At 71.0% G+C, this 56465-nt stretch carries 53 protein-coding genes (1 of these 53 cut by a window edge); 46 read left to right on the top strand and 7 right to left on the bottom strand.

The window, feature by feature from the left end:
- Nucleotides 1-81: 81 nt before the first annotated feature.
- Nucleotides 82-276: a hypothetical protein gene (locus tag ACYVIH_RS16500; protein WP_460870578.1), complete on the top strand. Its 195-nt coding sequence runs from the start codon at nt 82-84 to the stop codon at nt 274-276.
- Between the two features lie 43 nt (nt 277-319).
- Nucleotides 320-1504: a signal recognition particle-docking protein FtsY gene (gene ftsY / locus ACYVIH_RS16495; RefSeq protein ID WP_460870577.1), complete on the top strand. Its 1185-nt coding sequence runs from the start codon at nt 320-322 to the stop codon at nt 1502-1504.
- Between the two features lie 16 nt (nt 1505-1520).
- Here ftsY and ACYVIH_RS16490 read toward each other — a convergent pair whose 3' ends face one another.
- The gene (locus ACYVIH_RS16490) at nt 1521-2150 is read right to left on the bottom strand and encodes a TetR/AcrR family transcriptional regulator (protein WP_460870576.1); all 630 of its coding nucleotides are present in this window, start codon (nt 2148-2150) and stop codon (nt 1521-1523) included.
- Nucleotides 2151-2366: 216 nt separating this feature from the next.
- Here ACYVIH_RS16490 and ACYVIH_RS16485 point away from each other — a divergent pair, with 216 nt between their 5' ends.
- From ACYVIH_RS16485 to ACYVIH_RS16465, 5 genes are all read left to right on the top strand, one after another.
- The gene (locus ACYVIH_RS16485) at nt 2367-3746 is read left to right on the top strand and encodes an ammonium transporter (RefSeq protein ID WP_460870575.1); all 1380 of its coding nucleotides are present in this window, start codon (nt 2367-2369) and stop codon (nt 3744-3746) included.
- On the top strand, nt 3743-4081 hold the full coding sequence (locus tag ACYVIH_RS16480) for a P-II family nitrogen regulator (protein WP_460870574.1): 339 nt from the start codon (nt 3743-3745) through the stop codon (nt 4079-4081). Before ACYVIH_RS16485 ends, ACYVIH_RS16480 begins: the two co-directional genes overlap by 4 nt.
- A gap of 3 nt (nt 4082-4084) precedes the next feature.
- Nucleotides 4085-6319 carry a [protein-PII] uridylyltransferase gene (locus ACYVIH_RS16475; RefSeq protein ID WP_460870572.1) on the top strand — a complete coding sequence of 745 codons (2235 nt, stop codon included), beginning with the start codon at nt 4085-4087 and terminating at the stop codon, nt 6317-6319.
- 64 nt (nt 6320-6383) lie between these two features.
- Nucleotides 6384-7952 carry a signal recognition particle protein gene (gene ffh / locus ACYVIH_RS16470; RefSeq protein WP_460870571.1) on the top strand — a complete coding sequence of 523 codons (1569 nt, stop codon included), beginning with the start codon at nt 6384-6386 and terminating at the stop codon, nt 7950-7952.
- Between the two features lie 101 nt (nt 7953-8053).
- Nucleotides 8054-9127 (top strand): amidohydrolase family protein, encoded by a 1074-nt coding sequence (locus tag ACYVIH_RS16465; RefSeq protein WP_460870570.1) that lies wholly within the window; start codon nt 8054-8056, stop codon nt 9125-9127.
- A gap of 42 nt (nt 9128-9169) precedes the next feature.
- On the opposite strand, the gene ACYVIH_RS16460 is transcribed toward ACYVIH_RS16465, so the two are convergent.
- Nucleotides 9170-9925 (bottom strand): hypothetical protein, encoded by a 756-nt coding sequence (locus ACYVIH_RS16460; protein ID WP_460870569.1) that lies wholly within the window; start codon nt 9923-9925, stop codon nt 9170-9172.
- A 197-nt stretch (nt 9926-10122) separates the two neighbouring features.
- Between ACYVIH_RS16460 and ACYVIH_RS16455 the strand changes: the two genes are divergently transcribed.
- From ACYVIH_RS16455 to ACYVIH_RS16440, 4 genes are all read left to right on the top strand, one after another.
- Complete coding sequence (locus ACYVIH_RS16455; protein ID WP_460870568.1) at nt 10123-12390, top strand: catalase; 2268 nt, start codon at nt 10123-10125, stop codon at nt 12388-12390.
- Nucleotides 12391-12623: 233 nt separating this feature from the next.
- The gene (locus tag ACYVIH_RS16450) at nt 12624-14435 is read left to right on the top strand and encodes an ABC transporter family substrate-binding protein (protein ID WP_460870567.1); all 1812 of its coding nucleotides are present in this window, start codon (nt 12624-12626) and stop codon (nt 14433-14435) included.
- Between the two features lie 163 nt (nt 14436-14598).
- A complete protein-coding gene (locus tag ACYVIH_RS16445; RefSeq protein WP_460870566.1) occupies nt 14599-16140 on the top strand; it encodes an ABC transporter permease in 1542 nt (513 codons plus the stop codon).
- Nucleotides 16137-17195: an ABC transporter permease gene (locus ACYVIH_RS16440; RefSeq protein WP_460870565.1), complete on the top strand. Its 1059-nt coding sequence runs from the start codon at nt 16137-16139 to the stop codon at nt 17193-17195. The genes ACYVIH_RS16445 and ACYVIH_RS16440 overlap by 4 nt, the downstream gene beginning before the upstream one ends.
- A 17-nt stretch (nt 17196-17212) precedes the next feature.
- Here the strand turns inward: ACYVIH_RS16440 and ACYVIH_RS16435 are convergent, their stop codons facing one another.
- The gene (locus ACYVIH_RS16435; RefSeq protein WP_460870564.1) at nt 17213-17746 is read right to left on the bottom strand and encodes a PH domain-containing protein; all 534 of its coding nucleotides are present in this window, start codon (nt 17744-17746) and stop codon (nt 17213-17215) included.
- A gap of 41 nt (nt 17747-17787) precedes the next feature.
- Here ACYVIH_RS16435 and ACYVIH_RS16430 point away from each other — a divergent pair, with 41 nt between their 5' ends.
- The 14 genes from ACYVIH_RS16430 (at nt 17788) to dprA (ending at nt 29905) form a co-directional block, all read left to right on the top strand.
- Nucleotides 17788-19542 (top strand): ABC transporter ATP-binding protein, encoded by a 1755-nt coding sequence (locus ACYVIH_RS16430; protein WP_460870563.1) that lies wholly within the window; start codon nt 17788-17790, stop codon nt 19540-19542.
- Between the two features lie 179 nt (nt 19543-19721).
- On the top strand, nt 19722-20267 hold the full coding sequence (rpsP, locus tag ACYVIH_RS16425) for a 30S ribosomal protein S16 (protein WP_460870562.1): 546 nt from the start codon (nt 19722-19724) through the stop codon (nt 20265-20267).
- 5 nt (nt 20268-20272) lie between these two features.
- Nucleotides 20273-20515, top strand: a complete 243-nt coding sequence (locus ACYVIH_RS16420) for an RNA-binding protein (RefSeq protein ID WP_460870561.1) — start codon at nt 20273-20275, stop codon at nt 20513-20515.
- 90 nt (nt 20516-20605) lie between these two features.
- Nucleotides 20606-21178 (top strand): ribosome maturation factor RimM, encoded by a 573-nt coding sequence (gene rimM / locus ACYVIH_RS16415; protein ID WP_460870560.1) that lies wholly within the window; start codon nt 20606-20608, stop codon nt 21176-21178.
- Nucleotides 21179-21181: 3 nt separating this feature from the next.
- The gene (trmD, locus tag ACYVIH_RS16410) at nt 21182-21952 is read left to right on the top strand and encodes a tRNA (guanosine(37)-N1)-methyltransferase TrmD (RefSeq protein ID WP_460870559.1); all 771 of its coding nucleotides are present in this window, start codon (nt 21182-21184) and stop codon (nt 21950-21952) included.
- Between the two features lie 176 nt (nt 21953-22128).
- Nucleotides 22129-22491 (top strand): 50S ribosomal protein L19, encoded by a 363-nt coding sequence (gene rplS, locus ACYVIH_RS16405; protein ID WP_460870558.1) that lies wholly within the window; start codon nt 22129-22131, stop codon nt 22489-22491.
- A gap of 24 nt (nt 22492-22515) precedes the next feature.
- Nucleotides 22516-23304, top strand: coding sequence for a signal peptidase I (lepB, locus tag ACYVIH_RS16400; RefSeq protein ID WP_460870557.1), 789 nt, complete (start codon nt 22516-22518; stop codon nt 23302-23304).
- A gap of 17 nt (nt 23305-23321) precedes the next feature.
- Nucleotides 23322-24011, top strand: a complete 690-nt coding sequence (locus tag ACYVIH_RS16395; RefSeq protein ID WP_460870617.1) for a ribonuclease HII — start codon at nt 23322-23324, stop codon at nt 24009-24011.
- The gene (locus tag ACYVIH_RS16390) at nt 24008-24316 is read left to right on the top strand and encodes a DUF2469 domain-containing protein (protein WP_460870556.1); all 309 of its coding nucleotides are present in this window, start codon (nt 24008-24010) and stop codon (nt 24314-24316) included. Before ACYVIH_RS16395 ends, ACYVIH_RS16390 begins: the two co-directional genes overlap by 4 nt.
- Before the next feature lie 217 nt (nt 24317-24533).
- Nucleotides 24534-25019: a TadE/TadG family type IV pilus assembly protein gene (locus ACYVIH_RS16385; RefSeq protein ID WP_460870555.1), complete on the top strand. Its 486-nt coding sequence runs from the start codon at nt 24534-24536 to the stop codon at nt 25017-25019.
- Nucleotides 25019-26692: a pilus assembly protein TadG-related protein gene (locus ACYVIH_RS16380; RefSeq protein ID WP_460870554.1), complete on the top strand. Its 1674-nt coding sequence runs from the start codon at nt 25019-25021 to the stop codon at nt 26690-26692. Before ACYVIH_RS16385 ends, ACYVIH_RS16380 begins: the two co-directional genes overlap by 1 nt.
- 119 nt (nt 26693-26811) lie before the next feature.
- Nucleotides 26812-27180: a YraN family protein gene (locus ACYVIH_RS16375; RefSeq protein ID WP_460870553.1), complete on the top strand. Its 369-nt coding sequence runs from the start codon at nt 26812-26814 to the stop codon at nt 27178-27180.
- Nucleotides 27180-28769 (top strand): YifB family Mg chelatase-like AAA ATPase, encoded by a 1590-nt coding sequence (locus tag ACYVIH_RS16370; RefSeq protein WP_460870552.1) that lies wholly within the window; start codon nt 27180-27182, stop codon nt 28767-28769. The genes ACYVIH_RS16375 and ACYVIH_RS16370 overlap by 1 nt, the downstream gene beginning before the upstream one ends.
- A complete protein-coding gene (dprA, locus tag ACYVIH_RS16365; RefSeq protein ID WP_460870551.1) occupies nt 28766-29905 on the top strand; it encodes a DNA-processing protein DprA in 1140 nt (379 codons plus the stop codon). Before ACYVIH_RS16370 ends, dprA begins: the two co-directional genes overlap by 4 nt.
- A gap of 101 nt (nt 29906-30006) precedes the next feature.
- Here the strand turns inward: dprA and ACYVIH_RS16360 are convergent, their stop codons facing one another.
- Nucleotides 30007-31068, bottom strand: coding sequence for an aldose epimerase family protein (locus tag ACYVIH_RS16360; protein ID WP_460870550.1), 1062 nt, complete (start codon nt 31066-31068; stop codon nt 30007-30009).
- A gap of 57 nt (nt 31069-31125) precedes the next feature.
- On the opposite strand from ACYVIH_RS16360, the gene ACYVIH_RS16355 reads away from it, so the two are divergent.
- The 11 genes from ACYVIH_RS16355 (at nt 31126) to ACYVIH_RS16305 (ending at nt 44269) form a co-directional block, all read left to right on the top strand.
- On the top strand, nt 31126-32145 hold the full coding sequence (locus ACYVIH_RS16355; RefSeq protein WP_460870549.1) for a LacI family DNA-binding transcriptional regulator: 1020 nt from the start codon (nt 31126-31128) through the stop codon (nt 32143-32145).
- 181 nt (nt 32146-32326) lie between these two features.
- A complete protein-coding gene (gene araB / locus ACYVIH_RS16350; RefSeq protein WP_460870548.1) occupies nt 32327-34039 on the top strand; it encodes a ribulokinase in 1713 nt (570 codons plus the stop codon).
- Entirely contained in the window at nt 34036-34713 is a 678-nt protein-coding gene (locus tag ACYVIH_RS16345; RefSeq protein ID WP_460870547.1) for an L-ribulose-5-phosphate 4-epimerase, read from the top strand. Before araB ends, ACYVIH_RS16345 begins: the two co-directional genes overlap by 4 nt.
- A 28-nt stretch (nt 34714-34741) precedes the next feature.
- Nucleotides 34742-36247, top strand: a complete 1506-nt coding sequence (araA, locus tag ACYVIH_RS16340) for an L-arabinose isomerase (RefSeq protein WP_460870546.1) — start codon at nt 34742-34744, stop codon at nt 36245-36247.
- Nucleotides 36248-36322: 75 nt separating this feature from the next.
- On the top strand, nt 36323-37396 hold the full coding sequence (gene chvE / locus ACYVIH_RS16335; RefSeq protein ID WP_460870545.1) for a multiple monosaccharide ABC transporter substrate-binding protein: 1074 nt from the start codon (nt 36323-36325) through the stop codon (nt 37394-37396).
- 81 nt (nt 37397-37477) lie between these two features.
- Nucleotides 37478-39007 (top strand): multiple monosaccharide ABC transporter ATP-binding protein, encoded by a 1530-nt coding sequence (mmsA, locus tag ACYVIH_RS16330; RefSeq protein WP_460870544.1) that lies wholly within the window; start codon nt 37478-37480, stop codon nt 39005-39007.
- 21 nt (nt 39008-39028) lie between these two features.
- The gene (gene mmsB / locus ACYVIH_RS16325; protein ID WP_460870543.1) at nt 39029-40252 is read left to right on the top strand and encodes a multiple monosaccharide ABC transporter permease; all 1224 of its coding nucleotides are present in this window, start codon (nt 39029-39031) and stop codon (nt 40250-40252) included.
- Nucleotides 40253-40262: 10 nt separating this feature from the next.
- Nucleotides 40263-41249 carry an aldo/keto reductase gene (locus ACYVIH_RS16320; protein WP_460870542.1) on the top strand — a complete coding sequence of 329 codons (987 nt, stop codon included), beginning with the start codon at nt 40263-40265 and terminating at the stop codon, nt 41247-41249.
- Entirely contained in the window at nt 41236-42252 is a 1017-nt protein-coding gene (locus ACYVIH_RS16315; protein WP_460870541.1) for a Gfo/Idh/MocA family protein, read from the top strand. Before ACYVIH_RS16320 ends, ACYVIH_RS16315 begins: the two co-directional genes overlap by 14 nt.
- Complete coding sequence (locus ACYVIH_RS16310) at nt 42249-43241, top strand: zinc-dependent alcohol dehydrogenase (protein WP_460870540.1); 993 nt, start codon at nt 42249-42251, stop codon at nt 43239-43241. The genes ACYVIH_RS16315 and ACYVIH_RS16310 overlap by 4 nt, the downstream gene beginning before the upstream one ends.
- 56 nt (nt 43242-43297) lie before the next feature.
- Nucleotides 43298-44269: a tyrosine recombinase XerC gene (locus ACYVIH_RS16305; RefSeq protein WP_460870539.1), complete on the top strand. Its 972-nt coding sequence runs from the start codon at nt 43298-43300 to the stop codon at nt 44267-44269.
- 510 nt (nt 44270-44779) lie between these two features.
- Here the strand turns inward: ACYVIH_RS16305 and ACYVIH_RS16300 are convergent.
- Nucleotides 44780-45442 carry a M23 family metallopeptidase gene (locus tag ACYVIH_RS16300; RefSeq protein WP_460870538.1) on the bottom strand — a complete coding sequence of 221 codons (663 nt, stop codon included), beginning with the start codon at nt 45440-45442 and terminating at the stop codon, nt 44780-44782.
- 421 nt (nt 45443-45863) lie between these two features.
- On the opposite strand from ACYVIH_RS16300, the gene rpsB reads away from it, so the two are divergent.
- The 8 genes from rpsB to rlmN all read left to right on the top strand — a co-directional run bounded on the left by rpsB (nt 45864) and on the right by rlmN (nt 52385).
- The gene (rpsB, locus tag ACYVIH_RS16295) at nt 45864-46790 is read left to right on the top strand and encodes a 30S ribosomal protein S2 (RefSeq protein WP_460870537.1); all 927 of its coding nucleotides are present in this window, start codon (nt 45864-45866) and stop codon (nt 46788-46790) included.
- A gap of 116 nt (nt 46791-46906) precedes the next feature.
- A complete protein-coding gene (gene tsf, locus ACYVIH_RS16290; RefSeq protein WP_460870536.1) occupies nt 46907-47722 on the top strand; it encodes a translation elongation factor Ts in 816 nt (271 codons plus the stop codon).
- A 120-nt stretch (nt 47723-47842) separates the two neighbouring features.
- On the top strand, nt 47843-48559 hold the full coding sequence (gene pyrH / locus ACYVIH_RS16285) for a UMP kinase (protein ID WP_460870535.1): 717 nt from the start codon (nt 47843-47845) through the stop codon (nt 48557-48559).
- 67 nt (nt 48560-48626) lie between these two features.
- On the top strand, nt 48627-49181 hold the full coding sequence (gene frr / locus ACYVIH_RS16280; protein ID WP_460870616.1) for a ribosome recycling factor: 555 nt from the start codon (nt 48627-48629) through the stop codon (nt 49179-49181).
- A 14-nt stretch (nt 49182-49195) separates the two neighbouring features.
- On the top strand, nt 49196-50047 hold the full coding sequence (locus ACYVIH_RS16275) for a phosphatidate cytidylyltransferase (RefSeq protein ID WP_460870534.1): 852 nt from the start codon (nt 49196-49198) through the stop codon (nt 50045-50047).
- Nucleotides 50044-50574: a histidine phosphatase family protein gene (locus ACYVIH_RS16270; protein ID WP_460870533.1), complete on the top strand. Its 531-nt coding sequence runs from the start codon at nt 50044-50046 to the stop codon at nt 50572-50574. The genes ACYVIH_RS16275 and ACYVIH_RS16270 overlap by 4 nt, the downstream gene beginning before the upstream one ends.
- 9 nt (nt 50575-50583) lie before the next feature.
- The gene (locus tag ACYVIH_RS16265; protein ID WP_460870532.1) at nt 50584-51204 is read left to right on the top strand and encodes a TetR family transcriptional regulator; all 621 of its coding nucleotides are present in this window, start codon (nt 50584-50586) and stop codon (nt 51202-51204) included.
- Between the two features lie 50 nt (nt 51205-51254).
- Nucleotides 51255-52385, top strand: coding sequence for a dual-specificity RNA methyltransferase RlmN (gene rlmN / locus ACYVIH_RS16260; RefSeq protein WP_460870531.1), 1131 nt, complete (start codon nt 51255-51257; stop codon nt 52383-52385).
- A 69-nt stretch (nt 52386-52454) separates the two neighbouring features.
- Here rlmN and ACYVIH_RS16255 read toward each other — a convergent pair whose 3' ends face one another.
- Complete coding sequence (locus ACYVIH_RS16255; RefSeq protein WP_460870530.1) at nt 52455-53165, bottom strand: hypothetical protein; 711 nt, start codon at nt 53163-53165, stop codon at nt 52455-52457.
- A 104-nt stretch (nt 53166-53269) separates the two neighbouring features.
- Here ACYVIH_RS16255 and ACYVIH_RS16250 point away from each other — a divergent pair, with 104 nt between their 5' ends.
- Complete coding sequence (locus tag ACYVIH_RS16250) at nt 53270-53869, top strand: class I SAM-dependent methyltransferase (RefSeq protein WP_460870528.1); 600 nt, start codon at nt 53270-53272, stop codon at nt 53867-53869.
- On the opposite strand, the gene ACYVIH_RS16245 is transcribed toward ACYVIH_RS16250, so the two are convergent.
- On the bottom strand, nt 53866-54972 hold the full coding sequence (locus ACYVIH_RS16245) for an LOG family protein (protein WP_460870527.1): 1107 nt from the start codon (nt 54970-54972) through the stop codon (nt 53866-53868). The genes ACYVIH_RS16250 and ACYVIH_RS16245 overlap by 4 nt on opposite strands.
- Before the next feature lie 63 nt (nt 54973-55035).
- Here ACYVIH_RS16245 and ACYVIH_RS16240 point away from each other — a divergent pair, with 63 nt between their 5' ends.
- Nucleotides 55036-56465 carry the 5' portion of a DNA polymerase domain-containing protein gene (locus ACYVIH_RS16240; protein WP_460870526.1) on the top strand. Its footprint extends 85 nt past the window's final position, so the window shows 1430 of its 1515 coding nt (coding positions 1-1430); the start codon lies at nt 55036-55038; its stop codon lies beyond the right edge, outside the window.

Below are 56465 nucleotides of genomic sequence, written 5' to 3'. Positions count from 1 at the left end.
ACTGCACGCGTTTGGGCGCTCTCCTTCGCGGATACCTCGCTCCTGACGCCTCAGTGACAACCTCTCGGAAAGCGGTGCCCCATGGTCTCCATCGTCCTCACGATGCTCGTCATCATGGTCCTGGCCGGGGTGGTCGTGCTGTACGTCGCCTACCCGCACCGCGGCGAGGACGTGCCCCAGGCGCCCTGGCTCGGCGACGCCCTCCGGTCGGGCGTCGACCTGCTGCCCACGCTGGACAACCAGCGCGAGCGGGAGCGGGAGCCCTCCGACCTCTGAACGCGCCTCTGGACCGTTGAACCGGTCTGGTTGGATGGTGCCCGTGGGTGAGTATCTGTATCTCGTCATCGGCATCGCCGTCGTCTTCCTGGCTCTCGTCGTCGGTCTCGTCACGACCCGCACGCGAGGCCGGGGCAGGGCAGGCACGCTCGAGAAGGAGCGTCCCTCGACGGAGGTCGCGGCCCCGCCGGAGCCCGCGGTCGGCGAGGAGCCCGAGACCCCCCGGGACACCCCCACCCGGACCATCGAGGACACCACCCTCCCCGAAGCGCCCCCCGCTCCGGCGATCGAGAAGCCGGAGTCGGCAGCGAGCCGGCTGGTCCGGCTCCGCGAGCGCCTCGCCCGCTCGCAGGGCCCGCTCGGCCGCGGCCTGCTGGCGCTGCTGTCCCGCGACGTCGTCGACGAGGACACGTGGGAGGAGATCGAGGACACCCTGATCACCGCCGACGTCGGCGTCGGTCCGACCCAGGAGCTGGTGGCCCGACTGCGCACCCGGATGAAGGTGGAGGGGAAGACCTCCGCCGGTGTGGAGGACATCCTCCGCGAGGAGCTGGTCACCCTGGTCGACCCGTCCATGGACCGCTCCTTGAACGTCAGCCGCCAGGAGGGACGCCCCGGCGTGGTCCTGGTCGTCGGCGTCAACGGCACGGGCAAGACGACCACCGTCGGCAAGCTCGCCCGGGTGCTCGTCGCCGAGGACAAGCAGGTCGTGCTCGGGGCGGCGGACACCTTCCGTGCGGCGGCGGCCGAACAGCTGGCGACCTGGGGGGAGCGCGTCGGGGTGCCCGCCGTACGCGGGCCCGAGGGGAGCGACCCCGCCAGCGTGGCCTTCGAGGCGGTGAAGACCGGGGTCGAGCAGGAGGCCGACACGGTCATCGTCGACACCGCGGGCCGGCTGCAGAACAAGGCCGGCCTGATGGACGAGCTCGGCAAGGTGCGCAGGGTGATCGAGAAGCAGGCGCCGGTCACCGAGGTGCTGCTCGTGCTCGACGCGACCACCGGGCAGAACGGCATGGTGCAGGCCCGCGTGTTCAGCGAGGTCGTCAACGTCACCGGGATCGTGCTCACCAAGCTCGACGGCTCGGCCAAGGGTGGGATCGTGGTCGCGGTCCAGCGTGAGCTCGGCGTGCCGGTCAAGCTCGTCGGGATCGGCGAGGGCGCCGACGACCTGGCGCCGTTCGAGCCGGAGGCGTTCGCCGACGCGCTGCTGGGGCGCACCGGCTCCTAGCCGGAGGCGCCGGGGGTCAGTCCTTCTGGTCGTTCTCCACAAGAGCGCCGCGCAAGGTCATCTTCACCAGGTGGGGGACGTCGGCCGCGGTCGGCAGCGGGCGGTTGGTGATCGCGCGGGCGGCGATCACGCCACCGAGCCACTGCACGCAGCAGTCGAGGTCGATGTCGGGGCGAAGCTCGCCGCGGTCGATCGCGCGCTGGAACATCTGTCGCGCCTGGTCCTCGGTGCGCTCGGTCGCGGTGCGGTACAGCGCCGCGATCCGCTCGTCACGGACGGACTCGGCGATCGACATCTTCAGGTAGGCCGAGCCCTCCGGCGAGCCCACGAAGCTGACCACTGCGCGGTAGCTCTCGGTCAGGTCGGTGACGATCGAGCCCGTGTCGGGGTGCGGCATCTCCACCGAGTACAGCCGCTCCATCGCCGCGACCGCGAGGTCGTCCTTGCTGGGCCAGCGGCGGTACACCGTCGCCTTGCCGACGCCGGCCTCGGCGGCGACGTCGTCGACGGTCATCCGCTCGAAGCCGCGCTTGCGGAGCAGCGCCGCCGCTGCCTCGATGATTCGCTCGTCCGTCTGCGGGTCGCGGGGACGTCCGCGGCCTCGGCGTACGGGCTGTTCGGGGGTCGCAGGGGCTTCGGTGGCCATGGGAAAGACGATACCCGGGTATCCGGAACTCTGTCGCCCGCTCGGGTAAAGGAATGCGTCACCTCCGCGTAACACAACGCGCACAGACGTCACCTGGACGCAACAGCACGCGCCGGCGGACGAAACCTCCCCGCACGAAGGTGTGGTCATCGAGGTGGGGCGGCGCGACATCGTGGTCGTGGCGGTCCACCCTCCCCGAGCAACTCTGGAGGTTTCATGGACACCGGCCACGCAGCCTGGGTTCTCACTGCCGCGTCCCTCGTCCTGCTGATGACGCCCGGGCTGGCGTTCTTCTACGGGGGCATGACGCGATCCAAGTCCGTCCTGAACATGATGATGATGTCCTTCGGCGCGATGGGCATCGTCACGGTCGTCTACATCCTGTGGGGCTGGTCGATGTCGTACGGCACCGACGCCTTCGGTGCAGACAAGGCCGGTCTGTTCGGCAACCCGTTCGAGCTCTTCGGCCTCGCCGACCTCGACGCGGGCGCCTACCTCAGCGTCGCCTTCCAGCTGACCTTCGCGATCATCACCGCGGCCCTGGTCAGCGGCGCGATCGCCGACCGCGTGAAGTTCTCCACCTGGATGGTGTTCGTGCCGATCTGGGTCACGCTGTCGTACTTCCCGCTCGCCCACATGGTCTGGGGCGGCGGCTTCCTCAGCGGCGCCGAGGGCGCGCTGGCGACCTGGTTCTACGACGGCGTCGCCCCGGTCGACTACGCCGGCGGCACCGTCGTGCACGTCAACGCCGGCGTCGCGGCACTCGTGCTGGTGCTGGTGATCGGCGCACGCCGGGGGTTCGGCAAGGAGGTCATGCGGCCGCACAACCTGCCGTTCACGATGCTCGGCGCGGGGCTGCTGTGGTTCGGCTGGTACGGCTTCAACGTCGGCTCGTTCGTCCCGGCCGCCACCCCCTCGGTGGCGGGTGAGGCCGGTGCGGCGTTCGACAACTCGGTGCAGTTCGCCACGAACTTCGTCGGCGAGACCGGGCTGGTGTGGGTGAACACGACCGCCGCGGCCGCCGCCGCGATGCTCGGCTGGCTGCTGGTGGAGAAGATCCGCGACGGCAAGGGCACCAGCCTGGGTGCCGCGTCGGGTGTGGTGGCGGGTCTGGTCGCGATCACCCCGGCCTGCGGCTCGCTGAGCCCGGTGGGGTCGCTGGGCCTGGGCGCGGTCGCCGGCGCGGTCGCCGCACTCGCGGTCGGCCTGAAGTACCGGTTCGGGTACGACGACTCGCTCGACGTCGTGGGCGTGCACCTCGTGGCGGGTCTCGTGGGCACGGTGGCGATCGGGCTGCTGTCCACCACCACGGGGCTGTTCTACGGCGGGGGAGTGTCCCAGCTCGTCGTGCAGACCGTGATCGCCCTGTTCGCCGTCCTCTGGTCCGGGGTCATCACCCTCGTCATCGCCCTCGCCCTGAAGCACACGATGGGCTGGCGGGTCGCCGACGAGGACGAGGTCGAGGGCATCGACCTCGTGGAGCACGGGGAGACCGCCTACGAGTTCGTGTCGCGGTCCGGCGGCCGGTCGCCGGTGGCGGCAGCTGCGGCAGCCGCTCCGGTCGAGCCCGCGAAGAGTGAAGGAGTCAACGCATGAAGCTCGTGACCGCGGTGATCAAGCCGCACAAGTGGGAAGAGGTCCGCGAGGCCCTCGAGACCTTCGGGGTCACCGGCATGACCGTCAGCGAGGTCAGCGGCTACGGCCGCCAGAAGGGCCACACCGAGGTCTACCGCGGTGCGGAGTACGACGTCGCGCTGGTGCCGAAGATCCGGATCGAGATCGTCACCGAGGACCAGGACGCCGACGACATCGTCGGGATCATCGTCAAGAGCGCCCAGACCGGCCGGATCGGGGACGGCAAGGTGTGGGTGGTCCCGGTGGAGAGCGCGGTCCGGGTCCGCACCGGGGACCGTGACGAGGCGGCTCTGTAGCCCGTGACCGCCGAGGAACGACGGCTCCGCGCGGACGCTGCCGACGCCCTGTGCTCGGCAGCGTTCGCGCGTGCCCTCGGGGGTCGCTCTGACACCGGGGTGGCGCTCGTGGCGGTCGGCGGCTACGGGCGCCGGGAGCTCGCGCCGCACTCCGACCTCGACGTGGTCCTCGTGCACACCGAGGACGCCGACATCGGCCCGGTGGCCGCCGAGGTGTGGTACCCGCTCTGGGACTCCGGCGTCCACCTCGACCACGCGGTGCGGGCGCTGCACGAGGTCACCGCGGCGGCCAAGCAGGACGTACGGGTCGCGCTGGGACTCCTCGACGCACGCCACCTCGCCGGGGACCCCTCGGTCACCCTCCGGCTGCGCTCCGCCCTGCTCGCCCAGTGGCGCCGGGAGGCCCGCGGCCGGCTGCCCGAGCTGCGCGAGCTGGTCGAGCAGCGAGTACGACGGGCAGGGGAGCTGGCGCACGCCACCGTGCCCGACCTGAAGGAGGCAGGAGGCGGGCTGCGCGACGCGACGATCCTCAACGCCCTGGTCGCCACCTGGCTCGTCGACGTCCCGCACACCGAGCTCGAGCGCAGCAGGCAGGCGCTGCTGGACGTCCGCGACGCCGTGCACACGCTGGCGGGGCGGGCCTCGGACCGGATCGCGCCGGAGGCCTGGGACGACCTCGCCGTCGCCCTCGGCCACGACGGGCCGGACAGCGCCCAACGGGTGGTCCGTGAGATCGGGCGGCGGATCACCCACCTCTCCCGGCTGACCTGGCGGCGGGTCGACGGCGTGCTCGCGGCACCCCGGTCCGGTGACCGCCGTACCCCCGGGCCGGTGCTCGTGCCGCTCGCCCCCGGGATCGCGCGGGCCGACGACGAGGTCGTCGTCCACCGGGCCACCGGACCCGACCTGACGACCCTGCTCCGCGCAGCGGCGGAGGCCGCCGAGCGCGACCTGATCCTCTCCCCGCACACCGTGGCGCGGCTCCTGCGGGATGCCGCAGACCTGCCGGACCCGTGGCCGGCCGACGCGCGCGGACTGCTCGTCCGGCTGCTCGCCGCCGGGCCGGGTCTGCTCCCGGTCTGGGAGACGCTCGACGAGACCGGCGCCCTCGGCCGGCTGCTCCCGGAGTGGGAGCGGGTGCGGCTGCTCCCGCACGCCTCGGTCGTGCACCGGTTCACCGTCGACCGGCACCTGGTGGAGACGTGCATCGAGGCGGCCGGGCTGATCCGGCGCGTGGCCCGGCCCGACCTGCTGGTCGTGGCGGCGCTGCTGCACGACATCGGCAAGGGCTCCACGAGGGAGCACTGCGCGGCGGGGGAGCCGCTCGCCGCCGCCGCGGCCGGACGGCTCGGCTTCGACGGGCACGACGCCGCCACGATCGCCACGCTGGTCCGCTGGCACCTGCTGCTGCCCGAGGTGGCCACCACGCGTGACCTCGAGGACCCCGCCACCCTCGAACACGTGACCAAGCGGATCGAGGACCTCGAGACCTTCGAGCTGCTCGCCGTGCTCACCGAGGCGGACGCCCGTGCCACCGCACCGAAGGCATGGACGCCGTGGCGTGCTGCGCTGGTCGCGGAGCTGGTGACCAAGGTGCGCTCGGCCCTGGCAGGCGGGCAGTCGGTGCCCGAGCCGGCCGGTCACGTCGCGGTCCCGGCGCAGGTGCTCCGCAACGCTTCCGAGGTCGTCGTGCGCGTGGATCCCGACGAGCACGGGTTCCTGGTCCGCCTGGTCACCGGTGACCGCGTCGGCCTGCTCGCAGCCGTGTCCGGTGCCCTGGGCCTGCTCCGGGTGCCGATCCGGGCCGCGCGGGCCTGGACCCAGGACGAGCACGCCGTGTCGGAGTGGCAGGTCGACGACGCGGTGGACCCGGCGGTGCTGCGCGAGCAGGTCGTCGCCATCCTGGCCGGCCGCGTCGACCCGGGGATCCGGCTGGGGCGGACCGCGCGGACCGAGCTGGAGCCCGCGGTCGCGGTGCACCCCGAGGCGTCGCGCCGCTCGACGGTGCTGGAGGTGCGCACGGCCGACCGGCCCGGTGTCGTGCACCTGGTCTGCCGGGCCCTGGCCGAGGCGGGCATCGCCGTCCGCTCCGCGCACGTGAGCACCCTCGGGCCGCAGGCGGTCGACGTGTTCTACGTCCACGAGGAGGCCGCCGGCGCCCTCGGTGACGAGCGGGCGGCCGAGGCGGCGCACGCCGTACGACGGGCGCTCACCGCCCCGGCTACCCTTGACGTCTGACCCTCCGGCACGACGACCTGGAGGGCGCGCACGCCTGCGACGTCGACACGAGGACTGACCACCATTGTTTGCGACTCTCTCCGACCGCCTTGCCGAGACCTTCAAGAACCTCCGGGGCAAGGGTCGGCTCTCCGAGGCCGACATCGACGCGACCGCCCGGGAGATCCGGATCGCGCTGCTCGAGGCCGACGTCGCGCTGCCGGTGGTCAAGGAGTTCGTCGCCGCGGTCAAGGAGCGGGCCCGCGGTGAGGAGGTCAGCCAGGCGCTGAACCCGGCCCAGCAGGTCGTCAAGATCGTCAACGACGAGCTGGTCACCATCCTCGGCGGCGAGACCCGGCGGCTGCGCTTCGCCAAGACCCCGCCGACGGTGATCATGCTCGCCGGCCTGCAGGGTGCCGGCAAGACGACGCTGGCCGCGAAGCTGGCACTGTGGCTCAAGGAGCAGGGCAACAGCCCGCTGCTCGTCGCCGCCGACCTGCAGCGACCCAACGCGGTCACCCAGCTCCAGGTCAACGGTGAGCGGGCGGGCGTGAAGGTCTACGCACCCGAGCCGGGCAACGGCGTCGGCGACCCGGTCGCCGTTGCGCGCGGCGGCGTCGAGGAGGCCAGGCGGACCCTGCACGACGTGGTCATCGTCGACACCGCCGGACGCCTCGGCCTCGACGAGGAGATGATGCAGCAGGCCCGGGACATCCGCGACGCGGTGGATCCCGACGAGGTGCTGTTCGTTGTGGACGCGATGATCGGCCAGGACGCGGTCAACACCGCCCAGGCGTTCCTCGACGGTGTCGGCTACGACGGCGTGGTGCTGACCAAGCTCGACGGAGACGCGCGTGGCGGCGCGGCGCTGTCGATCCGGTCGATCACCGGCAAGCCGGTGATGTTCGCGTCGGCCGGCGAGAAGCTCACCGACTTCGACCTGTTCCACCCCGACCGGATGGCCTCGCGGATCCTCGACATGGGTGACGTGATGACCCTGATCGAGCAGGCGGAGAAGACCTTCGACGCCGAGCAGGCCGCGAAGGCGGCGGCGAAGCTGAGCGGCCAGGGCGGGGAGTTCACGCTCACCGACTTCCTCGAGCAGATGCAGCAGATCCGCAAGATGGGCTCGCTGACCAAGATCATGGGGATGCTGCCCGGGATGGGCCAGTTCCGGGACCAGCTCGAGAACTTCGACGAGCGCGAGATCGACCGCGTGCAGGCGATCATCCAGTCGATGACCCCCGCCGAGCGGGAGAACCCGAAGATCATCGACGGCTCCCGCCGGGCCCGGATCTCGCGCGGCTCGGGCACCCAGGTCTCCGACGTCAACCAGCTCGTCGACCGGTTCTTCGAGGCGCGCAAGATGATGATGTCGATGGCCAAGGGCGGCGGCATCCCCGGGATGCCGGGCATGCCCGGGATGCCGGGCATGGGAGGCAAGCGGGGCAAGGCCAAGCAGGCGCCGAAGAAGGGCAAGGCCAAGCGCGGCTCCGGCAACCCCGCGAAGCGCGCCCAGCAGGAGAAGGCCGCGTCGCAGAAGGCACCGGCCGCGGGCGCCAACCCGTTCGGCCTGCCCAACGGCGCGCCGGAGCTGAACCCCGACGACTTCCAGCTGCCCTCGGACTTCGAGAAGTACCTCCCCAAGCAGTGACCCCTCCCGTGCTGTAACGCGGGGTTACGGACGCTCCACACGCGGCACACCGCCGGGGATGCGTCCACAGCGCTGGGGGAGAGCCGGTAGCGTCGGGCGCCATGAGCGCACTGATGTTCCGCGGACCGGTCCTGCCCGACGGCGAGCCCCGTGACCTGTACGTCGTCGACGGCCGGGTCACCTACGAGAAGCAGGCCTCGGCCGAGCTCGTCGCCGAGGGTTGGATCGTGCCGGGCCTCGTCGACGCGCACTGCCACGTCGGGCTCGACGCGCACGGCGCCGTGCCCGAGGACGTGCAGGAGGAGCAGATCCTGGCCGACCGCAGCGCCGGCACGCTGCTGATCCGCGACTGCGGCTCCGCGGCGGACACCTCGTGGATCCACGACCGCGACGACCTGCCGCGGCTGATCCGCGCCGGTCGGCACCTGGCACGCACCAAGCGCTACATCCGCAACTTCGCGCACGAGATCGAGCCCGAGCAGCTGCCCGACTACGTCGCGCAGGAGGCCCAGCGCGGTGACGGCTGGGTCAAGCTGGTCGGGGACTGGATCGAGCGCGAGGCCGGCGACCTGACCCCGTCGTGGCCGCGGGATGCTGTGGAGCAGGCGATCAAGGTCGCCCACGACCACGGGGCACGAGTCACCGCCCACGTCTTCGGCGAGCACGCGCTTCCCGACCTGATCGAGTCCGGCATCGACTGCATCGAGCACGGCACCGGCCTCGACACCGGCCTGATCGACCAGATGGTCGCGAACGGCGTCGCGCTGGTCCCGACGGTCAAGCAGCTGGACAACTTCCCCAACTACGCCTCGGCGGGGGAGGAGAAGTTCCCGACGTACGCCGAGCACATGCGCTCCCTGTACGCCCGTCGGCGGGAGACGATCGGCGCCGCCCACGAGGCCGGTGTGGCGATCTACGCCGGCACCGACGCCGGCGGTGTGCTGCCGCACGGTCTGATCGGCGACGAGGTGATCGAGCTCGCGACCTACGGGCTGTCCAACGCCGAGGCCCTCGGTGCCGCGTCGTGGCGGGCCCGTGAGTGGCTCGGTCTCGACGGCACGCTGGCAGAGGGTACGGCGGCCGACTTCGTGGTCTTCGCGCGCAGTCCCCTGGAGGACCTCGGGGTGCTCAAGGAGCCGGCACGGATCGTGCTCCGGGGCAGGGTGGTCGGCTAGCCGCAGTGGCGGCCTCCGCCTGCACCCGGACCGGGGTCGGGCTCAGGGCAGCAGGCCGCCGCCCGACGTCCCGGGCAGCTCCGTGGGAAGAACGCTGGGGAGAGCGCTCGGCAGCGCGTCGAGACCCGGCACGAGCCCGGTGACCTCCTCGAGCAGACCGCCGGACGACTCGTCGTCCGGCGTCTCGCCGCCGCTGGGCGTCGGCTCCTCCGACGGCGCCGGCTGCTGCTCGTCCTGCTGTCCCGAACCCTGGGGCGTGCTCGAGGACCCACCCGACGAGCCGCTCGTGCTGGGGGACGGGGTCGACGAGGAGGTCCCGTCGCCACCGGAGGTCGCCTCGCCCGTGGGTGCGGCCGCCGAGCCGGCGCTGGTGCCCGAGGTGGCGGTCGAGCTGCTGTCGGTGGGGACGTCGGCGCGGTGCCGGGGCTGGTAGTCGGTGGAGGGACCTGGCGCCGGACGCGCCGCGTCGCTGTTCGCGGAGAGCAGGGCGAGCCGGGTCGGGGAAGGCTGGGGCTGTGACACCGCCGTCCCGGTCGGTCCGGTCGCCGTCTGCGCACCGTGCTCGGGAGTGGCCTCCGCGTCACCGTCGCCGCCGATTCCCGCGAAGGCGACCCCGCCCGCGATCACCGCCGTCACGGCGAGTCCCGCCGAGCCCCGGCGTACCTGGGGTGACGGCAGCGCGGTGAAGGCGCGCAGCGCGGCCGGAGGGCGGCGGGGAGCTGCATGACGGGGTGCTGCATGACGGGGGGAGTAGGACACCGAGATCTCCTGGGCGGCGCGGACTGAACCGGGTGCCATCCTGCCCGGCTCTGCGCAGTTCAACCGTGATGGGGCTCACACGGTCACGCTCGGTCGCCGCGCTGTCCCCGCCCCGGGCGACAGCCGGCCGGCACCGGACAGCCCCCGAGATTTCCACCGCCGGGGTCGGTGTAGCGCCGGGGGCTGCGGGTAACCGGGCGGAACAGGCCGACGCACACTCTCTCAGGGAGGCCGACATGAGCCCCGACAAGCCCACCGAGTCCATCAAGAAGGCAGCCGGCAAGGCCGCCCAGAAGCTCTCCGAGATGCTCGAGCCGAAGGTCCCGGGGGTCCCGGGCAGCGAACCGCCTTCGCTCCGGGAGCCCACCGACCCGCGCGACCCCCTGCCGCCCAAGCCCGACCAGACCGGGCCGGCGACGGTCACCCCGACCGGCGCCGAGACCGGCGCCCCCAGGACCGCGAAGGCGCAGCAGGGTGCCTACCAGACGACCGCCCAGGGGGTGCGCGTCCACGACACCGACCACTCGCTGAAGGCCGGCGAACGCGGTCCGACGCTGCTGCAGGACCACCACCTGCGCGAGAAGGTCATGCACTTCGACCACGAGCGGATCCCCGAGCGGGTGGTCCACGCCCGCGGCGCCGGGGCGCACGGCGTCTTCGTCGGCTACGGCAACGCAGCGAACGTCACCAAGGCGGCCTTCCTCGGCAAGGACGTGGAGACGCCGGTCTTCGTGCGGTTCTCCACGGTCCTCGGTTCTCGTGGTTCGGCGGACACGGTGCGCGACACCCGCGGTTTCGCGACGAAGTTCTACACCAGCGAGGGCAACTTCGACCTCGTCGGCAACAACATGCCGGTGTTCTTCATCCAGGACGGGATCAAGTTCCCCGACATCATCCACGCCGGGAAGCCGCACCCGGACCGGGAGATCCCGCAGGCGCAGAGCGCGCACGACACCTTCTGGGACTTCGTCTCGCTGCACACCGAGGCGCAGCACCACACGATCTGGAACATGTCCGACCGTGGCATCCCGCGCTCCTACCGGATGATGGAGGGCTTCGGCGTCCACACCTTCCGGCTGGTGAACGCCGAGGGGGAGACCTCGCTGGTCAAGTTCCACTGGAAGCCCAAGCTCGGCGTGCACTCCCTGACCTGGGAGGAGGCGCAGATGATCGGCGGGATCGACCCGGACTTCCACCGCCGTGACCTCTTCGACGCGATCGAGGCCGGCGCGTACCCCGAGTGGGAGCTCGGCATCCAGGTCTTCCCCGACACCCCTGAGCAGATGTTCGAGGGGATCGACCTGCTCGACCCGACCAAGATCGTCCCCGAGGAGCTCGCACCGGTGCAGCCGATCGGGAAGATGACCCTCAACGCCAACACCACGAACTTCTTCGCCGAGACCGAACAGGTCGCGTTCCACGTCGGCCACCTCGTCCCGGGCATCGACGTCACCGACGACCCGCTGCTGCACGCGCGGCTGTTCTCCTACCTGGACACGCAGCTGACGCGGCTCGGTGGTCCCAACTTCGCCCAGATCCCGATCAACCGGCCGCACGTCCCGGTCAACGACATGCACCGCGACGGCTTCCACCAGCACGCCGTGCACGGCGGAGCGGCGCCCTACAAGCCGAACAGCCTCGACGGCGGCAACCCGTTCGCCGCCGACGAGGCGACCGGTGCCTACGTCGAGGTGCCCCGGACGGTCGAGGCCGGTCCGAAGGTACGGCGGGCACCGGCTTCATTCGGTGACCACTTCAGCCAGGTCCGGCTGTTCTGGAAGAGCCTCACGCCGGTCGAGCAGGACCACGTGATCCGGGCCTACACCTTCGAGCTCGGCAAGTGCTACGAGCAGGCGGTCAAGGAGCGGCAGCTGCAGTGCCTGGCGAACGTGGACGCGCAGCTGTGCAGCGCGGTCGCCGAGGGTCTCGGCCTGCCGGCCCCCGAGCCGACGCTCTCTCCGGCCGAGCCCGAGCCGAGCCCCGCACTGTCCCAGCTCGGCCACACCTGGCCGACAGACGGACGGATGGTCGCCGTGGCCGTCGACGACACCAGCGACCTCGACCAGGTCTCCGCGGTCCGTGACGCGCTCGTGGGGGCGGGGCTGCTGCCGCTGGTGCTCGCGCCGAAGGGCGGCACTCTGGCCGACGGCACGCCGGTGCAGCGCACGTTGGTCACCGCCCGGTCCGTGGAGTTCGACGCGGTCGTGCTCACCGGTGCGATGGCCCCCCAGCCGGACGCGGTCCCGTCCCGGGACGCCAAGGCAGGCGCGGAGAGCGGCGGCATCGACCCTCGTGTCCGGCTGCTCCTCGACGAGTCCTTCCGGCACGCCAAGGCGATCGCCGCCACCGGACCCGGGGTGGCCGCCCTGGAGGCCGCGGGGCTCTCCGCCGCCGACGCCGGCGTGGTCACCGTCGACACGGCAGCCGACCTCGCGTCGTCGGTGGTCGAGCTGCTCGGCAGCCACCGGGCATGGGAGCGGTTCCCGGCTGCAGCAGCGGGCTGACCGCCGTACGCAGGAACCCTCGATCCTCCGCCTGGGTCACCACGTCCGCACCGGCGTGGTGACCCAGGTCTCATCTGCGTAACAATGCGACGCCAAGTCGTCCTTGCCCTACCCGCGGACCTGCCTCACAGCACTAGTCTCCGCGGGAGAGGCCCGGTGGATGATTCGTCGCGTGGCCGACCTGTTGTTATGAGATGCGCGGTGCGAACCACCGCCTTGGAGGAATCGTGAAGATGAGAAGGATCACGGCTGCTACCGCAGTGGTCGCGTTCGGTCTGGTCGCCGCGGCCTGTGCGCCGCCGGCCGAGGAGGAGGAGCAGGCGCCTCAGGGCGACACCTCGGTCAACATCGGATGGAACCAGCCGTTCTACTCCTACAACGACGACACGTCGACGGGTAACGCCACGGCGAACGCCAACATCCTTTACCTGATGAACGGCGAGTTCAACTACTACAACGCCGACCTCGAGCTCACCCCGGACGAGTCCTTCGGCACCTACGAGGTCGTCTCCGAGGACCCGCTCCAGGTCAAGTACACCGTCAACGAGGGCATGCAGTGGTCCGACGGCACGCCCGTCGACGCGGCCGACCTGATGCTCCAGTGGGCCGCCCTGAGCGGTGCGCTCAACAACGTCGACGCGGACAAGGTCGAGCGCGACCCCGACACGGGTGCTCCGGCCGACAGCGGCGCCGGCCAGGTGTTCTTCGACGGCCAGACCGCCGGCATGGCGCTGGTCACCCAGACCCCCGAGGTCGGTGACGACGGCCGCTCGATCACGCTGTCCTACGACAAGCCGTTCGCGGACTGGGAGGACGCCTTCGACATGGGCGTCGCGGCCCACGCGACCGTGATGCAGGCACTCGACGTGACCGACCCGCAGGAGGCCAAGGACGAGCTCCTGCGCGCGATCAACGAGAAGGACAACGACGCCCTCGCCAAGATCGCGAACTTCTGGAACACCGGCTACGACTACACCTCCTACCCCGAGGACGAGCTGCTTCGTCTCTCGAGCGGCGCCTACCTGATGACGGCGTTCGAGGAGAACCAGTTCATGACGCTGGAGGCCAACCCCGACTACGAGGGTGACCGCAAGGCTGCGATCGACAAGATCACGATCCGCTGGAACGAGGACCCGCTCGCTTCCGTGCAGGCTCTCCAGAACGGCGAGCTCGACCTGATCTCGCCCCAGTCCAGCCCCGACGTGCTGCAGGCCCTCGAGGGCATCGACGGCGTCGAGGTCGAGACCGGCACCGAGGCCACCTACGAGCACGTCGACCTGACCTACAACAACGGTGGTCCGTTCGACCCGAAGACCTACGGCGGCGACGCCGAGAAGGCCAAGGCCGTGCGGCTGGCGTTCCTCAAGACGATCCCGCGCCAGGAGATCCTGGACAAGCTGATCATCCCGCTGCAGCCCGACGCCGAGCTGCGCAACTCGCAGACCATCGTGCCCGGCGCCCCCGGCTACGACGAGATGATCGAGCAGAACGGCTCGGCCGAGTTCAACGAGGTCGACATCGAGGGTGCCAAGAAGCTGCTCGCCGACGCGGGCGTGCAGACCCCGATCAACGTCCGGTTCCTCTACGCGGCCGGCAACGTCCGTCGTGAGGAGTCCTTCGAGCTGATCCGTCAGTCCGCCAAGCAGGCCGGCTTCAACGTGGTCGACAAGGGCAACGCCGACTGGGGCTCGCTGCTGGGCAGCGGCACGTACGACGCCACCGAGTTCGGCTGGCAGTCCACCTCCACCGCGGTCACCGAGTCCGACGCGAACTACCGCACCAACGGTCTGAACAACTTCGGTGGTTTCAGCAGCAAGAAGGTCGACGCTCTCTACGACGAGCTGCAGACCACCACCGACCCGGACCGTCAGCTCGAGATCCAGATCGAGGTCGAGAAGGAGCTGTGGGCCGACGGCTTCGGCGTCACGATCTACCAGTTCCCGAGCGTGACCGCCTACAACGACAACATCTCGAACGTCGACCCGATCGAGCTGTCGCCGACCATCTTCCACGGCTTCTGGGAGTGGGAAGCAGGCCAGGGCTGAGCCACCTCTAGGCTTTGACCCATCACGTTTGACCACGTGGGGGTGCTGGCGCCGGACCGGCGTCGGCACCCCTGCGGGGTGCAAGGGGGCTCTGTGCCGACCACAACGTCGGCGTCAGGGCCCATGTGTCTGATCACGCAGAAACCGTGAGGCACCTTTCGAGATGTTCACCTTCATCCTGAGGCGATTCGCCACGTCCACCCTGGTGGTACTGGCGTCGACCTTCCTCATGTACGTCCTGGTCGACCTCGCGATCGACCCGCTCGACGACCTGAGGACCAGCACCGCCCCGAACAAGCAGGCCCTGATCGACGGCCGCATCGCGCAGCTCAACCTCGACGAACCGGTGGTCACCAGGTACGTCGACTGGGTGGCCGGCGCGAGCAAGTGCGTCATCGGCCAGTGCGACCTCGGCGTCGCGTGGCGCTCCGGACAGATGGTCACCGACCAGCTCGGCGGCGCGATCATGACCACGATCCAGCTGGTCACCGCCGCCACGCTGATGGCGATCCTGCTCGGCGTCGCGGTCGGCATCGTCAGCGCGCTGCGCCAGTACACCGGGTTCGACTACGGCGTGACGTTCATGTCCTTCCTGCTCTACTCGCTCCCGGTGTTCTGGGTCGCGGTGCTGCTCAAGCAGTATGGCGCGATCGAGTTCAACACCTTCCTCAACGACCCGGACCTGAGCTGGTCCACGATGATCGTGCTGTCCTTGGTGTCCGGTGCGATCTGGGCCGGCGTGGCCGGCGGGGCGATGGCGCGGAAGCTAAAGGTGCTCGCGGTGGCGTTCGCCGTCACGCTCGCGGTGCTCGTCTACATCGACGTCACCCGTTGGCTGAGCGACCCGGGCCTGGGCATCGTGGTGATCGCGGTGAGCGGTGTGGGCATCGCCCTGCTGGCGACCCAGCTCTCCACCGGCCTGCGGAACAAGCGGGCCCGCAACGCAGCGCTGACCACGGTGGCGATCGGGGTCGCGCTGTACTACCCCCTTCAGTACTTCTACTACTACGTCGGCGCCAGCTGGCCGATCATGTTCGCGCTGCTGGCGGTGACGGTCCTGGTCGCGGTGCTGGTCGGCTGGGCCTGGGGCGGTCCTGACTGGAAGCAGTCGGCACGCACGGCCGCCTTCGCCGCCGTGCCCGTGGCGGCCCTGCTGTTCGCCGACCGGGTGATGTCGGTGTGGCAGGTCTACTCCGAGTCGAACCTGATCAAGGGACGGCCGATCGCGACCATCGGGCCGAAGACGCCCGGCCTGACCGGCAGCTTCTGGGTCGAGACGCTCGACTCGTTCACGCACCTGCTCCTGCCGAGCCTGGCGCTGGTGCTGATCTCGTTCGCGAGCTACACCCGGTACGCACGGGCGAGCATGCTCGAGGTGATGAACCAGGACTACATCCGCACCGCCCGGGCGAAGGGGCTGACCGAGCGCACCGTGATCATGCGCCACGCGTTCCGCAACTCGCTGATCCCGCTCGCCTCGATCGTCCCGGTCGACATCATCACGCTGATCGGCGGCGCCGTGATCACCGAGACCATCTTCAACTGGTTCGGCATGGGCAGGCTTTTCGTGGTCTCCCTCGAGCAGAGCGAGATCGACCCGATCATGGCCTACATCCTGATCGTCGGCATCCTCGCCGTGGTCGCCAACTTCGTGGCCGACCTCCTGTACGCCGTTCTCGACCCACGGATCCGGGTGAACGCATGAGCATCGACACGCCACCGCCCGGCGTCCCGGGCGAGCACCTCGAGAACGCCATCGAGCTCAAGGAGGTCGAGGGGCTCTCCCAGGGACAGATCGTCCGGAGACGCTTCCTGCGACACAAGGGCGCGATCGTCGGCCTGATCAGCATCGCGCTCGTCGCACTGCTGGCCTTCACCTCGATCGGCATCGGCCCGATCCCCGGCTGGTGGAAGTGGGGCCCGAACCAGCTGCTGGAGGTGGCCAACCCCGGTGGCCGCCCGACGATGTCGCTGCCCAGCTGGCTGGGCGGCTCCGGCTTCGCGATCGGCGACTTCCCGTTCGGCCAGGACACGATCGGTCGCGACATCTTCGCGCGGACGATGAAGGGCGTGCAGACGTCGCTGATCGTGATGTTCATCATCGGAATCATCGCCACGCTCGTCGGGATCACCGTGGGCGCGCTTGCGGGTTTCTACCGTGGAGCCGTCGACCAGGCCCTGATGCGGATGACAGACCTGATCATCACCTTCCCGGTGATCGTGATCGGTGCCGTGCTCGGCCGGCTCGCCGGTTCCGGTGGTGCGTTCTGGCTGGCCCTCGCGCTCGGCCTGATCACCTGGACCGGCATGGCCCGCCTGGTCCGGGGCGACTTCCTGACCCTGCGCGAACGCGAGTTCGTCGATGCGGCCCGCGTGGCCGGGGCGAGTAACTTCCGGATCATCCGCAAGCACATGCTGCCCAACGCGATGGGCGTGATCATCGTCAACACCACGCTGCTGATGTCGGCGGCGGTGCTGCTGGAGACCGCGCTGAGCTACCTCGGCTTCGGGGTGAGGAGTCCCGACGTGTCCCTGGGCACGATGATCTCGCAGTACCAGTCGGCCTTCGGCACCCGGCCGTGGCTGTTCTGGTGGCCGGGCCTGTTCATCATCATCATCGCGTTGTCGGTGAACTTCATCGGCGACGGCCTGCGCGACGCGTTCGACCCGCGTCAGCGCCGGATCCCGTCCGCCCGCCGCATGCAGCGGGCGCTGGCGGCCGACGAGATCGAGCGGGCCGAGCGGAAGGGGACCTCGTGAGCGCGCGTTCGCTGCGTTCAGGAGACGAGCGCACCGACCACGCTCAGCGCCAGCAGGCCTGTGCACAGGGCCAGGGCGCCGGTGTGCAGCGTGGTGTGAGCCCGGGGCTGCTCCAGGCGGGGACGGTCCAGGTAACCCGCGGCCTTCAGCTGGTCCCAGCGCTCGACCACCCAGGTCGCGGCCTGGCTCGGCGCGACAGGTCCTCCACCGCGGGTGCGCCGGGGCGCGGGCACGGCCCAGGCCTGGAAGCTGCCGTAGGCGGTCACCAGGCGCAGGCCCAGCCGGCTGTCGACGTCCTGGAGCGCCGGCCACGGCACGTGCACGGTGCGCCAGACGTTGCGCAGCTGCACGCCACCGTCGCTGACCTCCACGGCGGGGCGCCAGAAACCCAGCCAGGCCAGCGCCGCCACCAGGCCGACCGGGCCGGCGTACCTCAGTGCCGCCGGCGGATCGGTGACGGCCAGCCACACCAGCAGCGCGGCAGCCAGCGACACGGCGACCACCGCGAGGCCACGCGAGAAGCCGGACCGGTAGGTCAGCGTCTCTCCCATGGCCCAACTCTCGCACGCATCTCGACGCAGGAAGGTGAACGGTGAGCAGCAGCACCAGCACGCCCACGTCGGGCGGCAACGGTCCGATCCTGGAGGTCGAGAAGCTCAACGTCTCGTTCTGGGTCGACGACACGTGGTACCCGGCCGCGATCGACGTGAGCTACCACGTCAACGCCGGCGAGGTGCTGGCGATCGTGGGCGAGTCCGGTTCGGGCAAGACGCAGTCGTCGATGTCGCTGGTCGGTCTGCTCCCGCCCAACGGCCGGGCGACCGGCAGCGCGAAGCTGCACGGCAAGGAGCTGATCGGCCTCACCGGGGCGGGGATGCGGGACGTCCGCGGCAACGAGATCTCGGTGATCTTCCAGGAGCCGATGACCGCGCTGAACCCTGTCTACACGATCGGCTTCCAGATCGTGGAGACGTTGCGCTCGCACTTCACGATGAGCCCCAAGGAGGCCAAGGAGCGGGCCCTGGAGCTGCTCCGCCTCGTGGAGATCCCCGAGCCCGAGCGACGCTTCGACAGCTTCCCGCACCAGCTCTCGGGAGGGCAGCGACAGCGGGCGATGATCGCGCAGGCACTGGCCTGCGAGCCGAAGCTGCTCGTCGCCGACGAGCCGACCACGGCGCTCGACGTGACGGTGCAGGCCGAGATCCTCAAGCTGATGCAGGACCTCCGCCACCGCATCGACGCCGGCATCATCCTGATCACGCACGACATGGGTGTGGTCGCCGACATGGCCGACCGGATCATCGTGATGAAGGACGGCCGGATCGTCGAGACCGGCACCGCCGACCAGATCTTCCACCACCCGCAGCACCCCTACACCCAACAGCTGCTCGCGGCGGTGCCCCACTTCGGCCGGCACGCAGCCCCGGCAGAGGGTGAGGAGGGTGGCCACGGCGACGAGATCTACCGGCGCGGTGCCGCGGTCGCGGAGCCCGCACCCGAGACGGAGCGCGGCACCCCGCTGGTCGAGATCAAGGACCTGGTCCTGGAGTACCCCAAGCGCGGGTCGCAGCCGGTGTTCCGGGCCGTGGACGGGGTCGACCTGACCATCGCGCAGGGTGAGGTGGTCGGCCTGGTCGGCGAGTCCGGGTCCGGCAAGACCACGATCGGCCGGGCCGTGGTGGGCCTGCTCCCGGTGGCCGGGGGCTCGCTCAAGGTCGCCGGCGTCGACATGACGCACGCCAAGGGCAAGGACCTCAAGCCGCTGCGACGCAAGGTCGGCATCGTCTTCCAGGACCCCGGCTCCTCGCTGAACCCCCGGCTGCCGATCGGGGAGTCGATCGGCGAGCCGCTCTACCTGCACGAGAAGCTCCGCGGCAAGCAGCTCAACGAGCGGGTCGAGGCCCTGCTCGACGACGTGCAGCTGCCCCGGGCGATGCGCAACCGCTATCCGCACGAGCTCTCCGGCGGCCAGCGTCAGCGGGTCGGCATCGCCAGGGCGCTCGCCCTCGAGCCGCAGCTGCTGGTGGCCGACGAGCCGACGTCCGCGCTCGACGTGTCGGTCCAGGCGCGGGTCCTCGAGCTGTTCCAGGAGCTGCAGCGCGAACACGGCTTCGCCTGCCTGTTCATCAGCCACGACCTCGCGGTGGTGGAGATGCTGGCCAGCCGGATCGCGGTGATGCACCACGGCAAGCTGGTCGAGGTGGGTCCGCGCGAGCAGATCGTGTTCGACGCCCAGGACCCCTACACGCGCAGGCTGGTGGCCGCCGTACCCGTGCCGGACCCGGACGAGCAGCGGGAGCGGCGCCGCGAGCGCGACGCGCTGCTCGCCCAGGAGGGTGTGTCCTGACGCCCGCCCACCGGCTCGATTGGAGCCGGGGCGGGGCGGTCTGGCAGAATGGCCGATCGAGTCCTGCGTGCCGGACCCTCTCACCCGGCCACGCTCGACCAAGCGCAGCGATCTCGGCCTGGCCCCACCTGGTGCGGGACGCTCATCAACTCACAAGCTCGCAAGGAGACACCACACCCGTGGCAGTCAAGATCCGTCTGAAGCGCATGGGCAAGATCCGTGCGCCGCACTACCGTGTCGTCGTCGTCGACTCCCGCAAGAAGCGTGACGGCAAGGTCATCGAGGAGATCGGGAAGTACCACCCGAAGGAGGAGCCCTCGCTGATCGAGGTCGAGTCCGAGCGGGCGCAGTACTGGCTCGGTGTCGGCGCGCAGCCCTCCGAGGCCGTGGCCGCGATCCTCAAGGTCACCGGCGACTGGCAGAAGTTCAAGGGCGAGCCAGGTGCCGAGGGCACCCTCAAGACCGCCGCTCCCAAGCGCGACAAGGCCGAGATCTTCAACGAGGCCCTCAAGGAGGCCGCCAGCGAGCCGAAGGCCGAGGCGGTGACCAAGAAGGCCAAGAAGTCCGAGGCCAAGGAGGCCGCGGCCGAGGCCCCGGCCGCCACCGAGACCCCGGGCGTCGAGACCCCCGAGGGTGCGACCGAGCAGGCTGAGGCCGAGGAGGTCAAGGCCGTCGACGCCGAGCAGCAGGCCGCCAGCACCGACGTGCCGGCCGACAAGGCCTGATCACCATGCTGGTGGACGCGCTCGAGCACCTCGTCCGAGGGATCGTCGACCACCCCGACGACGTCACCGTGCGTGACAAGCAGCTGCGTCGGGGCTCGCTCCTCGAGGTGCGCGTGCACCCCGAGGACCTCGGCAAGGTGATCGGCCGCGGCGGCCGCACGGCCACCGCGCTGCGCACCGTCATGGGTGCGCTCGCCGGCCGCGGCGGCGTCCGGGTCGACTTCGTCGACGTGGACCGGCGTCGCTGAGCGCAGCACACGAGAGAAGCTCACCGCGAGTGGGGAGGCCGTCGTCGGCCTCCCCACTCGTCGCGTCTGAGCCGGTAAGGAGAAGCTGAGATGGCAGCAGGCACCGAGGTCGTGGTCGGCAGGATCGGCAAGCCGCACGGCGTGAAGGGCGAGCTCTCCGTCGAGCTGCGCACCGACGAGCCGGAGCGGCGGTTCGCGGTCGGCGCGGTGCTGCGCACCCAGTCACCCCAGGGCACGGCGCCCGGCGCCGCCCGGCCCGCGTCCCTGGCAGTGAAGGGCACCCGCTGGCACCAGTCCCGGTTGCTGGTCACCTTCGAGGAGATCCGTGACCGCAACGCGGCCGAGGCGGTCCGCGGCCTCCTGCTGGCCGTCGAGATCGACCCGGCCGAGGCGCCCGAGGACCCCGAGGAGTTCTACGACCACCAGCTGGTGGGTCTGCGGGTCGTCACCACCGAAGGCGGGGAGGTGGGCGAGCTCGCCGAGGTCGTGCACGGCACGGCCCAGGACCTGCTGTCGGTGCGGACGCCGGACGGCCGCGAGGTGCTGGTGCCCTTCGTCGCCGCGCTGGTGCCCGAGGTCGACGTCGCCGGCGGCCGGGTCGTGGTCGAGGACCGCCCCGGCCTGCTCGCGCCGGCCGTCGAGGACGAGGAAGGCGGCGCCTGAGCGATGCGCATCGACGTCGTGTCGATCTTCCCCGACTACCTGGCGCCGCTCGGGCTGTCGCTGGCCGGCAAGGCGCAGGCGTCGGGGCTGCTCGAGGTGCACGTGCACGACCTGCGCCGGTGGACCCACGACAGGCACCACACCGTCGACGACACCCCCTACGGCGGGGGAGCGGGGATGGTGATGAAGCCGGAGCCGTGGGGCGAGGCGCTCGACGAGATCGCCGCCGCCGGCCCCGGGGACCCGCTGCTGCTCGTGCCCACGCCCTCGGGCGAGCGCCTCGCCCAGCCGATGGCCGAGGAGCTCAGCCAGGAGCAGTGGCTGGTCTTCGCCTGCGGCCGCTACGAAGGCATCGACCAGCGGGTGATGGACCACTACCGGACGCGGATGCGGGTCCGGGAGGTCTCGATCGGCGACTACGTGCTCAACGGTGGCGAGGTGGCCGCCCTGGTGGTCGTGGAGGCCGTCGTACGACTCCTGCCCGGGTTCATGGGCAACCCGGAGTCGCTGGCCGAGGAATCACACGGCGGGGACGGGCTGCTGGAGTACCCGGTCTTCACCAAGCCGCCGAGCTGGCGCGGGCTCGACGTGCCCGAGGTGCTGTTCAGCGGTCACCATGCGCAGATCGCCCGGTGGCGGCGCGACCAGGCGCTCCGGCGTACGGCGCTGCGCCGACCCGACCTGCTCGCCGCGATGCCTCCCGGGGCACTCAGCGACCGGGACCGTGAGGCGCTGGCCGATTTCGCCACCGACCGAGCCCTGTGGCAGACTTGACCCTCGGTCCAGTGCATCGCGGCTGCACGCGCGCCCTCACGGCGCCGTGAGCCGACGGCCCACCTGCCACAGGGGGTGGAGCCGTGTGATGACCCAGGCTCCCGTCCTGGGGACCGACTCGATCCCGTGAGTGACGACATCCGTGGGTGACCTGTGGCGCCGACGAGGAGACTGCCATGACCAACGTCATCGACACGCTCGCCGCCTCGGTGAAGCGCGACGACATCCCCGCCTTCCGCGCCGGCGACACCCTCAAGGTGCACGTCAAGGTCGTCGAGGGCAACCGCTCGCGTATCCAGGTGTTCCAGGGCGTCTGCATCCGTGTCCAGGGCTCCGGCGTCGGCCGCACCTTCACGGTCCGCAAGGTCTCCTTCGGCGTCGGCGTCGAGCGCACCTTCCCGCTGCACTCCCCGATCTTCGACAAGATCGAGGTCGTGACCCGCGGTGACGTCCGCCGCGCCAAGCTGTACTACTTGCGCAACCTCCGCGGCAAGGCCGCCAAGATCAAGGAGAAGCGCGAGGCGACGCCCGCCAGCTGATCCGGCGTTGGCTAGGCTCGCTGCGTGACAGACGACGCGCAGGACGTGGACCGCGACCCCGTGATCGGGGCGCGGTCCTCTGTCTCTCCGGGCGCTCCACAAGCCGCTCCGGACGGTGCGCCGGTGGCGCCGGCCCCTGCTGGGCGCGCGGCGCACCGGCACGCCCTTCCGGTGTGGCAGGAGATGGGTCTCCTGCTGGTGATGGCGCTGGTGCTCGCGGTGGTCATCAAGTCGTTCTTCCTGCAGGCCTTCTACATCCCGTCGGGTTCGATGAACGACACGCTCGTGCTCGACGACCGGATCCTGGTCCAGAAGGTCTCCTACTGGACCGGGGTGCCGCAGCGCGGTGACATCGTCGTCTTCTCCGACCCCGGCGGCTGGCTCGGTCCCGCCGAGACCGGCACCGCCGACTCGCCGCTGGCCAAGGCGATGGAGACCGTCGGTCTGTACCCCACCGGCGGCCACCTGGTGAAGCGGGTGATCGGGGTCGGCGGTGACCGCGTGGTGTGCTGCAACGCCGACGGCCGGATCACGGTCAACGGCGTCGCGCTCCACGAGGAGTCGTATCTCCCGGCGGGGGAGAAGCCCTCCATCGAGCGGTTCGACATCGCGGTCCCCGACGGCTACCTGTGGGTGCAGGGCGACAACCGGTCGAACTCCGCGGACTCGCGCAAGCATCTCGGTGACCCCGGCGGCGGGATGATCCCCGTCGACGACGTGGTCGGCAAGGTGTTCATGGTGGTCTGGCCCTGGGACCACCTGACGATGATCGAACGCCCTGCGACCTTCGACGCGGTGGGAGGTCCGTCGTGAGCGTCCTGCCACGGGGCATGACGGTCCGCCGCGACGCGGGGCTGTACGGCTACGAGCGAGCACTGCGCCGAGCCGGCCTCGATCCGATCGCGGGGGTCGACGAGGCCGGGCGGGGCGCGTGTGCCGGCCCACTCGTCGCCGCGGCCGTGATCCTGCCCGAGGGCCGGCGCGGTGAGGTGCCCGGCCTGGCCGACTCGAAGCTGCTCACGCCGCTCGCCCGCGAACGCTGCTACGACCAGATCCTGCGCCGGGCCCTGGCCTGGTCGGTCGTGGTCGTCGAGCCCGAGGAGTGCGACCGGATCGGCATGCACGTGGCCAACGTCGAGGCGCTCCGCCGGGCGCTCGCACGGTTGGACGTGCGACCGTCGTACGTGCTCACCGACGGGTTCCCCGTCGACGGCCTCGAGGTCCCGGGGCTCGCGGTGTGGAAGGGCGACCGGGTCGCGGCGTGCATCTCGGCTGCGTCGGTGGTCGCGAAGGTGACCCGGGACCGGATCATGGCCGAGCTGGACGAGGTCTACCCCGCCTACGACTTCGCGACGCACAAGGGCTACATCACCGCGGTGCACACCGCGGCGCTGGAGGAGCACGGGCCGTGTCCGGTCCATCGCCGCAGGTTCGTCAACGTGCGCCGGGTCGAGGACATGGCGGACAATGAGCCCGAGGCTGCGGCCGGACGGGTTCTGGAAGCGGAGGAGGCACGATGAGCGCCGAGGATCTCGAGAAGTACGAGACCGAGATGGAGCTCCAGCTCTACCGCGAGTACCGCGACGTGGTCGGGATCTTCAAGTACGTCGTGGAGACCGACCGCCGCTTCTACCTGTGCAACCAGGTCGAGGTGAAGGCGCGGACCGAGGCCGGTGACGTCTTCTTCGAGGTGTCGATGACCGACGCCTGGGTCTGGGACATGTACCGCCCCGCCCGGTTCGCCAAGAACGTCAAGGTCCTCACCTTCAAGGACGTCAACGTCGAGGAGCTGAACCAGTCCGACCTCGAGCCGCCCAAGGGGTGAGCATCGGTCGGGAGGTCCCTCGACTTGAGGGCTGTCCGAATTCTTTACCTTTCCACCGGTTTGCACGCCGGTGACCGCCTGGGTAACCTGAGGCTGAGACCCGCGTCACAGCGGGGGCGTCGGAGCTCGGGTTCCACGTCGTCACAGGGAGCTCGGCGCTCCCTGCTCGCCGGACTTGAGGGAGTCCGGCAGGTCTGTCTTTGGGAGGGGACGACTGATGGGCGTGTCCACGTGGGCGAGAGCACGGATCCGTGGCGCCGAGAACGGTGCTGCGGTCGTCGAGTTCGCGCTCGTCGTACCGCTGCTGCTCAGCCTGGTCTTCGGCATCATCAGCTTCGGCTACATGCTCAGCTTCCGCCAGGCGCTGAGCCAGGGCGCGGCCGAGGGCGCGCGGGCGGCGGCGGTCGCACCACCGTTGGTCTCGGCCGGCGACAAGACGCTGCGGGCGCTGCACGCGGTCAACGAGGCCCTGCAGAGCTATGGCGTCAGCTGCGTCGGCACCCAGCTGCTGCGGGAGGGGCAGGTCGTCGGCAGCTGCGCCCCGACGGTCGCGGCATGTGTCAACGACGCGGCTCGGCAGTGCGTCAGCGTCCGGCTGACCTACGACTACCGGGACCACCCGTTGCTGCCGAGCGTGCCCGGGCTCGGGTTCTCGCTTCCCGAGTCGCTCACCTACACCGCCGTCGCCGAGGTCAGTGCCTGATGCCCGAGCACCGGCCTCCGGTGGTCCGGCCTCCGGTGGTCATGACTCCGGTGGTTCGGCCTCCGGTGGTCGAGCCCGTCGAGACCCCGGTGTCCGGGGAGAGGAGCCGTCGCGACGAGCGCGGTGCGGTCGCGGTGATGTTCGCCGTGCTGGCCTCGGTGCTGATCCTGGTGGCGGCGTTTGCGGTGGACCTCGGCATGCAGCGGGTCAGCCGGCGGGACATGCAGGCGCTCGCCGACGTGGCGGCGCTCGATCTGGCCCGGGAGATGCGAGGCCGTACGGCGGCCGAGATCAGCGCCGACCCGACCTGGCAGGACGCGGTTGTCGAGATCCTGGCCCGCAACAACCTGACCCTCGGGGAGGCGCCCGAGCTGGCCGCCGAGCTCGGCACGCTGGACCCGCACACGGGCGACTTCGTGCCCGCACCCGACGGGTCGACGGTGCCCACCGCGGTGCGGGTGCGCGCCTCGACGACGGTCGACTACGTGTTCACCGGCGGGAGCGGGGGAGCAGCCAGGACCGCGGTGGCAGCGCTCCAGCCGTCAGCCTGCTTCAAGCTCGGCTCCTATGGCGCGAGCCTGCGGAGTGCGGACTCGCCCCTGCTCACCGCGTTGCTCAACGACGCGCTCGACCTCGAGGTCCTGAGCTACCGCGGACTCGCCGGTGCCAAGGTGACCCTGGCTGACCTCGCACTGGAGCTGGGAGCGGGCACGGTCGATGAGGTCCTGGCTCTCGAGGAGGTGAGCATCGGCGGCTTCTACCTGGCGGTGGCCGACGTGCTCAGCCGCCAGTCGGGGCAGAGTGCCAACGTCGACCTGCTCCAGACGCTCGCCACCCGGGTCGGCGCCCTTCCGCCGGTGCGGCTGACCGACCTGGTCGCACTGACCCCCGGCGACAGCAGCGCCCTGGCCGCGAGGCTCGACGTGCTCGACCTCGTGACCGGGGCGGCGTTCGTGGCCAACGGCGACCACTTCCTCGACGTGCCGGCGTCGGTGACCCTGCCGTGGCTCGGCACGAGCTCGCAGCTGAGGATCAAGGTCGTGCAACGTCCACAGATGGCCTGCGGGCCGGTCGGTCGGGCGCGGGCGGAGACCTCTCAGCTGGAGATCGAGGTCAGGCACGGGCGACTGCTGGACCTGCCTCCGATACTCGGTGTCGACGTCGACCTCGACATCTCACGTCTTGCGATCGAGCTCGGCAGCGCCGAGGGCGTCCTGACCGAGATCACGTGTCCGGCTGCTCCCGGCGACCCCGAGGGGATGACCGTCGAGGTCGGGACAGCCCTCGCCGACATCGGCCTCGAGGCCAACCTCGACGTCGTCGGCTGGGGATCGAGCGCGGACCTCCACATCGGTCTCGAGGCGCACAACGCCTCCCGGTCAGGCGGATCGGTCGAGCTGAGCTACCCGCCGATGACCTACGACAGTCCGGCGCCGACACCCGCGGGCCCGTTCGTGATCCCGACCGTGGACCTTCGGGTCAACGGGGGCGGCAGCTGGGGCGGTGCCGGCCTCGCCGCCGGTCTCCGGATCCAGCTCGGCGAGCTGGTCGTCGAGGAGCTCAACGGCCTGCTGATCGAGCCGCTGTCGACCATGCTGGGTCTGAAGACCGCCGGCGCCGACGTGTACGGCGTGCCGCACCCTTCCTGCGACACCCCGGCCCTGCGCGGCTGACCTCGACCTCAGGCCGCTAGCGGTCCACAGCGCGTTCCCTCGCGGCTGCATCCACAGCCGGGACTGCCGTGCCCCTCGGCGCACGGCGGGTCGGGGAGGCTTCCTGCAGGAGGTCCGACATGACTGCTGCTGCCCGACAACGAGCATCCCTGGGAGCGTTCGGCGAGGCGCTCGCCGCGCGACATCTCATCGAGCAAGGCCTGGTCCTGCTCGACCGCAACTGGAGGTGTCCGTCCGGCGAGATCGACCTCGTGCTTCGCGACGGCCGGGTGCTCGTCGTGTGCGAGGTCAAGACCCGGTCCTCGGTCGCATTCGGCAGCCCGCTGGAGGCGGTCACCGAGCAGAAGGCGGCCCGCCTGCGACGGCTGGCCGCCCTGTGGATCGCCGACCACGACCTGCGCCCTGACGAGGTGCGGATCGACCTGATCGGGGTGCTGGCGGTCCCGGGCCGACCTGTGGAGGTCCAGCACGTGCGAGGAATGGCCTGATGGGGGTCGCGACCGCACGCACGATCACGCTCCAGGGCGCCAGCGGTCATCTGATCGACGTCCAGGTCGACGTCGCGCAGGGCCTGGTGAAGACCTCGCTGGTGGGCCGGCCCGACGCGTCGATCAGCGAGTCTCGCGACCGGTGTCGCGCAGCGGTGACGAACAGCGGCTTCAGCTGGCCCACCACCCGGCGGGTCACGATCCTGCTCTCGCCCGCCGACCTGCCCAAGCGCGGGCCGCACTTCGACCTCGCGATCGCGGTCGCCGTGCTGGCGGCCTCCCGCGCGGTCCCGGTCGCCGCCCTCGACGGTGTCGTGTTCGTCGGCGAGCTGACCCTCGAGGGGAGGCTCCGGGCCGTCCCGGGAGTGCTCCCGATGGCGATGGCCGCCTCGGCGCGGGGCATCGGCACCATGGTGGTGCCGGAGCCCCAGGCGCACGAGGCGGCCATGATCCCGGGGATGACCGTCCTCGGCGCGAGGTCACTCGCCCAGGTGGTGGCGCTGCTGCGTGGTGACCCACCGCCCGAGGCGGCCCCGGTTCCCCCGCTGGCGGCGGGACCGCTGCTCACCTGGCGCGGCGAGGACCGGATGGAGGACGTCGACCTCTCCGACGTCCTCGGCATGGAGGAGGCGAAGTACGCCCTCGAGGTGGCCGCCGCCGGCGGGCACCACCTGATGCTGAGCGGCCCGAAGGGCGCGGGAAAGACCACCCTGGCGGAGCGACTGCCGGGCATCCTGCCGGACCTCACGCTCGAGGAGGCCCTGGAGCTGAGCGCGATCTACTCGCTGGCCGGATGCCTGCCGCCGGGACAGGGCGTGCTCACCCGGCCGCCGTTCCGGGCACCGCACCACTCGGCGACCCGGACCGGGATGCTCGGTGGCGGCAGCGGCCGGGTCCATCCCGGTGAGGTCAGCCGCGCCCACACCGGGGCCCTCTTCCTCGACGAGTTTCCGCTCTTCCAGGCCGACATCATCGAAGGGCTGCGCGAGCCACTCGAGAGCGGCGAGGTCACCATCGCCCGTGGTGAGGAGATCGCCACGTTTCCCGCGAGGGCTATGTTCGTCCTCGCGTGCAACCCGTGTCCCTGCGGGGAGTACCACCCGACCAACCGCGACAACCGCTGCGAGTGCCTGGAGGTGCGTCGGCGGGAGTACCGCCGCAAGATCAGCGGCCCGATCGCCGACCGCATCGACATCGTGCGGCACCTCGAGCCGCTCGGGCGTCGGGAGCGTGACGACCGGTTCGCCAGCCGGGAGAGCAGCGCCACGGTGCGGGCCAGGGTCACTGCGGCCCGGGAACGACAAGCGACCCGGTATGCCGGCACCGGCTGGCGGCTCAACAGCGCGGTGCCGGGCCCGGTGCTCCGCGACCGGTGGCCCCTGCCGGAGGACGCTCAGACCCTGGTCGACGACCGGGTCTACGCGGGTGCCCTGACCCGTCGTGGCGCCACCCGGGTGCACCGGCTGGCCTGGTCGGTCACCGACCTGCGCGGTCTGGAGCAGCCGGGACCCGACGAGGTGGACACCGCGCTCCGACTGCGGACCGGTGAGCCGCTGCTGGTCGGCGCGCTGTCGGGAGGGGCGCGATGAGCGAGCGCATCGCCCGCGCTGCGCTGAGCCGGGTGGGGGAGCCGGGCGATGTCCGGCTGACCAGACTGGTCGCGGAGCTCGGGGCCGAGGAGGTCTTCCAGCAGCTCCGGGACGAGCAGGACCTCGGCGGGGTCTACACCGACGTCGCCACCAGACTGCGGGGTCTCGACCCCGAGCGCGACATCGAGGACGCCGCGGCCAAGGGCATCCGCCTGGTGTGCCCCGGCGACCAGGAGTGGCCCTCCGGGCTGACCGACCTCCGGCACGCCGAGCCGCTGCAGAGCCGGGGAGGGGTGCCGCTGTGCCTGTGGCTCAAGGGTCCCCTGCGGCTCGACCAGGTGGCTGCCCGGGCGACAGCGGTGGTGGGGTCCAGGTCCGCGACGACCTACGGCACCGGGGTGGCTGCCGACATCGCCGCGGACCTCGGCGAGCGCGGGGTCGCGGTCGTGTCGGGCGCCGCGTTCGGGATCGACCAGGCGGCCCATCGCGGTGCGCTCGCGGCGAAGGGGCCGACGGTCGCCGTGCTCGCGTGCGGCGCCGACCGGGCCTATCCGTCGGCGCACCGCAACCTGCTCGACTACATCGCCGACGTCGGCCTGGTGGTGTCGGAGGTGCCGCCGGGCGCTGCCCCGACCAAGGTGCGCTTCCTCGCCCGTAACCGGCTGATCGCCGCTCTTGCCCAGGGCACGGTCGTGGTCGAGGCCGCGGTGCGCAGCGGAGCGCTCAACACCGCGAACTGGGCGTTGCGGCTGCACCGCGTGCTGATGGGGGTTCCCGGGGCGGTCACCAGCGCGCCGTCCCAGGGAGTCCACGAGCTGATCCGCTCCCACGGGGCCGAGCTGGTGACCTCCGGCGCCGACGTCCTCGAGCTGGTCTCCCCGGCGGGTTCGTTCCTCAGTGCGCCGCCGCGGGCACCGGAGCGGCTCGAGGACCGGCTCAGCGACCGGGAGCGACAGGTGCTCGACGCGGTGCCGGTGATGCAACCGGCGGCGGCCGACTCGTTGTCGCGCACCGCGGGGGTCGGCCTGCGTGAGGTGGAGACCGCGGTGGAGCGGCTGCGGGCGCTCGGGCTGGTCCACCGCACAGATCGCGGCTGGGTGCGCCGCCGACAGCCTGCCGAGGCGGCCGGTGGGTGACCGACCCGGGCGGCGAGAGCCGCCGCTGGCCGGCTCGCCGGGTCAGGTCAGCGGGCCCCGGCGCTGATCCGAGCTCCGGTGCCCAGGGGCGGCCACCGGGGTCAGTCCGCGCGGAGACCGAAGAAGGTCGTCGAGGAGAAGCGCTGCCCGGGGAACAGCGTCGCGGGCGGGAAGTCCGGCCGGTTGGGCGAGTCGGGATAGGTCTGCGTCTCCAGGCAGAGCCCGTCGCTCTGCCGATAGGTCCGCCCGCCCTTGCCCAGCAACGAGCCGTCGAGCTGGTTTCCGGAGTAGAAGTGCACCGCCGGCCGGTCGGTGGACACCTCGAGGACGCGCCCCGAGTCGGGGTCCCGCACCCGCGCGGCCAGGGTGAGCCCGTCGTTGGACGTCGGCCGGTCCAGGACCCAGCTGTGGTCGTAACCGAGGGCGTTCCGCAGCTGCTCGGCGCCGTTCCTCAGCCGTGCGCCCACCGGTCGAGGCTCCCGGAAGTCGAACGGCGTCCCGGCGACCGGCGCCGGGCCACCGATCGGAATCCCGGTCTCGTCCACGGGCAGGTAGCGGTCGGCGAGGATCTCGAGCTCGTGCCGCTCGACGGTGCCGCCGCAGACCCCGGCGAGGTTGAAGTACGCATGGTGGGTCGGGTTCACGAGCGTGGGCCGATCGGCGACCGCAAGGTACTCGACGCGCAACCCGTCGGTCGTCAGCGTGTAGGTGACGCTCACCTCGACGGTTCCGGGGAACCCCATGTGGCCGTGCTGGCTCACGTGCTCGAACACGACCTGGGGACCGTCGACCGACGTCGTCGCCCGCCGCGCCCACACCTGGCGATGGAAGCCGTCCGGTCCGCCGTGCAGGGCGTGGCCTCGGTCGGTCGCCGGGACGCGGTGCTCCTGGCCGTCCAGGACGAACCGGCCGTGGGCGATCCGGTTGGCGTACCTCCCGACGACGGCGCCGATGAACGCATCCTGCTCCAGGTAGCCCTCAAGCGTGTCGAACCCGAGGACGACGTCGTCGAGCCGACCGTCCCGGTCGGGAGCGCGCAGGGACTGCAGGGTCGCGCCGAAGGTCAGGAAGGCCGCGGTGAGGTCGCCGTGGTGCAGCTCGATGCGCTCCACGGGGGTGCCGTCATGGGTGACCCCGAGCTCCTCCCAACGAAGGTCGGTCATCGCCCCAACTTCCTCACGTCCCCGGTCCCGCCTGCTGATCCGTCATAACATCACAGCATGTCCACGTCTGCGACACCTGCTCGGCCGCCCCGGATGGCCGAGGTGGCGCAGCTCGCCGGCGTCTCCCACCAGACCGTCTCCCGGGTGCTCAACGACTACGCAGGGGTGCGGCCGGAGACCCGGCGCCGGGTGATGGCCGCGGTCGAGGCACTCGGCTACCGGCGCAACACCGCAGCGCGACTGCTCGCCTCGAGCCGCTCGCAGATGATCGGCGTGGTCACCTACGGCACGGCGCAGTACGGCCCGGCGAGCGTGATCCTCGGGTTGCAGGAGGCGGTCCGCCGCACGCCGTACGACCTGACCATCGTCGGGGTCCAGGACTTCACCTCGGAGTCGTTCCGGTCCGCGGTGGACCACCTCCTGGAGCGTTCGGTCGAGTGCCTCGTGCTGGTCGTGCCGCACCGGTCGGTGCTGCGCTGGAGCAGGGAGCTGGAGCTCGGGGTCCCGGTGGTCACCGTCGAGGGCGACCTGTCCGAGCTGCCGCTCACCGCCGGCGTCGACCAGCTGGCGGGTGCCCGGATGGCCACCGAGCACCTCCTCGAGCTCGGCCACGAGACCGTCGTACACCTCGCCGGCCCCCAGGACTGGTCCGAGGCGGTCGCCCGGCGGGACGGATGGCGGGCACAGCTCGAGGAGTCCGGGCGGCCGGTCCCGCCGCTTCGCTGGGGTGGTGACTGGAGCGCCCGCAGCGGCTACGAGACGGGCCGGTCGCTGGCCCGGGAGCCCGACGTCACCGCGGTCTTCGCGGCCAACGACCAGATGGCCCTGGGCCTGATGCACGCCCTGCGGGAAGCCGGACGCCGGGTACCCGAGGACGTCAGCGTGGTCGGCTTCGACGACCTCCCCGAGGCGGGCTACTTGGCTCCGCCGCTGACCACCGTGCGGCAGGACTTCGCCGAGCTCGGCCGCCGCGCGATGGGTCTGGTGCAGCGGGTTCTCGAGGGCGAGCAGGCCGCCGCTGTGCCACTCGTCCCGCCGTCGCTGGTCGTCCGCGGATCGACCCGCTCGCCTCGCTGACGCCGGTTCGCTGAGGCGGGTCGCTCGCGCCGCGGGACCAAAGTCCGTATTTCGATCTGTTACCTACGGGTTACTTGACGTGGTCGGAGTGAGGCGTGACACTCGTCGAAATGTTAGCGCTCACATTTCGAGAGCGTGCCCACGGCGAGAGAGGCAGGCAGCGATGGCTCAGGGTGCGCCCATGGTGGTCGGAGTCGACTTCGGCACCCTTTCGGGGCGGGCCGTGGTCGTCCGCGTGAGCGACGGTGAGGAGCTCGGCAGCGCCGCCCACCCCTACGCACACGGTGTCCTCGACCGGGTGATGCCCGACGGCACCACGGCTCTGCCGCCCGAGTGGGCGCTTCAGGTGCCCGCCGACTACGTCGAGGTGCTCAAGGTCGCCGTCCCGGCCGCGCTCGAGGCGGCCGGGGTCGACCCGACGGACGTGATCGGCATCGCCACGGACTTCACGGCGTGCACGATGGTCCCCACGCGCTCGGACGGCACGCCGCTGTGCGAGCTGGCCGAGTTCGAGAACAACCCGCACGCCTACGTCAAGCTCTGGAAGCACCATGCCGCCCAGCCGCACGCCGACCGGATCAACGAGCTCGCCCGCGACCGCAGCGAGCCCTGGCTGGCTCGGTACGGCGGGCTGATCTCCTCGGAGTGGGAGTTCGCCAAGGGGCTGCAGCTGCTCGAGGAGGCCCCCGAGGTCTACCGGGCGATGGACCACTTCGTCGAGGCTGCCGACTGGATCGTCTGGCAGCTGTGCGGCAGCTACGTGCGCAACGCCTGCACCGCGGGCTACAAGGGGATCTACCAGGACGGCACCTACCCGTCCACGGACTTCCTCGGTGCCCTGAACCCCGAGTTCGCCGGGTTCGTCTCCGACAAGCTCGAGCGCACCATCGGCCAGCTCGGTGAGCGGGCCGGATCGCTCACCGCGGAGGCCGCCAAGTGGACCGGGCTGCCCGAGGGGATCGCGGTCGCCGTCGGCAACGTCGACGCACACGTCACCGCGCCGGCGGCACGCGCGGTCGAGACCGGGCAGATGGTCGCGATCATGGGCACCTCGACGTGCCACGTGATGAGCAGCGAGACCCTCCGCGAGGTGCCGGGCATGGCGGGCGTGGTCGACGGCGGCATCGTGCCCGGGATGTGGGGCTACGAGGCCGGGCAGAGCGGTGTGGGAGACATCTTCGGCTGGTTCGTCGACAACGGGGTCCCGGAGTCCTACGCCGCCGCCGCACGTGAACGCGGCCAGGACCTGCACACCTACCTCTCCGAGATCGCGGCGAAGCAGCGCGTGGGCGAGCACGGCCTGGTCGCCCTCGACTGGCACAGCGGAAACCGGTCGGTCCTGGTGGACCACGAGCTCTCCGGCGTGATCGTCGGGCAGACCCTCGCGACCCGGCCCGAGGACATCTACCGCGCGCTCGTGGAGGCCACCGCCTTCGGCACGCGCACCATCATCGAGACCTTCCAGGCGGCCGGCGTCCCGGTGACCGAGCTGATCATCGCCGGTGGACTGTTGAAGAACCCGTTCCTCATGCAGGTGTACGCCGACGTCACGAACCGGCCGCTGTCCACGATCAGCTCCAACGAGGGGCCCGCCGTCGGCTCGGCCATCCACGCCGCCGTGGCCGCCGGCGCCTACCCCGACATCCACGCAGCCTCGGCGGCGATGGGCCGCGTGCACCGCGATGTCTACCGGCCGATCCCGGAGAACGCGGCCGCCTACGACGAGCTGTTCGAGGAGTACCGGCTGCTTCACGACTACTTCGGCCGCGGCACCAACGAGGTCATGCACCGCCTCAAGCAGCGCCGCCGAGCAGTCATGGCGCAGGCCGCTCCGGCCGACCATGCCGCGGAGCTGTCCGAGCCGGACCAGGTCGAGGCGGGAGGGCTGCGATGAGCATCCCCGAGGTGGCGCGCGGCACGGTCCAGGAGCTGAGGGAGTCGGTGGCTGCCCTGCACGCGGAGCTCACCAGGTACCAGCTGGTGATCTGGACCGCCGGCAACGTGTCGGCCCGGGTGCCCGGTCACGACCTGATGGTGATCAAGCCCTCCGGCGTCTCCTACGACGAGCTGTCGGCGGAGAACATGGTCGTGACCGACCTGCACGGCGAGCTCGTCGAGGGCGACTACGCGCCCTCCTCGGACACCGCGGCCCACGCCTACGTCTACCGGCACATGCCGGAGGTCGGCGGAGTGGTGCACACCCACTCCACCTACGCGACCGCCTGGGCGGCGCGCGGCGAGCCGATCCCGTGCGTCCTGACCATGATCGCCGACGAGTTCGGCGGTGAGGTGCCGGTCGGTCCCTTCGCGCTGATCGGTGACGAGTCGATCGGGGAGGGGATCGTCTCGACGCTGCGGGAGAGTCGCTCACCGGCCGTGCTCATGCAGAACCACGGCCCCTTCACCGTCGGCAAGGACGCACGGGCTGCGGTCAAGGCGGCGGTGATGGTCGAGGACGTGGCGCGCACCGTGCACATCGCCCGTCAGCTCGGCGAGCCGGTCCCGATGGCGCAGACCGACGTCGACAGCCTCTACGCCCGCTACCAGAACGTCTACGGGCAGCACTGATGAACGAGAACGCGGAAGGAGCCGCTGGGTGAACGGCAACGAGGTGGGCGAGATCTGGTTCCTGACCGGGAGCCAGGGGCTGTACGGCGAGGACGTGCTTCGTCAGGTGGCCGACCAGTCGCGACAGGTGGCCGAGGCGCTCGACCGGGCCGACGCGGTCCCGGTGCGTGTGGTCAGCAAGCCGGTGCTCACCGACGCCGGCGCGATCCGCAGGGTGCTGCTCGACGCGAACTCCCAGGACAGCTGCGTGGGCGTGATCGCCTGGATGCACACGTTCAGCCCCGCCAAGATGTGGATCACCGGCCTCGACCTGCTGCGCAAGCCGTTGCTCCACCTGCACACGCAGGCGAACGTCGAGCTGCCCTGGTCCGAGATCGACATGGACTTCATGAACCTCAACCAGGCCGCCCACGGCGACCGGGAGTTCGGCTACGCGCAGACCCGCCTGGGTGTGCGCCGCAAGACCGTCGCCGGCCACGTCAGCGACCCCGCCGTCGCCGAGCGCGTCGGCACCTGGGCCCGTGCAGCGATCGGCCTGGCCGCGATGCGCAGCATGCGACTGGCCCGGTTCGGCGACAACATGCGCAACGTGGCCGTCACCGAGGGCGACAAGGTCGAGGCCGAGCGCCGCTTCGGCGCCTCCGTCAACACCTACGGTGTCAACGACCTGGTCGCCGTCGTCGACGAAGTGACAGATGCGGAGGTCGACGCCCTGGTCGCGGAGTACCAGGACAGCTACAGCGTGGTCGCCGAGCTGCGCCGGGGCGGGGATCGGCACGAGTCGCTGCGCTACGGCGCCCGGATCGAGCTCGGCCTGCGGACCTTCCTCGACGACGGCGGCTTCACGGCGTTCACCACGAACTTCGAGGACCTCGGCGGCCTGCGCCAGCTGCCGGGTCTCGCCGTACAGCGACTGATGGCCGACGGCTACGGCTTCGGCGGCGAGGGCGACTGGAAGACCTCGCTCATGCTGCGCACCCTCAAGGCGATGGCAGAGGGCCTCCCCGGCGGGACGTCGTTCATGGAGGACTACACCTACCACCTGGTGCCCGGCGAGGAGAAGATCCTCGGCGCGCACATGCTCGAGGTCTGCCCCTCGATCGCGGTGGACAGACCGTCGCTGGAGATCCACCCGCTCGGCATCGGTGGCCGCGAGGACCCGGTCCGCCTGGTCTTCGACGCGGCGCCCGGCCCGGCGGTCGTGGTCGGTCTGGCAGACCTCGGTGACCGGTTCCGCCTGGTGGCCAACGAGATCGAGGTCGTCGCGCCGGACCAGCCGCTGCCCAAGCTGCCCGTCGCCCGAGCGGTGTGGCAGCCGGCCCCGGACCTGCGCACCTCGACCGAGGCGTGGCTGACCGCCGGCGGACCGCACCACACGGTGCTCTCCTCGGCGCTCACCAGCGAGCACCTGTGGGACCTCGCGGAGATGGCCGCTACCGAGCTGGTCGTCATCGACGAAGCGACCGAGATCCGGCGCTTCACCCAGGAGCTCCGGTGGAACCAGGCCTACCACCGGCTCGCGCAAGGCCTCTGACCCCTGACAGAAGAGACAACACCGAGAAGGATCGGGACGAGCCCGTCCTTTCGACCAGTTGAACGGAGAACAGCAGTGCGGAAGGTACTCGCAACTATCGTCGCCGGCGGGCTCGCGTTGAGCCTGGCGGCATGTGGTGACGACGGCGGTTCCGGTGAGGGCGACAAGGGCACGATCGGCGTCGCGATGCCGACCAAGTCCTCGGAGCGCTGGATCGCCGACGGCAACAACATGAAGAAGCAGCTCGAGGACGCCGGTTACACCGTCGACCTGCAGTACGCCGAGGACGACATCCCGACCCAGATCTCGCAGGTCGAGAACATGGTCACCAAGGGCGTCGACGCGCTGGTCATCGCCTCCATCGACGGCACCGCGCTCGGTGACGTGCTGCAGCAGGCCGAGGACACCGACGTCCCGGTCATCGCCTACGACCGATTGATCCGCGAGTCGGAGTCGGTCGACTACTACACCACCTTCGACAACGAGAAGGTCGGCGTGCAGCAGGCCGAGTCGCTGGTCGAGGGCCTCAAGGCGACCGGCGAGGGCCCCTACAACGTCGAGCTCTTCGCCGGCTCGCCCGACGACAACAACGCGACGTTCTTCTGGAACGGCGCGATGTCGGTCCTGCAGCCGATGATCGACTCCGGCGAGATCAAGGTCGTCTCCGGCCAGACCGACTTCGACCAGGCCGCGATCCTGCGCTGGGACCCGGCAACGGCCCAGAAGCGCATGGAGGACATCCTCACCAACACCTACACGCGTGAGACGGTCGATGGCGTGCTGTCCCCCTACGACGGTCTGTCGCTGGGCATCATCGCCGCCCTCAAGGCCAACGGCTACGGCGGTGGCAACAAGCCGCTCCCGGTCGTGACCGGGCAGGACGCCGAGCTGCAGTCGGTGAAGTCCATCCTCGCCGGCGAGCAGTACTCCACGATCTTCAAGGACACCCGCGACCTCGCCGAGGTCACGGTGGACATGATCGAGGCGATCACCGCGGGCGAGAAGCCCGAGGTCAACGACACCGAGACCTACGACAACGGCGTGAAGGTCGTACCGTCGTACCTGCTCGAGCCCGTGCCGGTGACCAAGGAGAACGTCCAGTCGGCGCTGGTCGACACCGGCTACTACAGCGAGAGCGACCTCAAGTAACCCACCCGTGATCGGTGTGCTGCCCGGCGAGCAGGTTGTCGCCGGGCAGCACACCGCACCGACAGAACCGACGGTGGTCCCATGAAACATCCGATCCTGGAGATGCGCTCCATCACCAAGGAGTTTCCCGGCGTCAAGGCGCTCTCGGACGTCAACCTGACCGTGAACCGCGGGGAGATCCACGCGATCTGCGGTGAGAACGGCGCCGGGAAGTCGACGCTGATGAAGGTGCTCAGCGGCGTGTACCCCCACGGCACCTACGACGGCGAGATCGTCTTCGAGGGCACGCCGGTGGAGTTCAAGGACATCCGGCACAGCGAGGCTGCCGGGATCGTGATCATCCACCAGGAGCTCGCGCTCATCCCCGAGCTCTCGATCGCGGAGAACATCTTCCTCGGCAACGAGACCGCGACCCGGGGCGTCATCAACTGGGACGAGGCGAACCACCGCGCCACCGAGCTCCTGGCCCGGGTCGGTCTCCGGGAGAACCCGCTCACCCCGGTGAAGAACCTCGGCATCGGCAAGCAGCAGCTGGTCGAGATCGCCAAGGCGCTCTCGAAGCAGGTCAAGCTCCTGATCCTCGACGAGCCGACCGCAGCCCTCAACGACGACGACTCCCAGCACCTGCTCGACCTGCTCAAGGGCCTGCAGGGCAAGGGGATCACCTGCATCATGATCTCCCACAAGCTCAAGGAGATCGAGCGGATCGCCGACGAGATCACGATCCTGCGCGACGGTCGCACCATCGAGACCCTCGACGTCTCCCAGGGCGGTGTGGACGAGGACCGGATCATCCGCGGCATGGTCGGCCGCGACCTCGAGCACCGCTTCCCCGAGCGCACGCCGAAGATCGGCGAGGTCCTCCTCGAGGTGGAGAACTGGACCGTCAAGGCCCCCGAGGACCCCGACCGGACGGTCATCCACGGAGCAACGCTGCACGTCCGGCGCGGCGAGATCGTCGGCATCGCCGGGCTCATGGGCGCCGGCCGCACCGAACTGGCGCGCAGCCTGTTCGGACGCTCCTACGGCAGCCACATCACCGGCAGGCTCCGGCTGGCCGGCAAGGACCTGCACCTGCGCAGCGTGCACGACGCGATCGACGCCGGCCTCGCCTACCTGACCGAGGACCGCAAGAGCCTGGGGCTGAACCTGCTCGACGACATCAAGAGCGCGATCTCCTCGGCGAACCTCGAGAAGCTGCGACGCGGCCTGGTCGTCGACGAGGTCGAGGAGTCGATGGTCGCCGAGAGGTACCGCAAGAGCATGAACATCAAGGCGCCGACCGTCGCGGCCGGGGTGGCACAGCTCTCCGGCGGCAACCAGCAGAAGGTCGTGCTCAGCAAGTGGATGTTCACCGAGCCCGAGGTGCTCATCCTCGACGAGCCCACCCGCGGCATCGACGTGGGTGCGAAGTACGAGATCTACGGGATCATCCACGAGCTCGCCGCGCAGGGTCGGGGGGTCATCGTGATCTCCTCGGAGCTGCCCGAGCTCCTCGGTCTGTGCGACCGGATCTACACGTTGTCCGAGGGCCACGTGACGGGCGAGTTCGCACGGGCGGACGCGACCCAGGAACAGCTCATGCGCTACATGACGCAGTACGTCTCATGACCGAGTACGAGGGGTAGAGAGATGGAATCGGTGAAGAACATGCTGCGCGGCAACGTGCGGCAGTACGGGATGATCATCGCGCTGGCCGCGATCGTCATCCTCTTCCAGATCACCACGGACGGCGTGCTGCTGCGGCCGCTGAACCTGACCAACCTGATCACGCAGAACAGCTACATCCTGATCCTGGCCATCGGCATGGTGATGGTCATCATCGCCCGGCACATCGACCTGTCGGTCGGGTCGGTGGCGGCGTTCATCGGCGCGCTGGCCTCGATCCTGATGTCCACCTACGACGTGCCCTGGCTGCTCGCTGTGGTCATCTGCCTGGTCGCGGGTGCTGCGATCGGCGCCTGGCACGGGTTCTGGGTGGCCTACGTCGGGATCCCGGCGTTCATCGTCACGCTGTCGAGCATGCTGCTCTTCCGCGGTCTGACGCTCGTGGTCCTCGAGGGCCGGACGGTCTCGGTCCCCGAGGGCTTCCAGAAGATGGGCAACGGCTTCCTCCCGGACGTGGGGCCGGACACCGGTCTGTCGAACCTGACGATCGTGCTCGGCCTGCTGCTCTCGGCGTTCCTGGTCTGGATCGAGCTGCGCAACCGCGCATCGGCGAAGAAGTACAACGTGGTCGTGAGCCCGCTGGCGGTGTTCCTGATCAAGCTCGCCGCGATCGTGGCGGTGATCATGACCTTCTCCTACCTGCTCGCGCAGTACCGCGGTCTGCCGATCGTCGGTGTGATCCTGTTCGTGCTGATCGGCATCTACGGGTTCATCATGCGGCGCACCGTCTTCGGGCGGCACATCTACGCCGTCGGCGGCAACGTCGAGGCGGCGACCATGTCGGGCGTGAAGACCAAGAAGATCGACTTCCTGGTGATGACCAACATGGGTGTGCTCGCGGCGCTTGCCGGCATGGTCTTCGCCGCCCGGCTGACCGCGGCGAACCCCAAGGCCGGCGTGAACTTCGAGCTCGACGCGATCGCCGCGGCCTTCATCGGCGGCGCCGCGGTGACCGGCGGCGTCGGCACCGTGATCGGCGCCATCATCGGCGGTCTGGTGATGGGTGTGCTCAACAACGGCATGTCGCTGGAAAGCATCGGCGTGGACTGGCAGCAGGCGATCAAGGGCCTCGTGCTCCTGCTCGCGGTCGCCTTCGACGTGTGGAACAAGAAGCGCAGCCGCACGGGCGGTGGGCAGCCTGCTGCCGCCCCGGCCGGGTCGGCGCCCGACGTGAACCCGACGACGTAAGGACTTCGGAGTGGAGAACAGACAGCTCGGCAGGACCGGACGACAGGTCTCGGTCGTGGGGCTCGGGTGCTGGCAGCTCGGTGCCGACTGGGGCGAGGTGTCCGAGGCGGACGCGATGCAGATCCTGCACACGTCCGTGGACGCCGGTGTCACGTTCCTCGACACCGCCGACGTGTACGGCGACGGTCGCAGCGAGACACTCGTCGGCCGGTTGCTGAGGGAGCGGAGCGACGTACCGCTGACGGTGGCCACGAAGATGGGCCGTCGCGCCGACCCGCACGTCCCGGAGGCCTTCACCCTCGAGGCGTTCCGAGCCTGGACCGACCGGTCCCGGCGCAACCTCGGCATGGATCGGCTCGACCTGGTGCAGCTGCACTGCCCACCCACCCCGGTGTTCTCCGACGACCGCGTCTTCGACGCGCTCGACACCCTGGTGGACGAGGGCGCGATCGCGGCCTACGGCGTGTCCGTCGAGACGGTCGACGAGGCGCTGCGGTCCATCGAGCGACCCGGCGTGGCCAGCGTGCAGATCATCCTCAACGCGTTCCGTCGCAAGCCGCTCGAGCGCGTGCTCCCCGCGGCCCAGGAGGCGGGCGTGGGCATCATCGCCCGGGTCCCGCTGGCCAGCGGTCTGCTGTCGGGCAAGTACGACGAGCACACCACGTTCGCGGCGACCGACCACCGCAGCTTCAACCGCCATGGCGAGGCGTTCGACGTGGGGGAGACCTTCAGCGGTGTCCCGTACGAGGTCGGCGTCCAGGCGGCCCGGAAGGTCGCCGGGCTCACCCCCGAGGGGATGACCACCGCGCAGATGGCGCTGCGTTGGATCATCGACCAGCCGGGTGTGAGCACCGTGATCCCGGGTGCGAGCCGGCCCGACCAGGCCCGCGCGAACGCGGCTGCCGCCGACGCGGCGCCGCTGTCCGCGGAGGTCCTCGACGCGATGCGGGAGATCTACGACGCCGACATCCGTCAGCACGTCCATGACCGCTGGTGATCCGCTGCGCATCGGCATGCTCGGGGCTGCGAGGATCGCCGAGGCCGCGATCGTCGTACCTGCGCGCGAGTCCGGCGCCCGGCTCGTCGCGGTGGCGGCACGGGACCGCGACAGGGCCGAGGCGTTCGCCGGGGCGCACGGTGTCGAGCGGGCGTACGACGACTACGCGGCCCTGCTCGACGACCCCGAGGTCGAGGTCGTCTACAACCCGCTGGTGAACGCCCTGCACGCTCCGTGGAACCTCCGCGCGGTCGCCGCAGGCAAGCACGTGCTGAGCGAGAAGCCGTTCGCGAGCAACGCGGCCGAGGCCGCCGAGGTCCGTGACGCTGCGGCCGGGACCGGGCTGGTCGTGATGGAGGCGTTCCACTACCTCTTCCACCCGGTCATGCAGCGGCTGCTGGCATTGCTCGACGACGGAACACTCGGTGACCTCGAGCGGGTCGAGGCGGTCGTGAACATCCCCGCGCCGCCCGCCGAGGACCCCCGCTGGTCGCTCTCCCTTGCCGGCGGGGCGTTGATGGACCTCGGCTGCTACGGCCTGCACGCGCACCGGGTCCTCGCCTCGCGCGCCGGCGGGGAGCCGCGGGTGGTCTCGGCGCGCGCCGGGGAGCGGGCCGGACAGCCGGGGGTGGACGAGTGGCTCGACGCCGACCTGGAGTTCCCGTCCGGGGTGACCGGCTCAGCCCGGTGCCACATGGCCGCCGAGACCCAGCAGATGACGCTGGAGGTCACCGGCAGCCGGGGCCGTGCCGTGGCGGCCAGCTTCGTCCTCCCGCACGAGGACGACCGTGTGCTGGTCGAGGTCGACGGGCGCATGTCGGTGGAGGAGGTGGGTCGCAGATCGTCCTACACCTACCAGCTTGAGGCGTTCACCGCTGCGGTCCGCCAGGGCGCACCGCTTGCCGCTGGACCCCGAGGACGCCGTACGAACCATGCAGCTGGTGGACGCGGCCTACCTGGCTGCCGGCATGGAGCCCCGGCCGCGCTGGGCCGGCTGAGGTGAGAGCGGTCCGCCTCCACGGCGTCGGCGACCTCAGGTTGCACGACGAGGAGCCGCCTGCAACGACGCCCGGTCGCACGCTGGTGCGCGTCGGGGCCGTGGGGATCTGCGGCTCGGACCTGCACTGGTTCGCCGAGGGCAGCATCGGTGACGCGCGGGTGGCGCGTCCGCTGGTGCTCGGTCACGAGATCGCCGGAGTCGCCGTGGGTGGCCCGCTGGACGGCCGGCTCGTCGCCGTCGACCCCGCGGTGCCCTGCGGGAGCTGCAGCACGTGCTCGGCCGGGCTCGGACACCTGTGCCCGGAGGTGGTCTTCGCCGGCCACGGCACGCAGGACGGTGGGCTGCAGGAGACCCTGTCCTGGCCGACCCGGCTGCTGCACCCGCTGCCCGAGCCGATGACCGCCGAGGACGGTGCGATGCTCGAGCCGTTGGGCGTGGCCCTGCATGCTCACGACCTCGGGCACGTGCGAGTCGGTGCCAGGGTCGCGGTGCTCGGCCTCGGACCGATCGGACTGATGCTCGTGCAGCTCCTGGCCGCCCTGGGGGCCGGCCACGTCGTCGCCGTCGACCCGCTGGCGCACCGTAGACGAGCCGCCCTCGACCAGGGCGCCGACGAGCTGGCCCCCGACGAGCTGGCCGGAGGTCTTGGCAGGCGGGTCTCCGGGGCCGACGTGGTGTTCGAGGTCGCCGGCACCGACGAGGCGGTCCACGGAGCGTTCCTGGCTGCGCGGCCCGGCGGCCGCGTGGTGCTCGTCGGCATCCCGGAGGGGGACCGGACCACCTTCCAGGCATCCCTGGCCCGGCGCAAGGGGCTGACGATCCTGATGTCGCGACGGATGGCAGAGGTGTACCCCCGAGCGATCCGGCTCGTGGAGCAGGGCAGTGTCGACCTCAGGTCGGTCGTCACCGAGCGGTACCCGCTCGAGGAGGCACCGGCAGCCTTCGAGGCGGCAGCGTCACGGCGGGGTCTCAAGGTCGTCGTCGAGCCCTGACCGGCAGACCAGCGCGCCGTCGCGGCTCGGACGGTTCCACCTCATAGTCTCGTGGCATGTTGCCGCAGGAGGACCGTCCGGGCGACCCCGCGGATGCTGGGGACGCGGGCGCTGCTCTCCCCGAACCGCTCGCCGCAGCCCTCGCCGCCTACGAGCGCCACCTGGTCTCCGAGCGGGACCTCACCCCGCACACCGTCCGCGCCTACCTCGGTGACCTCGCCGGGATGCTCGAGCACGCGGCGATGCTGGGGCACACAGACCTCGACAGTCTCGACGTGCGAAGTCTCCGCAGCTGGCTCGCGAAGCAGCAGACGCTCGGCCTGGCCCGGACCACGATGGCTCGCCGGGCCACGGCGGTCCGCGTCTTCACCGCATGGGCCCACCGCACCGGCCTGACCCGGACCGATCCCGGGGCGCTCCTCGGCTCGCCCAAGGCGCACCGCACCCTGCCCGCTGCGCTGCGGCGGGACGAGGCCCGCGAGCTCCTCGAGGCGGCCGCGGCGCATGCCGACGACGGCAGCCCCGTCGGGCTGCGCGACGTAGCGATCCTCGAGCTGTTGTACGCCACCGGGATCCGGGTGGGCGAGCTGTGCGGGCTCGACGTCGACGATGTCGACCACGAGCGACGAGTGGTCCGGGTGCTGGGCAAGGGGCGCAAGGAGCGCACCGTCCCCTTCGGTCGACCGGCCGAGCAGGCACTCGGCCGCTGGCTTGCGGAGGGCCGCCCACGACTGGCCGTGGCCGGGTCCGGGGCGGCGCTCTTCCTCGGGACGCGAGGCCGGCGGATCGACCAGCGGGTCGTCAGGGCGATGGTGCACGCCCGGCTCGCGGACGTGCCCGGGGCTCCCGACCTCGGCCCCCACGGGCTGCGGCACACCGCCGCCACGCACCTGCTCGAGGGGGGTGCCGACCTTCGCACCGTCCAGGAGCTCCTCGGACATGCGTCGCTGGCGACCACGCAGATCTACACCCACGTCAGCACCGAGCGGCTGCGCCAGGCGTACCGTCAGGCGCACCCCCGCGCCTGACCGCACGCGCCAGGAGGCGCGTCCCGCCCCGGTGAGTCAGGCACAATGCCCGCGTGAACACTGACGCGGCCGGAGCCACCCTTAGGCTGGTCGACCCCAGCGAGCGGCTGCACGTCTCGTGGCTGGAGTCCCGCGACGAGTGGGGGAGGGGCGTCCACCAGCCCGGGACCGGGCTCTGGCTCGCCGACGATCTGGACCTGGACTCGGCGGAGGGGTTCTCGACCTGGTTGGCGCGACTCCGTCGCGAGTCGGACACGTCTGTCCCGCCCGACCCTGGCAAGGTGCACGCGAGCTACTGGTGGATCGTGGAGGGTGAGCGATACCTGGGTGCGATCACCCTGCGCTACGACCTGAACGAGTACCTCCTGCAAGTCGGTGGGCACATCGGCTTCGGGATCCGGCCGTCGGCACGCAGACGAGGGCTTGCAACGTCGCCTCAGCCCGGACGATCGAGAGCAACGGTGGAGTGCTGGAGGACGTCCGCGAGGTCGAGGGCGGCCCCAAGCGCCGCTACTGGGTGGACCTCGCGACGGCGCCCTGGTCAGACCCGTCCCCGAGCAGGGGGAGCAGGCGCACCGGACCCGCGCCCACCAGGGTCAGCGGGTCGAGGTAGAGCGTGCCCTCCAGCAGTCCCCAATGCAGGCAGGCCGCGGGAGCGCAGTGGCTGCCTGTGGACTCGAGGTTGCCGATCGGCTGGCCGGCGGTGACCGTCTCTCCGACCCGGACGCCGGCGGTGACCGGTTCGTAGGTGGTGCGGGTCACGCCGTGCGTCACCACCACGACGCCGCGTCCCGCCAGCGCGCCGGCGAACGTCACCGTGCCCGCCGCCGCGGCGCGGACCGTCTGGCCAGCTGTGCCTGCGAGATCCACCCCCCGGTGACCCGCGCCGTAGGTCGAGGAGGGCGGGTCGAACGCGGCCACGACCTCCGGCTGAGGGGCGAGCGGCCAGACTGCCAGCGCCGGTGCGGCTGCCGTCCGCCAGGCGGGCGCTGGGGACGGGGCCGGGGACGGGGCCGGCCGTGAGAGCGCGGGGAGCGCTTCCGGGGAGGCTCCCCGGGCGGCCGTGGTCGGTGCGCCGTCCGGGCCGAGCGGCGTACTGACCGGTGGGGCGACCGGGAGCAGGAGCGGGAGGAGGACGAGCACCTGAGTGAGGGCGGCGGTCAGACTGGTCATGCCACCCAGGGTCCGCCCAGCGGTGCAGACGTCGTCAGCACCGGTGACCGAGCTGGGGACGCGTTCGGCGTACTCGTAGCTGTGGACGGGCGCCGGCTCGTCCCGCTCGGGCGCGTGGTGCGGTCCCGGGGGCCGCGATTGGCTCCCGCGGGCCGCCCTCGTCTAGACTGCCCGGTGGCAACCCGTGCGCACAGCACTGGTTGTACTTCGCACGCTCGTCACCGTGACCGAGCCGGCACCGCCGACTCCACCACGGGCGTCGTCCCCGTCAGTCCCTCAGGTCAGGCCCCCGGGCAGCCACGAGGGCGGGAACGCGCCGGGCGTCAGGGCAGGAGGCACCCGCCTTCTGCGACAACTGAGACCGACCCGTTCGCGTGCGCACGCACGCGCGCAGGTCACACGACCAGGAGGAACGATCGGCATGGCCGTCGTCACCATGCGCCAGCTCCTCGAGAGCGGCGTCCACTTCGGGCACCAGACCCGTCGCTGGAACCCGAAGATGAAGCGCTTCATCATGACCGAGCGCAACGGCATCTACATCATCGACCTGCAGCAGTCGCTGGCCTACATCGACCGCAGCTACCAGTTCATCAAGGACACCGTCGCCAAGGGCGGCACCGTGATGTTCGTGGGCACCAAGAAGCAGGCCCAGGAGGCGATCGCCGAGCAGGCGACCCGTGTCGGCATGCCGTACGTCAACCAGCGCTGGCTCGGCGGCATGCTCACCAACTTCCAGACGGTGCACCAGCGGATCAACCGCCTCAAGGAGCTCGACGACATCGACTTCGAGAACGTCGCGGGCAGCGGGCGCACCAAGAAGGAACTGCTCCAGATGAAGCGCGAGCGCGACAAGCTCGACAAGACCCTGGGCGGTATCCGCGAGATGACCCGCACCCCGTCGGCGGTGTGGATCGTCGACACCAAGAAGGAGCACCTCGCCGTCGAGGAGGCTCGCAAGCTCAGGATCCCGATCATCGGCATCCTGGACACGAACTGCGACCCCGACGAGGTCGACTTCCCGATCCCGGGCAACGACGACGCCATCCGCGCCGTCTCGCTGCTGACCCGCGTCGTGGCCGACGCCGTCGCCGACGGTCTCATCGCGCGCTCCGGCGCCAAGGGTGGCGAGGCCGGCGGTGAGCCGGGCGCCGAGGAGCCGCTGGCCGAGTGGGAGCGCGAGCTCCTCCAGGGCGAGGCCGACAAGGCTGCTGTCGAGGCGACGGGCGGCGACGCCGCCACGCAGGACACCCCGGCCGCCGAGGCGACCGGTGCTTCGACGGAGGCCGCCGACGCTGCTGAGGCAGCTGAGGCCCCGAAGGCCGACGAGGCTCCTCAGGCCGACGCCTGATCCACGCCAGGTGAGGGTGGGTACGACGGTCCGCTGACCGTCGTACCCACCGCCACCGGCTCGCGGCGCGCGCCGCACCCCAGACCACACCGAGAACCGAGGGACGAAACAGACTCATGGCGAACATTTCCGCCGCAGACGTCAAGCGCCTGCGCGACCTCACCAGCGCGGGCATGATGGACAGCAAGAAGGCCCTCGAGGAGGCCGAGGGCGACTTCGACAAGGCCGTCGAGATCCTGCGCATCAAGGGCGGCCAGAAGGCTGCGAAGCGCGGCGCCGAGCGCACCGCCTCCGCGGGCCTGGTGGCCACCTCCGGCACCGCGCTGGTCGAGCTGAACTCCGAGACCGACTTCGTCGCCAAGAGCGACGAGTTCGTCGCCGTGGCGCAGCAGATCGCGGATGCCGCCGCCGAGGCCAAGCCGGCCGACGCCGAGGCGCTCAAGACGGTCAAGCTCGGTGACTCCACCGTCGGCGAGACCGTCGAGGCGCTCGCGGTCAAGATCGGCGAGAAGATCGAGCTCGGCCGCGTCGCCGTGTTCGACGGCCCCGTCGCGACCTACATGCACCGCCGTGCCGCGGACCTGCCGCCGGCCGTCGGCGTGCTCGTGGAGTACGAAGGCGACAACGAGGAGGCCGCGCGCGGCGCCGCGATGCAGATCGCCGCCATGCGTCCGCAGTACGTCTCCCGCGACGAGGTCCCGGCCGACGTCGTGGCGAAGGAGCGCGAGATCGCCGAGGCGACCGCCCGCGAGGAGGGCAAGCCCGAGCAGGCGATCGCGAAGATCACCGAGGGCCGCCTGAACGGCTTCTTCAAGGAGGTCGCGCTCCTCGACCAGCCGTCGGTGCAGGACAGCAAGAAGAACGTGAAGGCCGTCCTCGACGAGGCCGGCGTCACCGTCAAGCGGTTCGCCCGCTTCGAGGTCGGGGCCTGATCAACTAGGGTTCACCCGAAGACGACAAGAGCGAGGAGGCCGGTCCGTGGAGCGCAGCACAGCATCCGACGGACCGGCCTCCTCGTCTCTCACGAGGGCTCTGCCACGAAGGGAATCAGTGTGACGGCGTACAAGCGGGTCCTGCTCAAGCTCTCGGGTGAGGTCTTCGGTGGCGGGAAGGTCGGGCTCGACCTCGACGTCATCAACTCGATCGCCAAGGAGGTCGCCGACGTCGTCAAGCGCGGCACCCAGGTGGCGATCGTCGTCGGCGGCGGCAACTTCTTCCGGGGTGCCGAGCTGCAGCAGCGCGGCATGGAGCGGGCCCGGGCCGACTACATGGGCATGCTCGGTACGGTGATGAACTGCCTGGCCCTGCAGGACTTCCTCGACAAGCAGGGCGTCGAGACCCGGGTGCAGACCGCGATCACGATGGGCCAGGTCGCCGAGCCCTACATCCCGCGCCGCGCGATCCGGCACATGGAGAAAGGCCGCGTCGTGATCTTCGGCGCCGGCGCCGGGATGCCGTACTTCTCCACCGACACGGTCGCCGCCCAGCGTGCACTGGAGATCGGCGCCGAGGTGATCTTGATGGGCAAGCAGGGCGTGGACGGCGTCTACGACGCCGACCCCAAGCTGCACCCCGAGGCGGTGAAGTTCGACAGCCTCTCCTACGACGAGTTCCTCGCCCGCGGGCTGAAGGTCGCCGACGCCACCTCGGTCAGTCTCAGCCGCGACAACGACCTCACCATGATCGTGTTCAACCTCTCCGAGGAGGGCAACATCCTCCGCGTCGTGGAGGGTGAGAAGATCGGTACGACGGTCTCACGGGCCGGCTGAGCACCTCGCCGCCGACCCACCGCGACCCGACCCCAGCGACACTGACGAGCAACAAGGAGCAGCCGTGATCAGCCAGACCCTCAACGAGGCGGACCAGAAGATGGACAAGGCCGTCGAGGTCACCCGTGAGGACTTCGCGGCGATCCGCACCGGCCGTGCCCACCCGTCGATGTTCGCCAAGATCACCGCCGACTACTACGGCACGCCTACCCCGCTGCAGCAGCTCGCGTCGTTCACCGTGCCCGAGGCCCGCGTCGTCATCGTCGCGCCCTACGACATGGGCGCGATGACCGCGATCGAGAAGGCGATCCGCGACTCCGACCTCGGTGTGAACCCCGCCAACGACGGCAAGACCCTGCGGATCGTCCTCCCCGAGCTCACCGAGGAGCGCCGCAAGGAGTACATCAAGCTCGCCAAGGGCAAGGCCGAGGACGGCAAGATCGCCATCCGCAACATCCGTCGCCACGCCAAGCAGGCGCTGGACCGGATGGAGAAGGACGGCGAGGTCGGCAAGGACGACGTCACCGGCGCCGAGAAGAAGCTCGACGCGATGACCAAGAAGCACACCGACGTGATCGACGACCTGCTCAAGCACAAGGAAGCAGAGCTGCTCGAGGTCTGAGCGCCGCTGACTCGATGACCACGTCCCAGACGCCGTCCGGCGTGCCGGCTCCGGCCGGCCGAGCCGGACGGAACCTCCCCGCTGCCATCTTCTCCGGCGTCGTGCTGCTCGCACTCATCGCCGGATCGCTGTACTTCTGGAAGCCGGCGTTCGTGCCGGTCGTGGTCGCCGCGATCCTGCTCGGTGTCTGGGAGCTCAGGCAGGCGCTCGCCACGAAGGGGATCGCCCTGCCGTTCGAGCCCCTGGTCGTCGGTGCGGTGGTGATGCTGGTCGGCGCCTACGTCGGCGGCGCCCCGGCCCTGGTCACCGCACTGGCGGTGACCGCGCTCGGCTCGATGCTGTGGCGCCTGCGGGGTGGGGTGGACGGTTTCGTCCGCGACGCCACGGCCGGTGTCTTCACCGCCGTCTACGTGCCGTTCCTGGCCGGCTTCGTGCTGCTGCTGCTCCGCGCCGAGGACGGCGTCGCGCGGGTGGTCACCTTCATCCTGGTCACCATCGCCTCCGACATCGGGGGCTACTTCGTCGGCGTCCTCGCCGGCAAGCATCCGATGGCGCCGGTCATCTCGCCGAAGAAGTCCTGGGAGGGGTTCGCCGGCTCCGCGGTGTTCTGCGTCCTCGCCGGCTGGGCGAGCGTGGTCTACCTGCTCGACGGCGACTGGTGGGTCGGCGTACTCCTCGGCCTGGTGGCGGTGGTGATGGCCACCCTGGGCGACCTGTCGGAGTCGGTGATCAAGCGTGACCTCGGCATCAAGGACATGTCCCAGATCATCCCCGGCCACGGCGGCCTGATGGACCGGCTGGACTCGTTGCTCGCCACGGTCGCCCCGACCTGGCTGCTGCTGTTCTACCTCGTCCCCGCCTCGTGACCCCGCGGCTGTTCCTGGTGCGGCACGGCCGGTCGACGATGGACCGAGACCGCCCACCCCACGAGTGGGGTCTGGACCCGGCAGGTCTGGCCGCCATCGACGACCTCCGCGACTCCGGCAGGCTGCCCGGCCTGGCGGCCTGGTTCTCCTCCGCGGAGCCGAAGGCGCTGCAGACGGCGCGTCGGCTCACCGACGCCGAGGTCGTGGTCGAGCCGGCGCTCGGCGAGCACGAGCGCCACACGACGCACTGGTTCGCCGACCCGGCGGACTTCCGCGCGGCGGTACGGCGGGCCTTCGACCGTCCCGAGGAGCCGGCCGTCTCGGGGTGGGAGCCGCTCTCGGCCACCCGGGACCGCGTAATCCCCGCCGTGCGCAGGATCCTCGACGAGCACGCGGGCAGCGACGTCGTGCTGGTCGGGCACGGGACCGCCTGGACGCTGCTGGTGGCCGAGCTGACCGCGCAGGAGCCGGACCTGGAAGCCTGGGCCAGGTTGCGGATGCCGGACCTGTGGATGCTCGGCCGATAGCCTGGGGCCATGACCGTGGACACCCCCTCGACCTTCCGGGACTCGGTGCGCTCGTTGCTGCGTGACCGGCTGCTCGACGCGGCCGCCGCGATCACCGCCGCCGAGGGCTGGGGGGCGGTCACGATGGCCAAGCTCGCCGAGGAGGTCGGGGTCAGCCGCCAGACGGTCTACAACGAGCTCGGCTCGAAGCCGCGGATCGCCGAGGAGCTCGTGATGCGCGAGCTCGACCGGTTCCTCGCCGTCGTCCGCAGCCGGATGGCTGAAGAGACCGAGCTGGTCCCGGCCCTGCGCAGTGCCTGCGAGGGGGCGCTGGAGACCGCCGCCGGCAACCCGCTGCTCAAGGCGATCCTGGACTCCGCGCACAGCGGCGGCAGCGACCTGCTCCCGCTGATCACCACCCAGTCGCAGGGGTTGATCGAGGGCGCCAGGGCGGTGGTCGTGGAGGCCCTGGCCGAGCAGGGGTTCGACACCGGGCTCGACGAGCGCGCCCTGCTCGTCGCCGTCGACGCGATCGTGCGGCTGGTGCTCTCCCACATCATGCAGCCCTCGAAGCTCCCAGCCGAGGCAGCCGCGGACATCGCCTGGGTCGCCGAGCACGTCATCCATGACGTGGCCCGTTCCGGCGGCTGAGGGTCGCGGATTCGGCTGCGCAACCACCGGGATGGGACACTGGCAGGGCCATGTCTGACGAGCCCCTCAAGACCCTTCCCCTCGTGTTCGACGAGCCGCGCGGGCGCAAGAAGCCGCCGCGCCACCTCGCCGACCTCTCCGCCGCCGAGCGCAAGGAGCTCGTCTCCTCCCTCGGCCTGCCCGGCTTCCGGGCCAAGCAGCTGTCCACGCACTACTTCTCCCGCCTGGTCGACGACCCGGAGCAGATGACCGACCTGCCGTCCGGCCAGCGTGAGCAGATCGTCGAGTCGCTGCTGCCGGAGCTGATGAACCCGCTGCGCACCATGGAGGCCGACAAGGGCACCACCCGCAAGACGCTGTGGAAGCTCTTCGACGGCGCGCTGGTCGAGTCGGTGCTGATGCGCTACCCCGACCGGGTGACGATGTGCGTCTCCTCACAGGCCGGCTGCGGGATGGCCTGCCCGTTCTGCGCGACCGGGCAGGGCGGCCTCCAGCGCAACATGTCCACCGCGGAGATCGTCGAGCAGGTCGTCGCCGGTGCCCGGTCGCTCGCGCGCGGCGACGTCCCCGGCGGCCCGGGGCGGGTCAACAACGTGGTGTTCATGGGCATGGGCGAGCCGCTGGCCAACTACAAGGCAGTGATCGGTGCCGTCCGGCGGCTCACCGAGCCCGCCCCCGACGGGCTCGGCATGTCCGCTCGGGGGATCACCGTCTCCACCGTGGGGCTGGTCCCGAGGATGCGCCAGCTCGCCGACGAGGGCATCCCGGTCACCTTGGCGCTCTCGCTGCACGCCCCGGACGACGAGCTCCGCAACGAGCTGGTGCCGATCAACAACCGCTGGAGCGTGCACGAGGCCGTCGAGGCGGCCTGGAACTACGCCCACAAGACCAAGCGCCGGGTCTCGATCGAGTACGCCATGATGCGCGACATCAACGACCAGGGCTGGCGCGCAGACCTGCTCGCCGACGTGCTCAACTCCTACGGCGACTGGGGCTGGGTGCACGTCAACCTGATCCCGCTGAATCCCACGCCGGGCTCGAAGTGGACCGCCTCCGACCCGGCCGTGGAGCGCGAGTTCGTGCGTCGGCTCGAGGCCAAGGGGATCCCCACCACGGTGCGCGACACCCGAGGTTCGGAGATCGACGGGGCCTGCGGCCAGCTCGCCGCGACCGAGGCCTGACCGCCGCCCGTCGCGCGCGACCGGCGGCCCTGACCCAGGCCGCGAACCGTCTGCCGCGGTCAGGCCCGGTCAGCCTGCGACGGTTCCGGCGTCCCGGTGGTGGACCGGCGGCTCCGCTGCCCCGTCCCCGGTGGGCAACCGCGCCGCGAGCGTGACCGAGAGGATCACGAGCCAGAGGAATCCCGGCATCGCCGCGAGCCCGGCGCCACCGAGCAGGGTGATCAGCGCCAGCACCGCCACGAGGCCGGCGCCGATCCAGGCCATCGCCCGGGGGAGCACGGAGGTGGTGAACCCCGCCACCGTCCAGATGACCGCGATCGCCGCCAGGCCCGGCGCAACCAGGTAGGCACTGTTCCAGCCGAGCAGCAGGAGGGTCTTGGCCACCGCCGGGTCGCTGGTGTAGCCGTCCGGCTCGCCCGCGGCCAGAGCCAGAGCAGCGCCGAAGAGCTCGGCGGCGACCAGCGCGGACCCGGCGACCAGCATCGCGCCCGGCATCGACGAGCCGGGCCTGGAGGTGCGGACGAGCAGGCCGTGGAGTCGACCCACGAACGGAACCAGCAGCAACACCCCGGCGAGCATGCAGGCAGCCCCTGTCCTCGCGGCGTCGGCGTTGGCGGCCAGCGCCGTCGCGAGGACCTCGCTGCGCGTCGCGATCGAGGTCTCCGGGCCCGGCGGAGGCGCCACCAGCTCCGTGCCGAGCAGGATCAGGACGACGGCGCCGAGGCCCGTCAGCATCGTCAAACGGTCGAGGAGGCCGTGTGGCCCGACGCGGCTGTTCATGGACGCCGACGCTAGCGGCGGACCGGTCTGTCATGGCGGGTTTCCGCCAAGGCGCCCGCGGCCGGGCGCCGTCGACGGCGCCCGGGGCGCTCTAGGCTGACCGGGTGAACCCCGAGCGCACCGCCTACTACGACGCCGAGGCGGCGGTGTACGACGAGAGCCGGGGCGGCCTCCACCGGGCCAGGGCCGCCGCGGAGGCGATCACCTCGCTGGTGCCGGCGCCCGGACGGCTGCTCGACGTGGCCGGGGGCACCGGGATCGTCTCGGCGGAGCTCGCCGCCAGCGGCTTCGACGTCGTGGTCACCGACCTCTCCCGCGGCATGCTCGCGGTCGCTGCGAGCCGGCTCCCCGAGCGGGTGTGCGTGGCGTCGGCGGACCGGCTCCCGGTCGCGGCCGGCTCGGTGGACGTGGTGACGATGGTGTGGCTGCTGCACCTGCTGCCGATCCCCGTGGCCGACGCCGTGCTCGGGGAGGCTGCCCGTGTGCTCCGCCCGGGCGGTCACCTCGTCAGCACGGTCGACAAGGACCTCGCACACGGCCGCGCCCGTCGTACCAACGGCGACCACGCCGAGCGGGTCACCGCGGTGCTGCACCGCGCGGGGCTGCACTTCGTCGGTCAGACCTCGTTCACCGGGCGCAGTGCATGGGGGTCGGCGCGGGCCGGCGACCCGGTGTTCCCGCTCGCGGCGTACCGCAAGGCCTAGCCGGCCGGGCGGGCCGCTGCCAGCAGCGCGGGCACCTCGGCCACGTCGTCGACGAGGTGCACCAGTCGCTCCATCAACCGCCCGCGCGACAGCGCCTGCAGCAGCGGCCACACCGGCAGCACCTCGGTCCAGTGATGCCGTCCGACGAGCACCATGGGTGCGACCGAGGAGGCGTCGGCGTAGTAGTTCTCGCACGCGTCCTGGAACACCTCCTGCACTGTCCCCGCCGCCCCCTGGAGGAACACCACACCCGCCGTCGCGACGTGCAGCAGGATGTCCTCGCGGATCGCGTTCTTGAAGTACTTGGCGATGTCGGTCGCGAACGCGTTGGGCGGTTCGTGACCGTAGTGCCAGGTCGGGATCCCGAAGGAGCGGGTGCCCTCGGGCCAGCGGGCGAGCACCTCGAAGGCGGCGCGGGCCCAGTCCTGCACCGACGGCGTGAAGGCCGGCACGGCGGCGAGCATCGCGAGCGCCTCGTCGAGCTCGGCAGGTGACCGGTGCGAGAGGTACGCGCCGAGGTTCGCCGCCTCCATCGCACCCGGCCCTCCGCCGGTGGCCACGGTCAGCCCCTCCGCCGCGAGCGCATGGGCGAGATGTGCGGCGGCGGCATACTCGGCGCTGCCCCGGGACATCGCATGCCCACCCATGATCCCGACCAGGTCGCGGCCCTGGACCAGCCCACGGAGCGCGTCGTCGATCGCGTGGTCGTGCAACGCCTGCGCGGGGCTGATGTCGACGGAGTCCTGCTGCTGGGACCAGGCGTAGACCCGGGCGTCGAAGGTCCGCTCGTAGGAGTCCTCGAGCCCGGCGTACAGCTCGCCGGGGGCGTAGAGGCCCGCCCGGTAGGCGTCGAAGGGGACGTCGGGCACGACGGGGAAGACCAAGGCGCCGCGGGCGCGCAGCGACTCCTCGTCGGCGGGGAGCAGGCGGCAGCCGAGGAACAGTGCGCCACACGGGTCGAGCCGGCGCAGCGCGGGCCCACGCTCGCGCAGGTCGATCCCGCGCAGGTGCCAGCCGTCGATGCGCGAGGCACCGGCGACGACCCGTGCGTCGAACTCCTCCAGGCTCTCCACCTCGACGGTGCGTCCGCGTTGCTCTCTCACCCGGCCGAACCTAGCCCACACCGGTGAGGTGTGAGCCGGCCGCGTGCAGGGAACGAGTCGGGCGTGAGCCGTGCCGACGCCGAGGAGAGCCTCCCGCGCTTCGTCGTGCAACGGCACCGGGCCACCAGCGACCACTACGACCTGCGCTTCGAGATCGACGGGGTGCTGGTCAGCTGGGCCGTGCCGAAAGGCCCCACCCTCGACCCGTCCGCCCGGCGCACCGCCTTCCACGTGGAGGACCACCCGCTGGAGTACTTCGACTTCGAGGGTGTGATCCCCGGCGGTCAGTACGGCGCAGGCGACGTGATCGTGTGGGACACCGGCACCTGGCGGCCGCACGGCACCGACGATCCGCGGGCGGCGGTCGAGGCCGGAGAGCTGCACGTGGACGTCTTCGGGCACAAGCTCCGCGGCCGGTTCGCGCTGGTCCGCCGCAGCGATCCCGGTGAGCGTGAGCAGTGGCTGCTGGTGCACAAGCGCGACGAGCACGCGGTCGAGGGCTGGGACCCGGACGCCCATCCGCATTCGGTGCTCAGCGGCCGCACCAACGAGCAGGTCGCCGCCGACCCCGAGCGTGCGTGGCGGTCCGACCTGCCTGCCGACAGGGCGTCGGTGTCGCTCCGGCCCGAGGGGCCGGGCGAGGACTCGCTGGCCGAGCTCGGCGACCTGGGCGCCAACGGGACCTGGCACGTGTTCGGCCGGAGCCTGAAGGTCACCAACCTGGACAAGGAGCTGTTCCCCGGGCGTGACGGTGAGGCGCCGGTGACCAAGCGTGAGCTGCTCCGCTATGCCGCCTGCATCGCTCCGGTGGTGGTGCCCTACCTGGAGGGCCGTGCGGTCAACCTGCGCCGCCACCCCAACGGGGCGCAGACGAAGGGGTTCTGGCACAAGCAGCGGCCGGCGCACGCCCCCGAGTGGGTGGGGGCGTGGGACAACCCGGACGCCGACCCGGGAGAGACGACCACCTACGCCGTGCTCGACGAGCCCGCCGCGCTGGTGTGGGCAGCGCAGTTCGGTGCGCTGGAGTGGCACGCCTGGACCTCGCGCACCGACCAGCCGCACCGCCCGACGTACGCCCTGGTCGACCTCGACCCGGGCACCAGCACGTCGTGGGAGGACGTTCTCGTGCTCGCCCGGCTGCACCGGACCGCGTTCGAGCACCTCGGTGTCACGGCGTACCCGAAGGTGACCGGCAGCAGGGGGATCCAGATCTGGGTGCCGATCGAGCGGGGACCCGGCTTCGACGAGACCCGGGCGTGGGTGGAGCGGCTCTCGCGCACGGTCGGCGCGGTGGTGCCCGAGCTGCTCAGCTGGAAGTGGGAGGTGAGCTCGCGGGGAGGCAAGGCGCGGCTGGACTACACCCAGAACGCGATCAACAAGACGCTCGTCGCGCCCTACAGTCCTCGCGCCGCGGCCGGTGCCCCGGTGTCGGCACCGATCAGCTGGGACGAGCTCGACGACCCGGCCCTGCGCCCGGACGGGTTCACCGTCCG

The sequence above is a fragment of the Nocardioides pakistanensis genome, assembly GCF_054781215.1.
Note: the sequence above shows the minus strand (reverse complement) of the source record. Positions and strands in the feature narration are given on the sequence as shown.

What these genes read in the sequence shown, in the direction of transcription:
- ACYVIH_RS16500 (WP_460870578.1), top strand. Translation starts at nt 82, where the DNA reads ATGGTCTCCATCGTCCTCACGATGCTCGTCATCATGGTCCTGGCCGGG.
- ACYVIH_RS16490 (WP_460870576.1), bottom strand. Translation starts at nt 2,150, where the DNA reads ATGGCCACCGAAGCCCCTGCGACCCCCGAACAGCCCGTACGCCGAGGC.
- ACYVIH_RS16485 (WP_460870575.1), top strand. Translation starts at nt 2,367, where the DNA reads ATGGACACCGGCCACGCAGCCTGGGTTCTCACTGCCGCGTCCCTCGTC.
- ACYVIH_RS16480 (WP_460870574.1), top strand. Translation starts at nt 3,743, where the DNA reads ATGAAGCTCGTGACCGCGGTGATCAAGCCGCACAAGTGGGAAGAGGTC.
- ACYVIH_RS16465 (WP_460870570.1), top strand. Translation starts at nt 8,054, where the DNA reads ATGAGCGCACTGATGTTCCGCGGACCGGTCCTGCCCGACGGCGAGCCC.
- ACYVIH_RS16460 (WP_460870569.1), bottom strand. Translation starts at nt 9,925, where the DNA reads ATGGCACCCGGTTCAGTCCGCGCCGCCCAGGAGATCTCGGTGTCCTAC.
- ACYVIH_RS16455 (WP_460870568.1), top strand. Translation starts at nt 10,123, where the DNA reads ATGAGCCCCGACAAGCCCACCGAGTCCATCAAGAAGGCAGCCGGCAAG.
- ACYVIH_RS16450 (WP_460870567.1), top strand. Translation starts at nt 12,624, where the DNA reads ATGAGAAGGATCACGGCTGCTACCGCAGTGGTCGCGTTCGGTCTGGTC.
- ACYVIH_RS16445 (WP_460870566.1), top strand. Translation starts at nt 14,599, where the DNA reads ATGTTCACCTTCATCCTGAGGCGATTCGCCACGTCCACCCTGGTGGTA.
- ACYVIH_RS16440 (WP_460870565.1), top strand. Translation starts at nt 16,137, where the DNA reads ATGAGCATCGACACGCCACCGCCCGGCGTCCCGGGCGAGCACCTCGAG.
- ACYVIH_RS16435 (WP_460870564.1), bottom strand. Translation starts at nt 17,746, where the DNA reads ATGGGAGAGACGCTGACCTACCGGTCCGGCTTCTCGCGTGGCCTCGCG.
- ACYVIH_RS16420 (WP_460870561.1), top strand. Translation starts at nt 20,273, where the DNA reads ATGCTGGTGGACGCGCTCGAGCACCTCGTCCGAGGGATCGTCGACCAC.
- rimM (WP_460870560.1), top strand. Translation starts at nt 20,606, where the DNA reads ATGGCAGCAGGCACCGAGGTCGTGGTCGGCAGGATCGGCAAGCCGCAC.
- trmD (WP_460870559.1), top strand. Translation starts at nt 21,182, where the DNA reads ATGCGCATCGACGTCGTGTCGATCTTCCCCGACTACCTGGCGCCGCTC.
- rplS (WP_460870558.1), top strand. Translation starts at nt 22,129, where the DNA reads ATGACCAACGTCATCGACACGCTCGCCGCCTCGGTGAAGCGCGACGAC.
- ACYVIH_RS16395 (WP_460870617.1), top strand. Translation starts at nt 23,322, where the DNA reads ATGACGGTCCGCCGCGACGCGGGGCTGTACGGCTACGAGCGAGCACTG.
- ACYVIH_RS16390 (WP_460870556.1), top strand. Translation starts at nt 24,008, where the DNA reads ATGAGCGCCGAGGATCTCGAGAAGTACGAGACCGAGATGGAGCTCCAG.
- ACYVIH_RS16385 (WP_460870555.1), top strand. Translation starts at nt 24,534, where the DNA reads ATGGGCGTGTCCACGTGGGCGAGAGCACGGATCCGTGGCGCCGAGAAC.
- ACYVIH_RS16380 (WP_460870554.1), top strand. Translation starts at nt 25,019, where the DNA reads ATGCCCGAGCACCGGCCTCCGGTGGTCCGGCCTCCGGTGGTCATGACT.
- ACYVIH_RS16375 (WP_460870553.1), top strand. Translation starts at nt 26,812, where the DNA reads ATGACTGCTGCTGCCCGACAACGAGCATCCCTGGGAGCGTTCGGCGAG.
- ACYVIH_RS16370 (WP_460870552.1), top strand. Translation starts at nt 27,180, where the DNA reads ATGGGGGTCGCGACCGCACGCACGATCACGCTCCAGGGCGCCAGCGGT.
- dprA (WP_460870551.1), top strand. Translation starts at nt 28,766, where the DNA reads ATGAGCGAGCGCATCGCCCGCGCTGCGCTGAGCCGGGTGGGGGAGCCG.
- ACYVIH_RS16360 (WP_460870550.1), bottom strand. Translation starts at nt 31,068, where the DNA reads ATGACCGACCTTCGTTGGGAGGAGCTCGGGGTCACCCATGACGGCACC.
- ACYVIH_RS16355 (WP_460870549.1), top strand. Translation starts at nt 31,126, where the DNA reads ATGTCCACGTCTGCGACACCTGCTCGGCCGCCCCGGATGGCCGAGGTG.
- araB (WP_460870548.1), top strand. Translation starts at nt 32,327, where the DNA reads ATGGTGGTCGGAGTCGACTTCGGCACCCTTTCGGGGCGGGCCGTGGTC.
- ACYVIH_RS16345 (WP_460870547.1), top strand. Translation starts at nt 34,036, where the DNA reads ATGAGCATCCCCGAGGTGGCGCGCGGCACGGTCCAGGAGCTGAGGGAG.
- mmsA (WP_460870544.1), top strand. Translation starts at nt 37,478, where the DNA reads ATGAAACATCCGATCCTGGAGATGCGCTCCATCACCAAGGAGTTTCCC.
- mmsB (WP_460870543.1), top strand. Translation starts at nt 39,029, where the DNA reads ATGGAATCGGTGAAGAACATGCTGCGCGGCAACGTGCGGCAGTACGGG.
- ACYVIH_RS16315 (WP_460870541.1), top strand. Translation starts at nt 41,236, where the DNA reads ATGACCGCTGGTGATCCGCTGCGCATCGGCATGCTCGGGGCTGCGAGG.
- ACYVIH_RS16305 (WP_460870539.1), top strand. Translation starts at nt 43,298, where the DNA reads ATGTTGCCGCAGGAGGACCGTCCGGGCGACCCCGCGGATGCTGGGGAC.
- ACYVIH_RS16300 (WP_460870538.1), bottom strand. Translation starts at nt 45,442, where the DNA reads ATGACCAGTCTGACCGCCGCCCTCACTCAGGTGCTCGTCCTCCTCCCG.
- rpsB (WP_460870537.1), top strand. Translation starts at nt 45,864, where the DNA reads ATGGCCGTCGTCACCATGCGCCAGCTCCTCGAGAGCGGCGTCCACTTC.
- tsf (WP_460870536.1), top strand. Translation starts at nt 46,907, where the DNA reads ATGGCGAACATTTCCGCCGCAGACGTCAAGCGCCTGCGCGACCTCACC.
- ACYVIH_RS16275 (WP_460870534.1), top strand. Translation starts at nt 49,196, where the DNA reads ATGACCACGTCCCAGACGCCGTCCGGCGTGCCGGCTCCGGCCGGCCGA.
- ACYVIH_RS16265 (WP_460870532.1), top strand. Translation starts at nt 50,584, where the DNA reads ATGACCGTGGACACCCCCTCGACCTTCCGGGACTCGGTGCGCTCGTTG.
- rlmN (WP_460870531.1), top strand. Translation starts at nt 51,255, where the DNA reads ATGTCTGACGAGCCCCTCAAGACCCTTCCCCTCGTGTTCGACGAGCCG.
- ACYVIH_RS16255 (WP_460870530.1), bottom strand. Translation starts at nt 53,165, where the DNA reads ATGAACAGCCGCGTCGGGCCACACGGCCTCCTCGACCGTTTGACGATG.